This window comes from Qipengyuania polymorpha, from assembly GCF_019711435.1.
Taxonomy (GTDB): Bacteria; Pseudomonadota; Alphaproteobacteria; order Sphingomonadales; family Sphingomonadaceae; genus Qipengyuania; species Qipengyuania polymorpha.
In genome coordinates this window covers 163127-218478 of the sequence record NZ_JAIGNK010000003.1, presented here as the reverse complement: position 1 = coordinate 218478, position 55352 = coordinate 163127, and the positions used below count along the sequence as shown (strand labels likewise).

Annotated in this window: 56 protein-coding genes and 1 tRNA gene (2 of these 57 running past the window's edge); 27 read left to right on the top strand and 30 right to left on the bottom strand. The window is 63.6% G+C overall.

The annotated features are described in order from the left end of the window. Positions 1–238 carry the 5' portion of a zinc-finger domain-containing protein gene (locus K3152_RS09860; RefSeq protein WP_221573950.1) on the bottom strand. 23 nt of this gene lie to the left of the window's left edge, so 238 of the gene's 261 nt are visible here — the first part of the coding sequence; the start codon lies at positions 236–238; the stop codon falls past the left edge of the window. Between the two features lie 198 nt (positions 239–436). Between K3152_RS09860 and K3152_RS09855 the strand changes: the two genes are divergently transcribed. Continuing rightward, the gene (locus tag K3152_RS09855; protein ID WP_221573949.1) at positions 437–1375 is read left to right on the top strand and encodes an ABC transporter ATP-binding protein; all 939 of its coding nucleotides are present in this window, start codon (positions 437–439) and stop codon (positions 1373–1375) included. A 24-nt stretch (positions 1376–1399) separates the two neighbouring features. Here the strand turns inward: K3152_RS09855 and K3152_RS09850 are convergent, their stop codons facing one another. After that, positions 1400–1588, bottom strand: coding sequence for a hypothetical protein (locus K3152_RS09850; RefSeq protein WP_221573948.1), 189 nt, complete (start codon positions 1586–1588; stop codon positions 1400–1402). A 143-nt stretch (positions 1589–1731) separates the two neighbouring features. Here K3152_RS09850 and nadB point away from each other — a divergent pair, with 143 nt between their 5' ends. Then, a complete protein-coding gene (gene nadB, locus K3152_RS09845; protein WP_221573947.1) occupies positions 1732–3315 on the top strand; it encodes an L-aspartate oxidase in 1584 nt (527 codons plus the stop codon). 52 nt (positions 3316–3367) lie between these two features. Next, entirely contained in the window at positions 3368–4093 is a 726-nt protein-coding gene (locus K3152_RS09840) for a hypothetical protein (RefSeq protein WP_221573946.1), read from the top strand. Between the two features lie 203 nt (positions 4094–4296). Here K3152_RS09840 and K3152_RS09835 read toward each other — a convergent pair whose 3' ends face one another. Then, positions 4297–4626, bottom strand: coding sequence for a PilZ domain-containing protein (locus K3152_RS09835; RefSeq protein WP_221573945.1), 330 nt, complete (start codon positions 4624–4626; stop codon positions 4297–4299). A 196-nt stretch (positions 4627–4822) separates the two neighbouring features. Here K3152_RS09835 and K3152_RS09830 point away from each other — a divergent pair, with 196 nt between their 5' ends. Both K3152_RS09830 and K3152_RS09825 read left to right on the top strand, forming a co-directional pair. Then, positions 4823–5719: an alpha/beta fold hydrolase gene (locus K3152_RS09830; RefSeq protein ID WP_221573944.1), complete on the top strand. Its 897-nt coding sequence runs from the start codon at positions 4823–4825 to the stop codon at positions 5717–5719. A gap of 372 nt (positions 5720–6091) precedes the next feature. Beyond that, positions 6092–6595 (top strand): energy transducer TonB family protein, encoded by a 504-nt coding sequence (locus tag K3152_RS09825; protein WP_221573943.1) that lies wholly within the window; start codon positions 6092–6094, stop codon positions 6593–6595. A 119-nt stretch (positions 6596–6714) separates the two neighbouring features. Here the strand turns inward: K3152_RS09825 and K3152_RS09820 are convergent, their stop codons facing one another. Then, the gene (locus K3152_RS09820) at positions 6715–7308 is read right to left on the bottom strand and encodes an HD domain-containing protein (protein ID WP_221573942.1); all 594 of its coding nucleotides are present in this window, start codon (positions 7306–7308) and stop codon (positions 6715–6717) included. A gap of 490 nt (positions 7309–7798) precedes the next feature. Between K3152_RS09820 and K3152_RS09815 the strand changes: the two genes are divergently transcribed. Further along, positions 7799–9829, top strand: a complete 2031-nt coding sequence (locus tag K3152_RS09815) for a ribonucleoside-diphosphate reductase subunit alpha (protein WP_221573941.1) — start codon at positions 7799–7801, stop codon at positions 9827–9829. On the opposite strand, the gene K3152_RS09810 is transcribed toward K3152_RS09815, so the two are convergent. The 3 genes from K3152_RS09810 to K3152_RS09800 all read right to left on the bottom strand — a co-directional run bounded on the left by K3152_RS09810 (position 9823) and on the right by K3152_RS09800 (position 12164). Beyond that, positions 9823–11178: a GGDEF domain-containing protein gene (locus K3152_RS09810; protein ID WP_221573940.1), complete on the bottom strand. Its 1356-nt coding sequence runs from the start codon at positions 11176–11178 to the stop codon at positions 9823–9825. The two genes, K3152_RS09815 and K3152_RS09810, sit on opposite strands and share 7 nt — an antisense overlap. A 138-nt stretch (positions 11179–11316) precedes the next feature. Beyond that, the gene (locus tag K3152_RS09805; protein WP_221573939.1) at positions 11317–11562 is read right to left on the bottom strand and encodes a DUF2171 domain-containing protein; all 246 of its coding nucleotides are present in this window, start codon (positions 11560–11562) and stop codon (positions 11317–11319) included. A 278-nt stretch (positions 11563–11840) separates the two neighbouring features. Next, complete coding sequence (locus K3152_RS09800; RefSeq protein ID WP_221573938.1) at positions 11841–12164, bottom strand: hypothetical protein; 324 nt, start codon at positions 12162–12164, stop codon at positions 11841–11843. Between the two features lie 190 nt (positions 12165–12354). On the opposite strand from K3152_RS09800, the gene K3152_RS09795 reads away from it, so the two are divergent. Genes K3152_RS09795 through K3152_RS09785 form a run of 3 tightly spaced genes read left to right on the top strand, consistent with a single transcriptional unit; the run spans position 12355 to position 14707 of the window. Then, positions 12355–13413, top strand: coding sequence for a ribonucleotide-diphosphate reductase subunit beta (locus tag K3152_RS09795; RefSeq protein ID WP_221573937.1), 1059 nt, complete (start codon positions 12355–12357; stop codon positions 13411–13413). 6 nt (positions 13414–13419) lie between these two features. Then, entirely contained in the window at positions 13420–13914 is a 495-nt protein-coding gene (locus tag K3152_RS09790; RefSeq protein ID WP_221573936.1) for a hypothetical protein, read from the top strand. After that, on the top strand, positions 13907–14707 hold the full coding sequence (locus tag K3152_RS09785; protein ID WP_221573935.1) for a ComEC/Rec2 family competence protein: 801 nt from the start codon (positions 13907–13909) through the stop codon (positions 14705–14707). Before K3152_RS09790 ends, K3152_RS09785 begins: the two co-directional genes overlap by 8 nt. 194 nt (positions 14708–14901) lie before the next feature. On the opposite strand, the gene K3152_RS09780 is transcribed toward K3152_RS09785, so the two are convergent. After that, positions 14902–15342, bottom strand: coding sequence for a thermonuclease family protein (locus K3152_RS09780; protein ID WP_221573934.1), 441 nt, complete (start codon positions 15340–15342; stop codon positions 14902–14904). Between the two features lie 224 nt (positions 15343–15566). On the opposite strand from K3152_RS09780, the gene K3152_RS14340 reads away from it, so the two are divergent. Beyond that, positions 15567–16040, top strand: a complete 474-nt coding sequence (locus tag K3152_RS14340) for a DUF1294 domain-containing protein (protein WP_345719793.1) — start codon at positions 15567–15569, stop codon at positions 16038–16040. A gap of 167 nt (positions 16041–16207) precedes the next feature. Further along, a complete protein-coding gene (locus tag K3152_RS09765; protein WP_221573933.1) occupies positions 16208–16462 on the top strand; it encodes an HP1242/YdcH family protein in 255 nt (84 codons plus the stop codon). A 136-nt stretch (positions 16463–16598) separates the two neighbouring features. On the opposite strand, the gene K3152_RS09760 is transcribed toward K3152_RS09765, so the two are convergent. Continuing rightward, entirely contained in the window at positions 16599–17030 is a 432-nt protein-coding gene (locus K3152_RS09760) for a DUF4870 family protein (protein WP_247713339.1), read from the bottom strand. A 113-nt stretch (positions 17031–17143) separates the two neighbouring features. On the opposite strand from K3152_RS09760, the gene K3152_RS09755 reads away from it, so the two are divergent. Beyond that, positions 17144–17680, top strand: a complete 537-nt coding sequence (locus K3152_RS09755) for a DUF4440 domain-containing protein (protein ID WP_247713384.1) — start codon at positions 17144–17146, stop codon at positions 17678–17680. Here K3152_RS09755 and K3152_RS09750 read toward each other — a convergent pair. Beyond that, complete coding sequence (locus tag K3152_RS09750) at positions 17656–18189, bottom strand: hypothetical protein (protein ID WP_221573931.1); 534 nt, start codon at positions 18187–18189, stop codon at positions 17656–17658. The genes K3152_RS09755 and K3152_RS09750 overlap by 25 nt on opposite strands. Continuing rightward, complete coding sequence (locus tag K3152_RS09745; protein WP_221573930.1) at positions 18177–18842, bottom strand: hypothetical protein; 666 nt, start codon at positions 18840–18842, stop codon at positions 18177–18179. The genes K3152_RS09750 and K3152_RS09745 overlap by 13 nt, the downstream gene beginning before the upstream one ends. 86 nt (positions 18843–18928) lie before the next feature. Between K3152_RS09745 and argB the strand changes: the two genes are divergently transcribed. From argB to K3152_RS09720, 5 genes are all read left to right on the top strand, one after another. Continuing rightward, on the top strand, positions 18929–19840 hold the full coding sequence (gene argB / locus K3152_RS09740) for an acetylglutamate kinase (protein WP_425594675.1): 912 nt from the start codon (positions 18929–18931) through the stop codon (positions 19838–19840). Between the two features lie 90 nt (positions 19841–19930). Then, complete coding sequence (locus K3152_RS09735; protein ID WP_345719792.1) at positions 19931–20215, top strand: YggT family protein; 285 nt, start codon at positions 19931–19933, stop codon at positions 20213–20215. Then, positions 20212–21105, top strand: a complete 894-nt coding sequence (gene folD, locus K3152_RS09730) for a bifunctional methylenetetrahydrofolate dehydrogenase/methenyltetrahydrofolate cyclohydrolase FolD (protein ID WP_221573929.1) — start codon at positions 20212–20214, stop codon at positions 21103–21105. The genes K3152_RS09735 and folD overlap by 4 nt, the downstream gene beginning before the upstream one ends. Further along, positions 21105–21779 (top strand): hypothetical protein, encoded by a 675-nt coding sequence (locus tag K3152_RS09725; RefSeq protein ID WP_221573928.1) that lies wholly within the window; start codon positions 21105–21107, stop codon positions 21777–21779. The genes folD and K3152_RS09725 overlap by 1 nt, the downstream gene beginning before the upstream one ends. Beyond that, positions 21776–22399, top strand: coding sequence for a MarC family protein (locus K3152_RS09720; RefSeq protein WP_221573927.1), 624 nt, complete (start codon positions 21776–21778; stop codon positions 22397–22399). The genes K3152_RS09725 and K3152_RS09720 overlap by 4 nt, the downstream gene beginning before the upstream one ends. A gap of 150 nt (positions 22400–22549) precedes the next feature. Here K3152_RS09720 and K3152_RS09715 read toward each other — a convergent pair whose 3' ends face one another. Both K3152_RS09715 and K3152_RS09710 read right to left on the bottom strand, forming a co-directional pair. Next, positions 22550–23167, bottom strand: coding sequence for an LON peptidase substrate-binding domain-containing protein (locus K3152_RS09715; RefSeq protein ID WP_221573926.1), 618 nt, complete (start codon positions 23165–23167; stop codon positions 22550–22552). Continuing rightward, on the bottom strand, positions 23164–24087 hold the full coding sequence (locus K3152_RS09710) for a tetratricopeptide repeat protein (RefSeq protein ID WP_221574373.1): 924 nt from the start codon (positions 24085–24087) through the stop codon (positions 23164–23166). Before K3152_RS09710 ends, K3152_RS09715 begins: the two co-directional genes overlap by 4 nt. Before the next feature lie 195 nt (positions 24088–24282). Here K3152_RS09710 and K3152_RS09705 point away from each other — a divergent pair. Together K3152_RS09705 and K3152_RS09700 are read left to right on the top strand one after the other, a co-directional pair. Beyond that, positions 24283–24357 (top strand) — tRNA-Gly (locus K3152_RS09705). Between the two features lie 122 nt (positions 24358–24479). Beyond that, the gene (locus K3152_RS09700) at positions 24480–26672 is read left to right on the top strand and encodes a TonB-dependent receptor (protein ID WP_221573925.1); all 2193 of its coding nucleotides are present in this window, start codon (positions 24480–24482) and stop codon (positions 26670–26672) included. A 1-nt stretch (position 26673) separates the two neighbouring features. Here the strand turns inward: K3152_RS09700 and K3152_RS09695 are convergent, their stop codons facing one another. The 4 genes from K3152_RS09695 to K3152_RS09680 form a co-directional block, all read right to left on the bottom strand. Further along, entirely contained in the window at positions 26674–27849 is a 1176-nt protein-coding gene (locus tag K3152_RS09695; protein WP_221573924.1) for a saccharopine dehydrogenase family protein, read from the bottom strand. 80 nt (positions 27850–27929) lie between these two features. After that, positions 27930–28484 (bottom strand): dCTP deaminase, encoded by a 555-nt coding sequence (dcd, locus tag K3152_RS09690; RefSeq protein WP_221573923.1) that lies wholly within the window; start codon positions 28482–28484, stop codon positions 27930–27932. Between the two features lie 88 nt (positions 28485–28572). Further along, positions 28573–30525, bottom strand: a complete 1953-nt coding sequence (locus K3152_RS09685) for a hypothetical protein (RefSeq protein ID WP_221573922.1) — start codon at positions 30523–30525, stop codon at positions 28573–28575. After that, positions 30522–30953, bottom strand: coding sequence for a hypothetical protein (locus K3152_RS09680; protein WP_221573921.1), 432 nt, complete (start codon positions 30951–30953; stop codon positions 30522–30524). The genes K3152_RS09685 and K3152_RS09680 overlap by 4 nt, the downstream gene beginning before the upstream one ends. 111 nt (positions 30954–31064) lie before the next feature. Between K3152_RS09680 and K3152_RS09675 the strand changes: the two genes are divergently transcribed. Beyond that, the gene (locus tag K3152_RS09675) at positions 31065–32306 is read left to right on the top strand and encodes a glycosyltransferase family 4 protein (RefSeq protein ID WP_221573920.1); all 1242 of its coding nucleotides are present in this window, start codon (positions 31065–31067) and stop codon (positions 32304–32306) included. Here K3152_RS09675 and K3152_RS09670 read toward each other — a convergent pair. From K3152_RS09670 to K3152_RS09630, 9 genes are all read right to left on the bottom strand, one after another. Next, positions 32303–33532 carry a WcaI family glycosyltransferase gene (locus tag K3152_RS09670; protein ID WP_221573919.1) on the bottom strand — a complete coding sequence of 410 codons (1230 nt, stop codon included), beginning with the start codon at positions 33530–33532 and terminating at the stop codon, positions 32303–32305. The genes K3152_RS09675 and K3152_RS09670 overlap by 4 nt on opposite strands. A 3-nt stretch (positions 33533–33535) precedes the next feature. Further along, positions 33536–34162, bottom strand: coding sequence for a hypothetical protein (locus K3152_RS09665; RefSeq protein ID WP_345719791.1), 627 nt, complete (start codon positions 34160–34162; stop codon positions 33536–33538). A 79-nt stretch (positions 34163–34241) separates the two neighbouring features. Continuing rightward, positions 34242–35039 carry a DUF1295 domain-containing protein gene (locus K3152_RS09660; protein WP_221573918.1) on the bottom strand — a complete coding sequence of 266 codons (798 nt, stop codon included), beginning with the start codon at positions 35037–35039 and terminating at the stop codon, positions 34242–34244. Further along, entirely contained in the window at positions 35032–35661 is a 630-nt protein-coding gene (locus tag K3152_RS09655) for a lysophospholipid acyltransferase family protein (protein ID WP_221573917.1), read from the bottom strand. The genes K3152_RS09660 and K3152_RS09655 overlap by 8 nt, the downstream gene beginning before the upstream one ends. A gap of 60 nt (positions 35662–35721) precedes the next feature. Further along, positions 35722–36363, bottom strand: a complete 642-nt coding sequence (locus K3152_RS09650) for a hypothetical protein (RefSeq protein WP_221573916.1) — start codon at positions 36361–36363, stop codon at positions 35722–35724. 97 nt (positions 36364–36460) lie between these two features. Continuing rightward, the gene (locus tag K3152_RS09645; RefSeq protein ID WP_221573915.1) at positions 36461–36862 is read right to left on the bottom strand and encodes a hypothetical protein; all 402 of its coding nucleotides are present in this window, start codon (positions 36860–36862) and stop codon (positions 36461–36463) included. A 2-nt stretch (positions 36863–36864) separates the two neighbouring features. Further along, the gene (locus K3152_RS09640; protein ID WP_221573914.1) at positions 36865–38475 is read right to left on the bottom strand and encodes a carboxyl transferase domain-containing protein; all 1611 of its coding nucleotides are present in this window, start codon (positions 38473–38475) and stop codon (positions 36865–36867) included. Between the two features lie 3 nt (positions 38476–38478). Further along, a complete protein-coding gene (locus K3152_RS09635; RefSeq protein ID WP_221573913.1) occupies positions 38479–39108 on the bottom strand; it encodes an NYN domain-containing protein in 630 nt (209 codons plus the stop codon). Positions 39109–39233: 125 nt separating this feature from the next. Beyond that, positions 39234–40400: an isovaleryl-CoA dehydrogenase gene (locus tag K3152_RS09630; protein WP_221573912.1), complete on the bottom strand. Its 1167-nt coding sequence runs from the start codon at positions 40398–40400 to the stop codon at positions 39234–39236. A gap of 156 nt (positions 40401–40556) precedes the next feature. Here K3152_RS09630 and K3152_RS09625 point away from each other — a divergent pair, with 156 nt between their 5' ends. The 4 genes from K3152_RS09625 to K3152_RS09610 all read left to right on the top strand — a co-directional run bounded on the left by K3152_RS09625 (position 40557) and on the right by K3152_RS09610 (position 44900). Then, complete coding sequence (locus tag K3152_RS09625; protein ID WP_221573911.1) at positions 40557–42083, top strand: sensor histidine kinase; 1527 nt, start codon at positions 40557–40559, stop codon at positions 42081–42083. 95 nt (positions 42084–42178) lie between these two features. Continuing rightward, positions 42179–42610 carry a hypothetical protein gene (locus K3152_RS09620; RefSeq protein WP_221573910.1) on the top strand — a complete coding sequence of 144 codons (432 nt, stop codon included), beginning with the start codon at positions 42179–42181 and terminating at the stop codon, positions 42608–42610. After that, entirely contained in the window at positions 42607–43365 is a 759-nt protein-coding gene (locus K3152_RS09615; protein ID WP_221573909.1) for an ATP-binding cassette domain-containing protein, read from the top strand. Before K3152_RS09620 ends, K3152_RS09615 begins: the two co-directional genes overlap by 4 nt. Further along, positions 43362–44900, top strand: a complete 1539-nt coding sequence (locus K3152_RS09610; RefSeq protein ID WP_221573908.1) for an ABC transporter permease/substrate-binding protein — start codon at positions 43362–43364, stop codon at positions 44898–44900. The genes K3152_RS09615 and K3152_RS09610 overlap by 4 nt, the downstream gene beginning before the upstream one ends. Positions 44901–44915: 15 nt before the next feature. On the opposite strand, the gene K3152_RS09605 is transcribed toward K3152_RS09610, so the two are convergent. Genes K3152_RS09605 through lgt form a run of 3 tightly spaced genes read right to left on the bottom strand, consistent with a single transcriptional unit; the run spans position 44916 to position 47320 of the window. Further along, positions 44916–45326: a DUF2147 domain-containing protein gene (locus K3152_RS09605; RefSeq protein ID WP_345719790.1), complete on the bottom strand. Its 411-nt coding sequence runs from the start codon at positions 45324–45326 to the stop codon at positions 44916–44918. A gap of 60 nt (positions 45327–45386) precedes the next feature. After that, complete coding sequence (locus tag K3152_RS09600; RefSeq protein WP_221573906.1) at positions 45387–46442, bottom strand: class I SAM-dependent methyltransferase; 1056 nt, start codon at positions 46440–46442, stop codon at positions 45387–45389. Then, positions 46439–47320, bottom strand: coding sequence for a prolipoprotein diacylglyceryl transferase (gene lgt, locus K3152_RS09595; RefSeq protein ID WP_221573905.1), 882 nt, complete (start codon positions 47318–47320; stop codon positions 46439–46441). The genes K3152_RS09600 and lgt overlap by 4 nt, the downstream gene beginning before the upstream one ends. A 176-nt stretch (positions 47321–47496) precedes the next feature. On the opposite strand from lgt, the gene K3152_RS09590 reads away from it, so the two are divergent. The 3 genes from K3152_RS09590 to K3152_RS09580 all read left to right on the top strand — a co-directional run bounded on the left by K3152_RS09590 (position 47497) and on the right by K3152_RS09580 (position 54771). Then, positions 47497–49197, top strand: coding sequence for a class I adenylate-forming enzyme family protein (locus tag K3152_RS09590; RefSeq protein WP_221573904.1), 1701 nt, complete (start codon positions 47497–47499; stop codon positions 49195–49197). Then, the gene (locus tag K3152_RS09585) at positions 49194–51953 is read left to right on the top strand and encodes a [protein-PII] uridylyltransferase (protein WP_221573903.1); all 2760 of its coding nucleotides are present in this window, start codon (positions 49194–49196) and stop codon (positions 51951–51953) included. Before K3152_RS09590 ends, K3152_RS09585 begins: the two co-directional genes overlap by 4 nt. Positions 51954–52038: 85 nt before the next feature. Next, entirely contained in the window at positions 52039–54771 is a 2733-nt protein-coding gene (locus K3152_RS09580; protein ID WP_221573902.1) for a TonB-dependent receptor, read from the top strand. A 141-nt stretch (positions 54772–54912) separates the two neighbouring features. Here K3152_RS09580 and K3152_RS09575 read toward each other — a convergent pair whose 3' ends face one another. After that, positions 54913–55352, bottom strand: the 3' portion of a protein-coding gene (locus K3152_RS09575) for a YggS family pyridoxal phosphate-dependent enzyme (RefSeq protein WP_221573901.1). Its footprint extends 226 nt past the window's final position; the window shows 440 of its 666 coding nt (coding positions 227–666); its start codon lies beyond the right edge, outside the window — the gene reads right to left on this strand; the stop codon is at positions 54913–54915.

The following is a 55352-nucleotide window of genomic DNA, read 5'->3' as shown; positions in this document are numbered from 1 at the left end:
CTTCGGAAATGTCCATCAATTCGCGCTGGTCGACGCCGTCCGCCGGGCCGCCTTCGAGGATGAAGCGGCGGTCGCAATAGCCGCAATCGACATAGCCGTGCTCGTCGATCTTGAGATAGACCTTGGGATGGCCGAGGGCAGCAGGCTTGTAACGCTCGCCGCTGCGGATGTCGGTTGCACCGTCGCACCACACGCTGCGCGTGGTGACCTTGGACACTTCGGGAGGAGGCAGACTCATGGAACGCGCCGATAATGGGTTTTGCCGAACGGCTCAAGCGGTGGCGTTCTTGTTTTTCGAACCGACCTCCGTCGGTTCGTCCTCGCTAGACGTGCGGCAAGCCGCACCCGCTGCGGGCGGGCGGTCGCCCTTGCCGGGCCGCCCCCGGCCCGGAACTTGCGCTTGATAGCGATGCCTTAAGAGGCCAAGTGGCTGCGTATGACCACGCCTCCTGCCATCCGCATCGACAATCTCGTCAAGGAATATGCCTCGCCCGGACCGGGGGAGCCGCCCAAGCTGGCGCTGAAGGGCGTCAGTTTCGACGTGCCGCAGGGCGGGGTGTTCGGCCTCCTCGGTCCCAATGGCGCGGGCAAGTCGACGCTCATCAACATTCTTGCAGGGCTGGTCCGCAAGACCAGCGGCTCGGCGGAAATCTGGGGCTTCGACATCGACGACAACCCGCGCAACGCCAAGCGCTCGATCGGCATCGTGCCGCAGGAAATCGTCTTCGACCCCTTCTTCACGCCCTTCGAGGTGCTGGAGAACCAGGGCGGGTTCTACGGCATCGGCAAGAAGGACCGCCGCAGCAAGGATTTGCTCGCCGCCGTCCACCTGTCCGACAAGCGCGATGCCTATGCGCGCACGCTTTCGGGCGGGATGAAGCGCCGCCTGCTGATTGCCAAGGCGATGGTGCATTCGCCGCCCATCCTCGTGCTCGACGAGCCGACGGCTGGCGTGGACGTGGAGCTACGCCGCCAGCTTTGGGAACTGGTACAGGAGCTGAACTCGGAAGGCGTGACGGTGGTACTGACCACGCACTATCTCGAAGAAGCCGAGCAATTGTGCGACCGCATCGCCATCATCAACCATGGCGAACTCATCGCCAACAAGCCGACCAAGGAACTGGTCGGCATGGCGCGCGAGAAAATCGTCTCGGTCAGCGTCGACAAGGACCTGGGCGGCCCGATCATGGAAGAGGCCTTCCTGAAGGCGGAGGTCGTGAACGAGCGCCGCCTCGACATCACCTATGACCGCGACAAGGCCAGCGCGGGCCAGGTGCTCGCTCTGGTGCAGTCACACGGCTATGCAATCGAGGATGTCACCACCCGCGAGGCAGACCTTGAAGATGTCTTCGTGCAGTTGACGGGCGCGGGCTGAGCCGCGCCCTTCATTCCGGCCTGATCAGCCGAAGGTGCCCGGTCCGAGCCCTGCGTCCTTGACGCGCAGAACGTCCCATACGAACGGCTCGATTTCTTCCATCGGCGTTTTGCAGCAGCGACACTTGCCGACATGCGAGCCACCGGCCTTGCGCATATTCGTGTGATCGACCTTATGACGCCCGAACGCGCAGGCGAGCATACCCATTTTCATTGTTTGCGACCCTCCAAGATCCCGTGCGCCCCCACGTTTCCCTGTCGATTCATGCATATCGCGGCCTTGTCACATTTTAACCTTATTATCGGCGAATCGTTCTCTGCTTGCCGCGATGCGATTGGATGGCCATGAGTGCGGCCATGAGCGAAACGCATGATGTCCTCGTTATCGGCTCGGGTGCAGCCGGTCTCACCGCCGCGCTCGAACTGGCGCAGAGCAAGAAGGTTCTGGTGCTGGCCAAGGGCAAGCTGGACAGCGGCTCGACCGCATGGGCGCAGGGCGGGATTGCCGCCGTGCTCGACGCGGGCGACACGTTCGAGAACCACATCCGCGACACGATGGTGGCGGGCGGCGGCCTCAACGACCTCGAGACGGTCGAGTTCGTCATCGAACGGGCACCCGCCGCCATCGACCGGCTGTGCGAGCTCGGCGTGCCCTTCAACCGCGAGGAAGGCGACCTCCACCTCACCCGCGAGGGCGGCCATTCGCACCGCCGCATCGTCCATGTGAACGACGCAACCGGCTGGGCGGTGCAGGCCGCCTTGCTCAAGGCAGCGGAGGAAAATCCGAACATCACGCTGCTGCCGCACCAGAGCTGTATCGACCTGATCACCGGGCGCAACCAGAAGGAATTTTCAGGCTCGGGCCGCGTCTGGGGCGCCTATGCGCTCGACGAGGAGACGGGCGAGGTCGTGACCCATGTCGCGCGGGCGACCGTGCTCGCTGCGGGCGGGGCGGGCCGCGTCTACCTCTTCTCCACCGCGCCGCGCGGCGCGACCGGCGACGGGATTGCCATGGCGTGGCGGGCGGGCGCGCGCGTCTCCAACATGGAAATGATGCAGTTCCACCCGACCTGCCTCTACAACCTCGAGGTCAAGAACTTCCTCATCACCGAGGCCGTGCGCGGCGAGGGCGGGCGCTTGTTCAATCCGGTGACGGGCGAGCGCTACATGGAGAAATACGACCCAGAGCGCATGGAGCTGGCCCCGCGCGACATCGTGGCGCGCGCCAATGACGACCAGATCAAGCGCTACGGGCTCGACTATGTCCACTTGGACATCAGCCACTTGGCCCCCGAATTCGTGATGGAGCATTTCCCGACCATTCACGAAAAGCTGATGGGCCTCGGCATCGACATGACCAAGGGGCCGATCCCCGTCGTGCCCGCGCAACACTATACCTGCGGCGGCGTGAAAATCGGGCTCGACGCCAAGACCGACCTGCCCGGCCTGTGGGCAGCAGGCGAATGCACCGAAAGCGGGTTGCACGGCGCCAACCGCCTTGCGTCCAATTCCCTTCTCGAATGCTTCGTCTTCGGCGAGGCGGCGGCGAAGGACATCCTCGAATGCTGGGACAAGCTCGACGACCCGCCCGAAATCCTGCCGTGGGACGAAAGCCGCGTGACCGATTCCGACGAGGAAGTGGTCATCAAGCAGAACTGGACCGAAATCCGCCGCTTCATGTGGAACTACGTTGGGATCGTGCGCACCACCAAGCGGCTCGAACGCGCCGCCCACCGCATCCGCATGCTGCGCGAGGAGGTGGAGGATTATTACGGCCACTTCCGCGTGACCACCGACCTCATCGAACTGCGCAACCTACTGGAATGCGCCGACCTCATCGTGAAGAGCGCCTTGAAGCGGCACGAGAGCCGCGGGCTGCACTTCATCCTCGACTATCCCGAGACCGACAGCGTCGCACGCGACACCGTTCTGGTTCCGTAAAGCTGCCGGGCGATAACATCTTCCACGGTCAAATCGCGGGAGGATGATTTCGATGTTTCGCAAGTCTGCACTGGCAGTGGGCGCATGGGTACTTGGTGTTGCTGCGCCCGCGCAGGCGACACCGCCCGACCACGTCGTCATCATCGACACGCCATTCGGAGTGAGCGGCGAGACGCTCTTCGTCCTCCGGCACACGAGCGACAATCTTGGGCTTCACACCGCGCAAAGGTCGGAGACATGGCTTGTCGCCATCGATGCGGCGAGCGGCGAGGAGACGTTCTGGCCCGTCCATGCCGTCGAGCGCCACAGCGAATGGGTCGAGGAAACAGGCGGCGAAGTCTGGAAGGTGACCAGCGACGTGCCCGAAGAGGCGGTCAATCCCTACGCCATCCTCGCCGAGCACGGCGGAGCGACGCTCGCGGGCAGTCCGGGCAGATTCGATAGCGAGGCTCCCGCAGCGAGTGTGTCTGACGGCATCATTTCGGTAGAATATCAGCCCGACCGGCGCTTCGTCCTGCGCGCTGAGGAGGCACAGGCGCGGCATGATGCCGCGGTCGCGGCCCTGGCGAACAAGGTTGCGAATGTCGGAAGGATGGCTCCGGTGACGACCCGCGACGTCTTCCTGGGCACACTTGCAGGCGAAGCGACATGCACCTTCACCTCGCTTGGCTGGCCGCTCTGGTTAACGCCCGGCGAGAAGGCCTACCAGCCGATCCGCGTCTCGTGTCCGGCCTGGGACGGAGCGGAAGGACACTCGCTCATCCAGCTCTTGCCGTAGCAACCGGCAGCGTCCCGCTAGGGAGGGCCGCACCCGAAGGCGAAGGGCCACTGGGGCGCCGGTGTGCCTTGCCTTCGGATTTACCTCGGTACCGCCGGAAGGCTGGAACGATCTTCATGCCGCCACCGCCTGCGCGGACGGGTCGCTATACAGGGAAAAACGCAGCGCCTCCGAAATGGTGGAGGCCTGGGCGGCGCAAGAGGTCAGCCGTTGGCCGCTCCGCGCCGCTTGTCGCTGCGCATCGACCAGTCGTCCATCGCAAGCTCGCTGACGAGCGCCGAAGGCACGGGGATGAGGAAGGAAATGCCGACCGCCTCGCCCAACTGCCACGCGACCCTCCCGCTGGCCGAATAGCCGGGGAGCAGCGTCACTTCGCAGCGCTCGCCGATTTCGGCAGCGAGGTTGGGCGATTCAATCATGCAGCCGGCCTGCGACAAATTGCGCATCGTTCCGAAATGCGAAATACCGCCCAGCTCGAACCGCACGCTGCCGCGCGTGGTCATGCGTTCGGTATTTCTGCGTTCGATACTCATGGTGACCCTCTCACCCTCGTTCATTAGTATAGGAATTATTACTGCCCCCTGAATTGTATTCTTTCGACAAGGTGCTGTGGATATTTACTTAATCTTTACTATGAAATGACGCAGCAAGTGAGCCCGTTGGTGACTGCTGGACAGCGGCCCCGAATTTTGGCCTATTGCTCCTCGCAACAGGAGCAGGAGAACACGCGTGCCGAAGACCAAGGCCAACGGGATCGAGTTGCATTATGAAGAACATGGCAATCCGTCGGACCCGGCCATGCTGCTCATCATGGGTTTCGGCGCGCAGCTGACGCTCTGGCCCGACGAACTGGTCGAGGCGCTCGCGGCTGAAGGCTTTCGCGTCATCCGCTACGACAATCGCGATATCGGGCTCAGCCACAAGTTCGACGGGGTGAAAGCGCCGGGGCTGGTCAAGATGACGCTGATGTCAAAGATCGGCCTTACCCCGCGCGTGCCTTATACGCTCGCCGACATGGCCGCCGACGGTGTCGGCCTGCTCGATGGGCTCGGCATCGACAGGGCCCATATCGTCGGGGCGAGCATGGGCGGGATGATCGCCCAGCATGTCGCGGCGCGATATCCCGAACGCTGCCTCAGCTTCACCCAGATCTTCTCGACCACCGGCAATCCCAAGCTTCCGGCGGCGAAGAAGGAGGCGCTCCAGGCGCTGGTAACGCGGCCCAAGAGCGAGGAGGAGGAGGCGCTGGTGGAGCATGGCATCATGCTCGCACGGACCATCGGCTCGCCTGCCTATCCGGCACCCGAAGACCGTTTGCGCGAACGCACGCGCACCAGCGTACGCCGCAGCTTTTACCCGCAAGGGCCCACGCGGCACCTCTCGGCGATCGTCGCCGACGGAGATCGCAGCGCCATGCTTCGCGACATCAGCGTGCCGACGCTGGTGCTGCACGGCGAAGACGACCCGCTGGTGCCGTGCGAAGGCGGACGGGATACCGCGAACTGCATCCCCGATGCGAAGCTCACGACCATTCCCGGCTGGGGACATGACCTTCCCCTCGAACTGGTCGACCGGCTCTCGAGCGAAATTGCCGGACACGCGCGGGTCGCGACGGGCCGAGCCTGAGTTGCGACGAGTGTAGTTCGGGCTATGCGCGCATTCGGACCGCGGGTCGCGTGAGGCAAGGAGTCGGTTGTGAGACCAGGTTTCTTGTAAACGCTGGCGCAGTCAAAAGCTGCACGAGCTTGGAACGAATGACGCGTTAAGCGTGGCAAAATTTCCAAATTGCACGTTTGCGGCATGCAATATTGCATCATTTGACACACCGGTGGGACAGGTTCATTTTCAGCAACGGTCGTCGAACGCTCCCGCAGGTGCTCGATGGCCGGATCGACCAACGACCGTCTCCGCTTGAATGTTTTAAAAATTGGAAGTCGCGATCACTGCGTAACTCTCTGCGGCCGATCATCGCTTTTCGTCAGAAAAAGGATGATCATAATGACTAAGATACTTACCCTCCTTCTCGCTCTCGTCTGTTCGGCAGCCATGCTGGCCGAGCCACTCTCTTCCCAGTCCATTGTCGTCACGCCCGAGAACGCGCGGGCGCAGTTTGTGGAACGGGTCTCGCAGGACCTCGACCACCAGCTTCTTCGTGCTTCGCGCTGGGGGGATGACTATGGCGAGGGGATTGCCGTCGTGCGCTTCACGCGTGGCGCAGATGGAGAGCCCGAGAATGTCCGCCTCTATCGCAAGACCGGCACTTACGGACTGGACCGCACTGCGGTACGCGCCGTCAACCGCCTGGATTCGATAAAGACCGTCCCTGCGGGCATCGCCGATGACCAGGTCTATCAGGCGAATATCATTTTCGCCAACAACGACCGCAGCCTCGTCAGGCTGTCCGACAAGCTCGATGCCGAAGAGGCAGCCCGCCTCGCGATGGGCGGCAACGAGCGCCGCGTCCTTGCCTTCGGCTATGTGGCGCTGACCCCGGCCTCCTGACGGTGCACTCCTTTCCGGTCGGCCCCTCCCCCTAAGAGCATGCCGTCTGGAACGCCCCGGTGTCGTACCCATTTCTGCGGGAATGGTGCGCCGCCGGGGTTTGCTATGGGTGACCCAAATCAGCAGCCCGCATGAAGGGCGGCGATCGAGCGGGCGAGGTTGGCGCGCGCTTTCATCTCGAACCGCTCATATCCCCAATCGCTGAAATACAGCCGCTCGCGCGCGGCGAAACCTTCCAAAACGGCGGAACGCCCCTTGCGAAAGGCATCCTCGGGAACGTGGGCGTATTCGCGCCGTATCTGCCGTTCGTAGATGTCGAACCGCTCCTCGCTCGCTCCGAGGATGGCGAGATCCATGTCGAGGAAATGTGCGATATCGCTGGCGGCGCCCGGGGGCGCCTCGGGCATCCGGTGGCCTTCGGTGGCGAGAATCGCCGTCTCGGCAAGCACCAGCGAGGCCGCGCCGATGGGCGGATCTGTCTCCACGAGCAGGGCCGCGCTTTTGCGCTCGTTATCCCTGGCACGCGGATCGTAGATCGCGTCGTGGAAGAGGATGGCATGGAGCACGCCTGCCTTATCGTGGATCAGCGCCTCGATGCCGCGCAGGTGGCCGAGCAGCGCCTCGACATGGCTCCAGTCGTGATAAAAGCGCTGCGGCTCGGCGTGACGCTGTTGAAGGTCGCGCAGCAGGTCGGGCGAAATCGTGTCGAGCATGCGCTGACCCTACGTCCCCGGAGGATCCCCCGGCAAGAAAATTGCCAGCCCCGATTCGATTGATTCACAAGTCCGCAGGGCAATTTCTGCCCGCATAATTTTTTGCACCAATGCGTTTTTGGGCTTGCGCGAGCCGCAAAGCCAGCTTGGTCCACGCGTCGCTGCATCGCATCAATTTGAAAGGCAACGTTGCATGGGACAAATGCACGTTAAAATTTCGTTCACCCCCTTGCGCCCGACTCTGCTCTGATTCAGTATCTAGTGGTCGGTTGCCTGGGGGTACACACAAGACCTAGCGATTTGCACCTTCCTCCCCATATGGAGCAGGAAGCGATTTCGCCCCGGTCTGTGGAGAAAATGGGGAGAAGTAATCACCCCTTCCCGAGGCTTTCGGTGCTAGGCGGGTAGGGCTCCCGCCGACTCGAACACAAAGCGAACAGGCGAGGAAGCGCAGGCCTCGCCATACACGTACAGACAATGGTGGGGCATCATGGATTTCAAAGGCGGAGACGAAGCGGCGATGGGACTGGATCTTGATACGCAGGACACTCTCGAAGACGCTGCTCCCACCAAAGCGGATAAGGCTGTGAGCATGGCGAAACAGGACAAGGGCAGCGAAGAACTCGTCGCCGAAAAGGCGGGTGAGGCAATGGCCGGCGCGATGGCGGCGGTTGCCAAGGCTGCGGTCAAGGAAGACAGCCACAAGATCCTCGACCGCCGGTTCGACGTGAAGACCGAAGCCAGCCGTGACGACCTGCTGACCGAATTCGGCAAGGAAACGCTCGAAGACCGCTACCTGCTGCCCGGTGAAAGCTATCAGGACCTGTTCGCCCGCGTCGCCGATGCCTTTGCCGACGATGCCGACCACGCCCAGCGACTTTACGACTACATCTCGAAGCTCTGGTTCATGCCCGCAACCCCCGTTCTCTCGAACGGCGGCACGCAGCGCGGCCTGCCCATTTCCTGCTACCTCAACTCGGTGAGCGACAGCCTCGACGGCATCGTCAACACCTGGAACGAGAACGTCTGGCTCGCGTCCAAGGGCGGCGGCATCGGCACATACTGGGGCAATGTGCGCGGCATCGGCGAGCCGGTGGGCCTCAACGGCAAGACCAGCGGCATCATTCCCTTCGTGCGCGTGATGGACAGCCTGACGCTGGCTATTTCGCAAGGTTCGCTGCGCCGCGGCTCGGCCGCCTGCTACATCGACATCACCCACCCGGAAATCGAGGAATTCCTCGAAATCCGCAAACCCTCGGGTGACTTCAACCGCAAGGCGCTGAACCTTCACCATGGCGTGCTGGTGACCGACGCTTTCATGGAAGCGGTACGCAATGGCGAGGAATTCGACCTCCTCAGCCCGAAGGACGGCAGTGTCCGCAAGACGGTGGACGCGCGTTCGCTGTTCCAGAAGCTGGTCGAGACCCGCCTCGCCACGGGCGAACCCTATATCGTCTTCTCGGACACGGTGAACCGGATGATGCCCAAGCATCACCGCGAGCTGGGCCTCAAGGTCTCGACCTCGAACCTGTGCGCCGAAATTACGCTCCCGACCGGTATCGACCACCTCGGCAACGACCGCACCGCGGTGTGCTGTCTCTCCTCGCTCAACATCGAGAAGTGGGACGAGTGGAACACCGAGAAGCAGTTCATCGAGGACGTCATGCGCTTCCTCGACAACGTGCTGCAGAACTATATCGACCGCGCGCCCGACGAGATGGCGCGTGCCAAGTATTCGGCGATGCGCGAACGCTCGGTCGGTCTCGGCGTGATGGGCTTCCACTCCTTCCTCCAGCAGAAGGGCATTGGCTTCGAAAGCCCGATGGCCAAGGTCTGGAACCTCAAGATGTTCAAGCACATCCAGGGCAAGGCTTCCGAAGCATCCATGGTCCTCGCGCAGGAACGCGGCGCATGCCCGGACGCGGAAGAAATGGGCGCGATGGAGCGTTTCAGCTGCAAGATGGCGATCGCGCCGACCGCGTCGATCTCGATCATCTGCGGCGGCACCAGCGCCTGCATCGAGCCGATCCCGGCCAATATCTACACCCACAAGACGCTGTCGGGCAGCTTCATCGTGAAGAACCCGTATCTGGAAAAACTCCTCGACAAGAAGAGCAAGAACTCGACCGCGATCTGGAATTCGATCCTTGAGAAGGGCGGCAGCGTCCAGCACCTCGACTTCCTGACCCCGGAAGAAAAGGCGACGTTCAAGACCAGCTTCGAAATCGACCAGCGCTGGCTGCTCGAATTCGCCGCCGACCGCGCGCCCTATATCGACCAGGCGCAGTCGCTGAACCTGTTCATCCCGGCCGATGTCGACAAGTGGGACTTGATGATGCTGCACTTCCAGGCCTGGGAGAAGGGCATCAAGTCGCTCTACTACCTCCGCTCGAAGTCGGTGCAGCGCGCCGGTTTCGCCGGCGGCGTGGAAACCGACAACACCAAGGACGCGACCAAGTTCGAACTGTCCGCCGGTGCCGGGGAGCAGACCGATTACGAGGAATGCCTCGCCTGTCAGTAAGCAGGTTCGGCTGAACCATCGTCCGAGAGACAATTACCGCCCCGCTCGCCATGACGGCCAGCGGGGCGGTTTCGTTTTGCGCGGCTGAGTATCTGGACGGGCAACCCGCAGGACTTGGGAGGAGCCACGGCCCGCCCACTGGCAGGCTGGTCCTCAGGCCGCCAGCCGGTAGCGATTGCGGCCCTCGCTCTTGGCTTGGTAGAGCGCTTCGTCGGCCTTCCTGAGCATTTCGCCCAATACGGGCGCTCCCCCTTCTTCGTGCGCCACGATGCCGATGCTGACGGTGCAGCTGACGGGGGCGGTTTTCCGGCCGTGGTCAATATCGATGCGTTCGACGCCGACGCGAACCTGCTCGGCAAGTTCCAGTGCCTCTGCCGTATCTTCGACGCGCAGCAGACCACGAATTCCTCGCCACCGAAACGTGCAGCCAGCCCTCCATGCCTGCCCGCACAATGGCGCAGCACCTCGGCAACTGCCTGCAGGCATTTGTCACCGGCCTCGTGGCCCCAGCGATCGTTGAAGTTCTTGAAGTGGTCGAGGTCGAGAAGCAGTACCGCTGTGAGCCCGGGGGCGTCCTCGCGACGGGCGGCATAGTCGCGTTCAAAGGCCTGCTCGGCCCAGCGGCGGTTTGCAAGGTCGGTCAATGGATCGAGCATCGACAACTGCGTGAGCCGCGCATTACTCCGTTCGAGCTCGCGTGCGCGGTCCTTCGCCTGGAGAGTGAGCAAGGCATTGCGCCGATCGAGCCAGCGAAACCGCCGGGCAAGCACTCCGGCGCCGGTCGCGACCAACGTCAGGATCAGCAGGAACGTCTCCGCATAGCCTTCGGCCTTCTGCTGGAAAATCACAAGGATGCCTGACGGGATGACCACTGCGGCTATGAACAGCACGATTCCCCGCCTCCGGAACGGCAGCAGCGGTAGCGCGATGCCCAACATCATAATGACGCCTACGGCCATGAAGCTGTCGGCAGGAGGAGGAGCGAAGCCGCTGGCGAAGAGCAGCGTCAGGGAGAATACACTCAGCCCCGCGCCCAGCAGGAACTTCTGCAATGCGAGCCGACTGCGCGGTATGGCCAGGACGGCAAGCAGGACCGGCGCCGTCACCATCAGTCGCACGATGGCGACAAGGCCAAAGTGCTCGGGTATCGTGACAAGGTCGACGGTAAGCGAGATCAGCGCAACCAGCATGCCGAGCACGGCGAGAAAACGGGCTTCGCGATAATGCTGGTCATCGACCGCAGTCTCCAGCGCCGCACGCAGGTGCACGGGGCAGGCAATACGCTTGCCCTTCCACCAGTCGATCATCCCGGCTCCGTCGGAGTGAGTGTCGTCGCGCGCCCGTGTCATCTCTACGCCAATGTTATGCCATGCGAAGCGCTAAGCAATCGTGTCCTTTCCGCCCGAGGATTACGCATAGGAAAAACCCCGCGTGCAAATCTTGCAGGCGGGGCCTTCTTCATGACGGCTTTAGTGCCGGTCACGGCGTTATGCGTCTTCCATGACGGCCTTGTTGCCAAGACCTTCCGGGATGCGTGCACCTTCCTTCAGATAGATGCGATTGTCGTCGATCTTCTCGACGTCGTCGAGCGAGAGGAAGTGGTGCATGTCGTCGCTGCTGTCCGACTTGGTCAGCTTGATGGCGTCGTCCTGTACGTGGTCGACCGTGCCAACATGCTGTCCGCGACAGTCGGTGACTTCCATGTGTTCCTTGATACGTAGCTTCTCAAACATATAAAACCCTTTTGTTTTAAATTGCTTACACTTTACCAACGGGCGCGTAGGGGGATCGGTCCACGCTTCGTCGAAGCTCATGCACGGGTCAGTGAGGAGGGCGCAATCGAGCGCGTTCGGGCGAGAAAAGACGCGCCCTCAAGCAGCGCAACATGCGGTAGGGCTTAAAAAAGTTGACGCCCCGCCTACGAGAGACGGGGCGCCGGGGTTTCGCGAGACATGCCCGCAAAAGGGGAAAACCGGACACGTCCGCTTTAGCCCCGAAACTGTCTAACGCATCAACTGCCCGAAAGGGGCCGGGCCGCATCGGCTGCGGCGCGTTCATCGGGCCGGTCCGAGATTTCGCCGGGCTGTGCGGCGTTGTCCTGGTGGAGCGGCTGGCTGCCCAAGCTGTGCGTGGCGACGTCCTGCTCCATCTGGCCGTCTTCGTCGCGGGCATTGCCATACCCTGCCTGCGCTTGGGCCTGCTTGTTGATGTTGCCGGGCTGGTTGACCTCGTACTGGTCATACTCGGGCCGCGGGCCGCCGACCTGCGCGTCGAGCGCCTGCTGCTGGTTGCCGGGCTGCGCGCCTTCGCCGGGCTGTTTGTCGTGATGGGACATCGAAACTCTCCTTTGCCCTATCAACGGCCCGCGCCGTGTTGCCGTTCCGCAACTGGTCGCACGCGAAGGGCGGGTCCGGCGGGAAATAGTTACCCAGACCTTATCCCCACCGAATCATCCCCCCTTGCCTTCGATTCCGCTCCGTGATTCCCTATATGAGTCGCACACGCACTCACGCCGGAGACACAAGATGTCGTTGCTCGAAGCCAGAAAGACCTACAAGCCCTTCGAATATCCCTGGGCCTATGAATTCTGGAAGCGCCAGCAGCAAATCCACTGGATGCCGGAAGAAGTGCCGCTGGGCGAAGACTGCCGCGACTGGGCGCAGAAGCTGACCGAGCACGAGCGCAACCTCCTCACCCAGATTTTCCGTTTCTTCACCCAGGCCGATGTCGAGGTGCAGGATTGCTATCACGACAAATACGGCCGCGTGTTCAAGCCGACCGAAGTGAAGATGATGCTCACCGCTTTCTCCAACATGGAGACGGTGCACATCGCGGCCTACAGCCACCTGCTCGACACCATCGGCATGCCCGAGAGCGAATATTCCGCCTTCCTCGATTACGAGGAAATGGCCGACAAGCACAATTACATGCAGCAGTTCGGCGTCGACAGCGATGAGGACATCGCCCGCACGCTCGCCATGTTCGGCGCCTTCACCGAAGGCATGCAGCTGTTCGCCAGCTTCGCCATGCTGATGAACTTCCCGCGCTTCAACAAGATGAAGGGCATGGGGCAGATCGTCAGCTGGTCGGTGCGCGACGAGAGCCTGCACTGCGAAGGCATCATCCGCATGTTCCACGAGTTCGTGCGCGAGCGCGACTGCCTGACCAAGGCGGTCAAGGAAGACATCATCGACATCTGCCAGAAGACGGTGCGACTGGAGGACAACTTCATCGACCTCGCCTTCGAGATGGGCCCCGTGTCCGGCATGACGGCGAAGGATATCAAGAAGTACATCCGCTACATCGCCGACTGGCGCCTGGGGCAGCTGAACCTCGACCCGATCTACATGGTTGATGACCACCCGCTCCCCTGGCTCGCCCCGCTGCTGAACGGTGTGGAGCACGCCAACTTCTTCGAAACCCGCGCGACCGAATATTCGAAGGGCGCGACCAAGGGCAACTGGAACGACGTGTGGTCGAGCTTCGACAAGCGCCAGAAAGCCAAGGCCGCGAACGAGGAAGAGGCCGAGACCGACGGCCCGGGCCTGTTCGAGGACGGCGAAGGGGCTGTGGCTGCGGAGTAGGTAGAAATGAATCCAATCGAGAAGATTGGGGCCTACGACTTAATTGTCACGCTTATTCCAGGTCTAATACTGGCCGAAGCATTGCGGACTGCCGGCGTGCCTATTGTCAGTTCTGAAGCTCTGGCTGCCTATGGCGTAACGTCATACATTTTAGGCCTTCTCGCTAGCAGAGCGGGGTCTCTTTTGGTTTCTAAGATCGCTAAGAGATTTCGGTCGGGACCATCTGAGACAGATTGGTACGGTACATTTGTGGCCGCCGAAAAGGCAGATCCAAAAATTCAAACGCTAGTCCAAGTTGCCAATGGTTATCGGTCGCTATGTGGCGGGGTAGTCGTCTATTTCGGAGTTTTAGCTTCGTGGGGAATTGCCGAAGCAATCGGACTAAAAGATCCACTCCGGATGCATTTGGCGGTGGCAGCCCTCGGAATCCTGTTTTTCGTGTCTTACGTGAAGCAAAACAATTACATCTCCGAGCGGACGAAGGCGAACAAAGGTGGCTGAATTAACAATATTTGACGTGCAACATGGTTCATGTGCGCTCTTTACTGCGGACACCGGAAGAACCATTTTAGTTGATTGCGGCACAAACGGAAAATCTGGCTGGACGCCGACAATCGAACTGCAACGACGGGGTATTAAGACCCTCGATATGCTCGTGATCACGAACTATGACGAGGATCATGCAAATGGGTTGCCCGAGCTTCGTAACTCCGGAATCTCCATCTCTTCCCTTTGGCGGTCGAAGAATGTCACCACTGACGAGATTTGCCGTCTCAAATCTGACGATGGGATGGGGCCCGGTATCCGAGAACTCGTAAGCATGGCTGACCAATATACAGGCGAGTATAAGCCAGTTGATTACGGTGCTCTCGAACGAGAAATGTATTACAATCCGTCAGGATCATTTGGCGATGAAAATAACATGAGCGCTGTGACCTTGTTCAAAGTTCACGGCGTAAAATTTGTGTTTCCCGGAGACATGGAGCGTGCAGGCTTTGACCTCATTATGAAACGTTCTGAATTCCGTAATAGCGTCAATGATTGCGGAGTGCTTCTGGCACCACATCACGGGCGAGAAGGTTCCGTCCATCCCGAATTCCTAAAATGCGCTAACCCCTATTGGACTGTCATATCGGATTGCGAACTCAAGCACTTAACGCAAGAAACGCAGTCGGCGTATTACAATGCTAGCCGCGGAGCGGTTTTCAGAGATCGCGAGAGAAAGGTGCTAACCACCCGCGAGGATGGAGATATTACTTTCAATATTTCTTCCGGTGGTTGGTCGGCATCTTGATTGTCAGGTTGATGCGAGATTTCATCGTTCAGCTATGCCGCAATGGAATGGGGTAAGGACGATGGCAGGCCTAGTGCTTGTTCGGGCTGCGACCAGCCGACCGCAAGGGCGACCGCCCGCCCGCAGCGGGTGCGGCTTGCCGCACGTCTAGCGATGACGAACCCGCGGAGGCGGGTTCGAAACACAAAGAATCCTCAACACCATTCGCGCCTCTCCGCGCCCCAGCCCATTTCCTCGGCCAGCCCTGCGCTGACCATGTGCTCTGCCAAGAGGTCGTCGCCGCGGCGGGCTTCGCGTAGTTCGCGGCCCCAGCGGTCGCGCGGGGGATTATCGCCGCCGGTCCAGGTGAAGCGGCCGCGGGCGAGCCAGCGGTGGAGTTCGTCCTTGGCCTCGCGGGCTTTGGCGCGTTCGTATTTGCAGGCCCCGTCCATCTCGGGCGCGTCGTAGCCGGTCAGGCGCACGCGGCGCTGGCCTATCGCCAGCGTGTCGCCGTCGATCACGCAAGGCCCGCTGCCGGGCATGCCGCAGGGGCGGAAGGCTATCGCCACCTCGCTCTGCGGCGGGAGTGTGGGCGGGAACAGCTGGTCCTTGGACAGGAACCAGCCGATGGCGAGCGCGAAGACGAGCGCCGTCACCAAGGCTCCCTTGCCGGGCAAGCGCCTGCGCCTCGCCCGCTTCCATTTCGTGTTGCGCACTCGCGGCCTGTTCGGCGCCGGGCGGCGGCGGAAGGCGGGGGTGGGCGGTCTGCGGCTCATCGCGGCCACGATAACGCGCAGGGGCGCTCGCTCAAACCCTTGCCTTGCGCGCTGCCGGGGCTAGTCACTTGGCACAAGGCGTCCGGAAAATCGGTGCGGGGGCAATGACAGAATACCTCATCTACTATCTCATCGCGGTGAATTTCATCGCCTTCGCCGCCTTCGGTATCGACAAGTCCCTGGCAGAAAGCGGCGGCCGCCGGATCCGCGAGGACACGCTCATCTTCCTCGCCTTCATCGGCGGCTTGCCCGGGGCCTATGCCGGCCGCGCGGCCTTTCGGCACAAGACCCGCAAGAAGAGCTTTTCCGACCGGCTGTTCGTGACCGGCGTACTCCAGCTTTGCGGGGCGGTAGCGATTGGCGCCATGCTCTTCTCGGGCCAATCGCTGCCCGGCATGACACTGTTCGAGACCGAAGAGGAGAAGGCCGCCCGTCTCGCGGTCGAGGCTTCGGTCCATTACGCCGGCTGCAACCAGGTGCGCGCCGCGGGCAAGGCGCCGCTCTATCGCGGCCAGCCCGGCTACCGTGAAGGAATGGATGGCGATGGCGACGGCGTTGCCTGCGAGCCGCATTACTGACGCTGATCCCGCAAGGCGCTCTCCTGCCCGAGCGCTGCTGCCGCTTTCCGGCAATGGGGGGCTTTTCGCGCAATTTCGGGCCCGCGCCCGAAATTTGATCTTGCGCAAAGCGGCGCCCTCCACGCCGCGCTAGAAGGGGTTTCAACACGAACGGAAAGGACCCACAGATGTCGCAGCACACCCCCAACGCCCTCACCGAAATCTTCAAGCGCGAACGCGACCTCGTCACGCGGCTCAAGCAGGAGGATGGCCATTTCGCCCGTCTCGCGGACGATTATCATGATGCCAATCGCGCGGTTCACCGCATCGAGGCGGAGGCGGAAGCTGCGAGCGACGAGCGCACCGAGCAGCTGAAGAAGAAGCGTCTCGGCCTGCTCGACGAGATCACCGCGATCGTCGCGCGCGAACGCGGCGCAGCCTGAGGGTACGGCGCAAGGAGAAACGGCCCGCGTCCCTTCGGGAGGCGGGCCGCTTGCTGTGGGTGGGTATGTCCCGAGGGGCGATTGGTATGGCACCGGTCGCTCCCGCCGCCTCACCCCTGCCGCTATCGGCCAGGCCCTAGAACAAGAGCGTCTTGGGATCGGGCATCGGTTCCTGCTTCGAAGCTTTCACAAGGCTCAGCACGCTGCGCACCCCGAACCAGATGGCAATCAGCGGGAACAGGAAAAAGCCGATAATCACGAACATCAGCACCACGGCCGCGATGCTCGCGAGGAAAGAGAACCAGAAGGTGCGGATGAGATAAGTGTAGTGCGATTCCGCCCAGGTGCCTCGCGCCTCGCCCTCCCAGATATGCGCCAGCACCACGCCCACCAGACCGGTGATCCCGGTCAGGAAACTGGCGAGGTAAAGCGCGCCGACAATCACCGGGCGATTGCTGTCGACGCCCGATGCGTTGCTGCTGCGCGCCGGCGGCTGCGTGCCGAAACCCTCGCGGTCAGCGCCTACGTCGATACGACCGCTCTCGCGGGATTGCTGCGAATTGTCCATCTTGCGTCCCTCCCTAAGGTGCATGGGGCAGATTACAGGCTGCGGGGCTTGACGCAAGGGCGTGGTGTATTAGATAGGCAACTCACCTTTGAGGGAGAGTTCGTTTGACCATCATGTCCGCCATCCTGCTGGCGCAGGCCGCTGCCGCCGTCCCCGCCGATACCCCGCCGCCCATGCCCACGGGCGAGGAGATGGTGAGCCGCATCGAAGCGAATGATGCGCGGCTGTTCTGGGGCTTCTTCGAAGGCTGCGATCCCGATGCGGTGGCGGACCTCGTGCATGAGGATTTCCGCATGGTGCACGACCTCGTCGGCCTGCCGCTCGCCAGCGGGAAGCAAATGGTCGACCAGGCGCGCGAGGCCTGCGAGGCGCGTGCGCCGGGCGGCAAGAACGAGGGCTACAAGAACCGCCGCTTGCTGGTTCCGGGCAGCCGCACCATCAAGAAGCTGGGCGACTGGGGCGCGCTGGAAGAGGCGCACCACACCTTCTTGGAATGGCGCGGCAAGGAAAAGGGCTGGGTTCAGACCGGCGGCGGGCGCTACCTGCACATCTGGCAATGGATGCCCGAAGAAGGCCGTTTCCGCCTGCTCGAAAGCCTCAGCCTCGACCACGGTCCGGCGCCTGCCTATCCCCCTGAAACCGCTCGCTGACGCAGGCGAACCGCCTTGTGCGCCGCCGACATGAGCAGCGCGCGGGCATAGGGGCGGTGGAAGGGCACGAGCGCGCGAAAAGCGAGGTTCTCGCTGCGGGCGGCGGCGTGCATACCGTGACGCGCCATGATGGCGGTGCCGAAGGACAGGGTGGTGAAATCGGCCGAGGGCGTGACTGCCAGCCAGCAGCGTGTCCGGCCGGCGAAATCCTCGAGGAGGATCTCGTTCTCGCGGCGCTCGACCTGAGTCCACGCCGCGAAGTTCTGCGCCGCTCCCATCGCCAGCAGCAAAGCTTCTCCATCGGTCCCGCCACGACCGATGGCCGCTAACGCCAGCCGCTCTGCGCGGAACGCCTTGCTGGTGAAGAATGCTTCGATGAGGTGGGCGAGGCCGATGCCGGCCGCCACATCGCAATCCCAGCGATCGACATAGGCGCGCTCGCCCGGCGCGGTGAGCAGCAGGCTTTCGGGAGGCCGCGTCCCCTCGCGGACGCGGCCTACCAGCCCCATGCGGGCGGTGGCGGTGCGACCGCTTCGCTGGCGTCGAACTCGACGCGGAACAGGCGGGTGGGGTCGTTGCGGCGGGTGAGCTGGTAGACAAAGCGCGCGTCCTCGTCGCTCGCCGGGTCGACTTCGACGCGCCAGACATTGGTCAGCGATGCGCCGAGGCCGTTGTCGCCGAACAGCGCAATCGAATAGCCGTCGACCGGGAAGTCCTGCGCGCGCGCCGTGCCCTTGTCTTGGGTCAGCCCGCCATAGAAGGTGACCGTGTCGGGCTCGCCATCCTCGTGGCGGTGGTCGTGCTTCAGTTCGAGGCCGATGGGCGTGGCGCGCGCGGCGTTCTCGATATACTGGCGCGAGATAATCCAGGTGCGCGAGCGGTCCCAGACCGGATTTCCGACCGAGGTCTCCAGACCGCTTTCGGTGTGGAAGGCGATGGCGACCTTGCGCTCGTCGCAGGCGGCCCAATGGGCAATCATCGCGCGGCCCTTCCAGTCGGCATCGCGCGCATCTTCGCTGACAAGCTGTCCGCGATAGGCCTTGCCGCAATGGCTCTGCAGCGCGTCCCAGAAGGCTTCCTGCGCGGAGGGCAGGCGCGCGCCTTGCGCAGTGGTGCAGGCAGCGAGCGGCAGCGCGGCGAGGAGTATGAGTGTGCGTTTCATCAGCCAAGCCTAGCGCGTCTTGCACGCAGCGAACAGATGATTGGCTTCCACCGCGGCCCCACGCCAGCTAGGGCGGCAGGAAAGCGATGAACGAGACCGACACCATGACCCTCACCGATGCCAGCGCCAAGGCCCAGACGCTTATCGAGGCGCTGCCCTATTTCCAGCGTTACGCAGGCCGCAGCTTCGTGGTGAAATACGGCGGCAACGCCATGGGCGACGAGGATGCCGCGCGCGAATTTGCCGAGGACGTAGTGTTGCTGAAGGCAGTCGGTATCAACCCGGTGGTGGTCCACGGTGGCGGCCCGCAAATTGGTGCGATGCTGGAGAAACTGGGCGTGGAAACGCGCTTCGTCGACGGTCTCAGGGTGACCGACAAGGCAACAGCGGAGGTCGCCGAAATGGTCCTCTCGGGCGCGATCAACAAGGCCATTGTCGGATCGATTGCGCGCGCGGGCGGCAAGGCAATGGGCATTTCGGGCAAAGACGGCGGGCTGGTCACCGCGCGCAAGGTCGAGCGCACAACCAAGGACCCCGAAAGCCATATCGAGAAGGCGCTGGACCTCGGCTTCGTGGGCGAGCCCAGCGCGGTCGACACGACCATCATCGAGACTGCGACGGCGGCGGGCATGATACCCGTGATTGCGCCCATCGGCACTGGCGAGGACGGCCACACCTACAACATTAACGCCGACACCATGGCGGGCGCGCTGGCCTCGGCGCTGGGTGCGGCGCGCCTACTCCTGCTGACCGATGTCGACGGGGTGCTGGACAAACAGGGCAAGCTCCTTACCGACCTCACGCCAGCCGACATTGCGGCCCTGCGCGAGGACGGGACCATCAGCGGCGGGATGATTCCCAAGCTCGAAACCTGCGTGACGGCGGTGGAGGCAGGCTGCGAGGCGGCGGTGGTGCTCGACGGGCGGGTGCCGCATGCGATGCTGCTCGAATTCTTCACCGCGCGGGGCGCAGGGACGCTGATAAGCGCAGACCAATAAGCGCACACTTGGGGGGTGGCGGCCTCGCGCGGCCTCTTGTAGAGGCGTTTGCCTACGGGACTGTCCTTTTCCAGACGGGGTTCGACCTAAGTGCTCATTACGCTCTACCAAATCGTTTCGATGATCGCGTCCGTCTTCGTGATGCTCATCATCATCCAGTTCATCATCGGCCTGCTGTTTGCCTTCAACGTGGTCGGTCGCAACGAATTCCTGCTCGGCTTCTACGATGGCATCAACCGCCTGCTCGACCCCATTTTGCGGCCCATCCGCAATCTGATGCCCAACACCGGCATGGTCGATTTCTCGCCGCTGGTGGTCATCATCCTGCTGCAGATCATCCTCATCGTCCTCGAAAACATCGTGTACGCCGCATGACCGCTGAACGTATCGACGGAAAAGCCTTTGCCGCGCTGCTGCGCGAGCGAGTAGGCGCGCTGGCCACGCAGTTCGAGCACAAGGCTGGCCGCAAGGCCGGCCTCGCCGTGGTGCTGGTGGGCGAAGACCCGGCGAGCCAGGTCTATGTGCGCAGCAAGCACAAGGCGACCGTGGCCGCAGGCATGGAAAGCTTCGAGCATCGCCTGCCCGCCGACACCAGCGAGGCGGACCTTCTTGCGCTGGTCGAGCAGCTCAATGCCGACGAGGCGGTGGACGGCATCCTCGTCCAGCTTCCGCTGCCCGGCCATCTCGACGACCAGGCGGTGATTGCCGCCATCAGCCCCGACAAGGACGTCGACGGCTTCCACGTCACCAATGCGGGCCGCCTCGCGGTCGGGCAGAGCGGATTCGTGCCCTGCACGCCGCTGGGCTGCATGATGCTGCTGACCGACCGGCTTGGCGATTTGTCGGGCCTCGAGGCGGTGGTCATCGGGCGCTCCAACATCGTCGGCAAGCCGATGGCGCAGCTGCTGCTCGACGCCAACGCCACCGTCACAATCGCGCATAGCCGAACGAAGGATTTGCCCGGCGTGGTCAAGCGCGCCGATATCGTGGTTGCCGCCGTGGGGCGCGCGGAAATGGTCAAGGCCGAATGGCTGAAGGACGGCGCGACCGTCATCGACGTCGGCATCAACCGCCTGCCTCCCGCCGAGGGCGAGGAGAAGGGGCGGCTGGTCGGCGATGTCGACTATGCGGGCGCAGAAGGCGTGGCTTCGGCCATCACTCCCGTTCCCGGCGGCGTGGGTCCGATGACCATCGCCGTGCTGCTCAGGAACACGCTGGTCGCGGCCTATCGCAATGCGGGCCTCGCGGTGCCCGAGATCCTGTGATGCTGCGCGCTGCCATACTCGGCCTCACGCTCGTTTCGCTGACCGCCTGCACGGCCACCGGCCCGCGCACGCCCTATGGCCGCTTCATGGAAGCGCGCGCCAATCCGGGCAAGGTCGTCGCCACCGAGCTCGCCTTCGCCCGCGCGGCGCAGGAAGACGGGCAGTGGACCGCCTTTGCCGAATATGCGGCCGACGGCGGACTGCTGTTCGGACGCAATGGCGCCATCGAGGCCAAGCCGTGGCTCAAGGCGCAGGAAAACCCGCCTGCTGCCGTCCAGTGGGAGCCGCACCGCGTGTGGTCGAGCTGCGACGGGTCGCTTGCCGTGACGCAGGGCGGCTTCGTCGACCCCGAGGGCCAGGTCGGCACTTTCAACACCGTTTGGCAGCGGCAGTCCGACGGCGAATATCGCTGGGTGTTCGACTTCGGCTATCCGCAGGACGAGGCGCCAGTGAAGCCCGACATGATCGCCTCGAATGTGGCGAGCTGCGACCAGCGCCTCGCCGCTCCCGCGGTGGAGCAGGGCGCGCGCGTTTCGACATCGCAGGACGGCACGCTTGCATGGAGCTTCCACCTCGTGGGCGAGGGCGAGCGGCGCTACGACGTCTGGCTTGCCGGTGAAGACGGCTGGCGGCAGGTCGTCGATGTGAACCTCGCAGCGGATCGCTCCGAATGACCCAGCTCTTCCTCTCCGCCTTCATCACGCTTTTCGTGGTCATCGACCCGCCGGGCTGCGCACCGATCTACGCAGGCCTGACCAAGGGCGCGACGCAGGCCCAGCGCCGCAACATGGCTATTCGCGCGACCTTTATCGCGGGGGTCATCCTGTTGATCTTCGCGCTCTTCGGCGAACAATTGCTGGGCGCGCTGCACATCGACCTCGACAGCTTCCGTATCGCGGGCGGCCTCATGCTGTTCTGGATTGCCTTCGAAATGGTCTTCGAAAAACGCACCCAGCGCCGCGAGGAGCGGGCAGAGAAAGTCGCAGCCACACCGGAGGTGGAGGACGTTTCCATCTTCCCCATGGCCATCCCCATGCTGGCCGGGCCGGGCGCGATTGCGGCCATCATGCTGCTGATGAACGAGGCGGACGACCTAGCGCAGACATTCACCGTCCTCGGCGCGCTGGCAGCGGCGCTGTTCATCACGATGCTTGCCCTGATCGCTGCGGGCCCGCTGATGCGGCTGTTCGGCGACAAGGTGGAAGCAGCGATCACCCGCGTGCTTGGCGTGCTGCTGGCAGCGCTTGCGGCTCAGTATGTGATCGACGGGCTGAGAGGGTCCTTCAACCTTTGAGAAAACGGTTCGCGATTAGCGAACCGCAAGGGCGGAAGCGAAGTAGAAGACTTAGCTGGCCAAAGGCCACCTGCAAGGCCGCCCGCAGCGGGTGCAGCTTGCTGCACGTCTAGCGAGGATGAAGCCGCGGAGGCGGCTTCGCAAAACAAACTACTGCAGGGTAACGATTTCGTCCCCGTCGTCGCGCAGGGCGAAGAACTGCATCAGCTGGATCATCAGCTCGCAGCGTTCGGAGAGCGTGTCCGCCTCCAGCAGAGCCTGCTTGGCGGCGCTGTCGAAGGGCGCAATCTGCGCGACACCGTTGATGAGCGTCTCGTCGTCCAGGCGCTCGACCGAATCCCAGTCGACCGAATAGCCCTGCATGGCGGCAAAGCGCTTCGCCTCGAATTCGAAGCCCGCGCGCTCGACGCTGGCGAGGACTTCGCCTTCCGGGTCGTCGATGAGTTCGGCCTCGACCTGGCGGAAGGCGGTGTTCACCTCCAGCTCCTGCGAAATGCGGAAGCGTTGCTCGCCTTCGAGCACGATATTGTAACGCCCGTCCTCCAGCGCCTCGACATCGCCGATACGGCCAAGACAGCCGATGGCATAGAGCGGCGAGCCTTCGGCATTGCGCTGCGGCTGGACCATGCCGATGAGCCGGTCCTTGGCGAGCGCGCTGCCGACCAGTTCGCGGTAGCGCGGCTCGAAGACGTGCAGCGGCAATTGCAGGCCCGGGAACAGGATGGCGCCGGGCAGCGGGAAGATGGAGAGGCGTCTGGTCTCGCTCATCCGAACAGCAATTTCGACAGGCGGCGGCGGGTGGCAACCACCCACGGGTCTTCCAGCCCCACGGCGTTGAAGATGTCGAGCAGCTTGGTGCGCGCGGCGCCCTCGTTCCACTCGCGGTCCTGTTCGACCATGGCGAGCAGTTCGTCGGCAGCGGCATCGCGCTTACCCGCGGCAAAGGCGGCCTCGGCATAGGCAAGGCGCGCATCCATATCGTCGGGATTTGCTGCGGCTTTCTCGCGGAGGCCCGCCAATTCGCCATCATCGACCTTGTTGCCCGCCAGTTCGAGCGCGGCCTTGGCGTTTTCGATAAGAGTGTCCCCAGCCATCGCCGGATTGGCCTCGACCGAAGCGAGTACGGCCTTGGCTTCCTCGACCTGGTCCGCCTGAGTCAGCGCGCGGATAAGACCTGCATGCGCGGCCACATTGTCGGGCGCCATTTCGGTGACCTGCGCGAAGATACCCGCAGCGCGCGCGGCATCGCCTTCGCTCAGCACCTGCTCGCCCATAGTCACAAATTGCTCGACCTGCTCGGCGGCCTGCGCCTGCGCACCGCCGGCATCGCCGCCTTCAATGGGAAGCTGCGCGAGGATCTGGTCGAGCACTTCCTTCAGCTGCGATTCGCTGCGGGCCTGCGTGAGGTCGGCCACCGGCTGGCCCTGGAACATGGCATAGATGGTCGGGATGGACTGGACCTGGAACTGCGCGGCGATGAACTGTTCCTTGTCGACATCGACCTTGACCAGCACCACGCCCTTGTCGGCATATTCGCCCGTGACCTTCTCCAGCATGGGGGCGACGGCCTTGCACGGCCCGCACCACTCGGCGAAGAAATCGAGGATGACGAGCTTCGTCATCGACGGTTCGACAACGTCTTTCTTGAACTTCTCGACCGCCTTCTGCTCGTCGATGCTCAATCCCATGCTCGCCACGTAAAACTTCCCTTCAGTATATATAACGTCGCCCGCCCATGTGGGTCCCGGCGCGCGAATGTGAAGGGGCCTAGGCGCTCGAAAGGCGCGGGTCAAAAAAGTGCATTTTTTGTCTTGCGAGACTCAAAAGCCGTTGCTAGTTGCGCGCCTCCCCACCGGGCCACAGGTTCGGTAGAGCGTCAGTGAGCGGGCGTAGCTCAGGGGTAGAGCACAACCTTGCCAAGGTTGGGGTCGGGCGTTCGAATCGCCTCGCCCGCTCCATTTTCTCCAACATCCTTAGTGTAACAACCGCCCATCGGCGGCCCCATGCCGTTGGTCGCATGCATATGCGGTTTGTCGCGGGCGTCCTTGCATGCCTTCGCAAAATCCCTATTCAGGCGGTTATGTTGTATCACAATATAGCCACGCGCCGCCGTCTCGCGGCCTCGCTTTCGCTCATCGCCGTCGCTCATTCCGTGCCAGCCCTGGCGCAGGATGAAGAGGCGCCGGACTCGCAGACCATCATTGTCGAGGAAACGGCAGAGGACGACCTTCACAACCGCAAGGTCGACAAGGACGGAACGATCATCGTGACCGGCTCAAGCCTGCGCCAGTTCGACCTGCTCGCGGGCGTCAGCGTCATCGAAAGCGACACGCTCGATGCGAATATGGACGGACAGCTTGGCGAAGTGCTCACCAGCGTGCCGGGGGTGACGGCCAGCGGTTTCGCGCCCGGTGCCTCGCGCCCGATCCTGCGCGGCTTCTCGGGCGAGCGCGTCAAGGTGCTGGTCGACGGTATCGGCGCGATCGACGTCTCGAACACCAGCGCCGACCATGCCGTCTCCATCGACCCGCTGACCGCCGAATATGTCGAGGTCCTGCGCGGTCCTGCCGTGCTGCTCTACGGCAGCCAGGCCATCGGCGGCGCGGTCAATGTGGTCGACAAGCGCATCCCGCGCCGAATCCCCAACGAGGCCTTCCACGTCGACGCGCTGCTGCGCGCCGACACGGTGAGCGACTTGCGCGAAGGCGGGGCGAGTTTGGATATCCCGCTCGGCAGCGGCTTCGTGGCGCATGTCGACGGCAGCTATCGCCAGACGGACGACCTCGAAGTGCCTGGCTATCTCGTTGCTCCGGGCCTGCGCGCCGAGCTGCTCGAAGAGGCGGACGAGGAAGCAGAGGAAGGTCATCTGGACGAGGCCGAAGAGCTGCGCGAACTGGCGCTGCAGCAGGATTTCCTGCCCAACAGCGGCACCGAGACATGGACTGCGAATGCCGGTTTCGCTTTCTTCCGCAACGAATCGAGCCTCGGCGTATCGGTCGGCGTCTACGACACCTTCTACGGCATCCCCATCCGCCCCGGCGCAGGCCATGCGCATGGCGAGGAAGAAGAGGGTGGTGAACTCGAAATCGAGGAAGAAGGCCCCGAAACGGTCAACATCGGCCTGCGCCAGTACCGCGCAGACATGCGCGGCGACATTCGCCTCGGCGACGGGTTCTTCGAACGGCTGAAGCTGCGCGCCGGCTATTCCGACTACACCCACACCGAATTCGAAGGCGAGGAAGTCGGCACGGTGTTCGACGTGCAGGGCATCGAGGCGCGCGCCGAGCTCGAACAGAATTCGGGCGGCGTGCTGCGCGGCTCCATCGGCACGCAATATTACTTCCGCGATTTCTTCGCTGAAGGCGCAGAAGCCTATGTCGCGCCCAACCGCACCGAGCAAATCGCTTTCTTCGCACTGCAGGAATACGGCAATGGCGCCGTCCAGCTCGAAGGCGCGGCGCGGTACGAGAACACAAGCGTGGACTCGGTCCCGCTCGGGCTGGAGCGGAGCTTCGACGGCTTCTCCGGCGCGCTCGGTCTTGCCTACAAGCTCGATGCCACCATCCGCACCGGCGTGAACGTCTCGCGCGTTTCGCGTGCTCCGAGCGCCGAGGAACTCTTCTCGGGCGGCCCGCACATCGCGACGCAGGCCTTTGAAATCGGCGATCCCGATTTGACCCTTGAGAAAGCATGGGGCGGCGAAGCCTATATCCGCGGCGTCTCGGGCCCGTTCGAATTCAGCCTCGCGGCCTATCGCAACTGGTTCGACGACTACATCTATCTCTCCGAAACGAGCGAGGAAGAGGACGGGCTGCCGGTCTTCGAATATCGCCAGCAGGATGCCACCTATTCGGGCATCGAGGGCGAGTTGATCTGGAACTTCATCGATAGCGACAGCCTCGATGCGAAGCTCGATTTGCGCGGCGAATATGTCGAGGCCGAGCTTTCCGACGGCACCAGCGTCCCGCGCATCCCGCCGCTGGCGCTCATGGGCGCGCTCGAAGGCGAGAGCGGGGATTTCACCGTGCGCGGCGAGGTCGAATGGTTTGCGGCCCAGCGAGACGTCGCGCCGTTCGAGACCGAGACCGAGGGCTATACCTTCGTCAACGCCTCGGCCAGCTGGCGCCCGGTGCGCGGCAATCCGGCGATTACGCTCATCCTCAAGGCAGAGAATATCTTCGACGAAACGGGTCGCCGCCACGCCAGCTTCACCAAGGATTACGTGACGCTGCCGGGCCGCAATTTCAGCCTCGCGCTGAGGATGAGCCTCTAGCCTAGTCCTCGACTGCGAAGGTGAGGTGCGCGTGGTCGCGCAGGCGCTCGACCAGTGCCTCGCCGAGGAAGGATCCGGGCGTGCCCACGCCCCCTTCCGCATCGCTTTCGAGCAGCGCCATGGCGGTCTCGCCGATCATCCGGCTGGTCGAGCCGTAGCCGGGATCGAACTTGCCCTTCACGCTGTAGTGCAGCCCGCTCCCGTCGGGCCATGAGCCGATGAAGAGCACGTCGTAAAAGCCGTTCTCGCGCTCTTCCGCGCTCGGGCCTTCCCCCGGCTTGGGCGGCTTGGCGCCAAAGGGGTTCTTCATCAGCTCGACCGCAGCATTGGCCGCCGCCTTGCCCGCATCGCCGGGGCTGGTGAGCACCATCTCGTCATAGCGGAAGTCTTTCCCGTACGGAAAACCGCGCAGGAAATTGGTGCGGTGGACGTTCTTGGTGTTGATGGGCGCCATGACGAAGGGCGCGGCCCATTTGCCGGTCTCTTCCTCGTAGCGCGGGACCATGCCGCTGGGCTGGTCGGGTCCTTCGAAACCGGGGGTGAGCGCGAAGGGGTCGCGCAGCTGGCCGATGATCTTGGGGTTCTTCATCGCCGCCTTCATCGTCGCGCCAAGGCTGGCCGCGGTGCCGCCCGAGAACGTCCCCTGCATCTTGCGCACGCGACCTTTCACCCGCGGGGCAGGCGAGCCGTGGCGCTTTTCGGCCTCCTTCTGGAGCATCAGCACGCCGAGGTCGAAGGGGATGGAATCGAAGCCGGAGGAGAAACAGATGCGCGCGCCGCTGGCCTTTGCGGCTTCGTGGTGTTGCTCGATTTTCTCGGCCATCCAGGCAGGCTCGCCGCACAAATCGGTGTAGTCGGTGCCCGTCTTCACGCAGGCCTCGACCAGCGCATCGCCGTAAAGCTGGTAGGGTCCAACGGTAGTTATGACGACCTTGGTGCGCTTGCACATGGCCTCGAGGCTCGCCGCATCGCTCGCATCGGCGACAATCATCGGCGTGGTCGAGGGCGCGCCGATTTCATCGCGTACGGCGGTCAGCTTGTCCTCGCTGCGGCCCGCCATCGCCCATTTGGGCCCGTCATCGCGGCTGCCGTATTCGCGCACGAAATGTTCGGCGACGAGGCGGCCGGTGTAGCCGGTTGCGCCATAAACGATGATGTCGAATTCACGGTCAGCCATGCCAAATCTCCCACTTTGGGAGAATGTGTGCGCTGGCCGAAGCGAAGAGTCAAAAACGCAGCGTCACCGCCGCGCGCGGCTCACAATCTCGGCAGTGTGACCCCGCGCTGGCCCATGTATTTGCCCGCGCGGTCGGCATAGGTGACTTCGGGGCGCTCGTTGCCCTTGAGGAACAGGAACTGGCACGCGCCCTCATTGGCGTAAATCTTCGCTGGCAGCGGTGTGGTGTTCGAAAACTCCAGCGTCACATGGCCTTCCCAGCCCGGCTCGAGCGGGGTGACGTTCACGATGATGCCGCAGCGCGCATAGGTGCTCTTGCCGAGGCAGATGACCAGCACGTCGTCGGGAATGCGGAAATATTCCACCGTCCGCGCGAGCGCGAAGCTGTTGGGCGGAATCACGCAGACGTCGGTCTGGCGGTCGACGAAGCTGGTGGCGGCGAAATCCTTCGGGTCGACGATGGCATTGTCGATATTGGTGAAGATCTTGAACTCGTCCGCCACGCGCGCGTCGTAGCCGAAGCTCGACAGGCCGTAGGAGATATTCCCCTCGCGGCGCTGGGCCTCGGTGAAGGGTTCGATCATGCCGCGCTGCGTTGCCGCCTCGCGGATCCATTTGTCGGAGAGAATCGCCATGCAGCAGTGATTCCGCATGGCGAGCCCAACGGCAAGCGGGGAGGGGCGTTTTGTCCCCTCCCGTGTGAGCGAGGCCATGTGCAGATTATCAGGCGTCGGAGAAGAAGCCTTCCTCCTCCCAGCGTTGCCAGTCACGGTTGTAGCTGAACTCTATCCAGTCGTAGGCATTGTCGAGCACGCGGGTCTCATTGACTGCAAAGCTGGAGGAAGCGCCCTTCACGAAGCGGATGCTGCCGGTCGCATCATGCTTCAAAATGCGGATGCGCTGGCCGTCGGAAAAGCCGTAATCCGCCCCGCCCGTAGGTGTGCGGCGCAGGGTCATGTCGGCGATGATGCCGCTCGCCATCTGCACCGTCATGAATGGGGCGGCTGGCGCGATTTCGCCCGAGCCGGTGATGGCGGGCAGCTTGTACCACCCGCGCGCCCAGCCGCGGCTGGTGTAACGCCCGCGTTCGTAAGTGACGAGCGGCATGGAGACAGGGTTCGCCCCGCCATTGGGGAGGCGGTTGCCCGCGCAATCGCCCTCGACATGCATGGCGCAGCTGCGGTGGACATAGCCGGTCCAGTAGCTGCCCCACCATTCGAAGCCGTTTGCGCGTGCCTGCTCGGTGCGATGGTGCGAGAGCTTCAAGCGCACATTGGCGGGCGGGAGCTTGTAGATGCCCGCAGGCGCTCCGGGGACTGCTTCGGTGAGGCTCGCCACGCCATTGAGCGAAAGCGCGTGGATGCCGTTCTTGCGGTCGAGCCAGGCTTCGATGGCAAGGTCGGTATCGCGCAAGGCCATGGCATCGCTGCCATTGAGGCTGACCGTCGTGTCGATGGTGCGGATAGTCCCGCGCACCCAGCTCTGGAATCGCAGCGAGCGGATGGAGCGGAACTCGCAATTGTCGAGCACGGTGACGGGCGGCGGCGCATCGGCATCGCGGGTGGGATAGGCCTGCGCGTAATAGACCCCGTTGGCCGAGCCGCAGCCCAGCGCCATGTGGTCGCAATCGTGCCATGTGCAATTGCGATAGACCGCGCGGGTCTTGGCGACATCCTCCTGCGCCTGAAAGCAGTCGCCGAAGCTGCAATCGGTGGCCAGCACCTCGCAATCGATGCCGGGGTTGAAGGCGCTGCCGTTGGAAGTGGCGAAGCGGCAATTGCTGAGCACAACCTTCTCGACCGCGTTGGCCGAGCCCGCGAGATAGACCACCTCGCCCTTGAAGCCGGTCATGTCGGTGTCGCGCATGTGGATTTCGCCGACATAGCAATCCTGCACCCACAGTCCGCGGTCGGAAATGTCCCAGCCGTCGCCCGAGATGGGGTCGGCGGGGTAGGTCCAAGCGCCGGTGTTCTGCCGGTTGCCCTTGAGGACGAGGCGGTCGAGTTCGAGCCGTGCGATGGAGCGCTGGCCCTCGCCGGGGTCGGGAACGTCGCCTTGGAGGTAGATGGCTCCGCCGCGCCAGACCGAAAGCGTGGGGTCGCTGGCCGACTTGGCGACGAGTTGCCAGTCGGTCTCGGGGTCCACGCCGTCCATCGCACGGAAGTCGAGCGTGGTGCGGTTGGGAGCGCAGCCTTTGAGCGACAGCGACTTGCGGATGACGAGCGGGCGGCCGTCTTCTGCGCGCTTGTCCTCGACCGGCGAATAGCGCGGGGGGCAGTCGACGCGGTAGATTTCGTTCTCGAAACGCAATTCGCGTGCGCCTGCCGCATGGGCGTAGTCGATGGCGGCCTGCAGCGCGGGCTGGTCGTTGACCGCACCATCGCCTGCGGCGCCGCCCTGCTCGACCGAGAGCGAACCGGCTTCGGGCATGAGGCGGAAGATGCGGTTGTTGGCGGTGCGGAAAACGAAACGCGGATGTGCGGCGAGGAGGGGTTCGTCGCAGAGGCCATCGCTGATGTAGCTGGCCGCGCCTTTGCCGGGTTCGTCGTGCCCGGTGGAATCGAGCCGCGCGACATCGGCTGCGGGGCTGCGCCGTGCGAGGTCGCCGTAGAGCGCGGGTAGCGCCTGCGCGGCGCGGCTGGCGAGGCCCAGCGCGGGGATGGCGAGCGCGCTCATTGGGCGAGCCTGAAGGTGAGCGTGCCCGATGTTACTTTGCAGTCGAGCCAGAGCGTGGCAGCGGTTTCGGCTTCTTCCCACACTGGCTCGCAGGCATTGCCGGAGAACAAGCCCCACGGCGCGCCCGCGACAGTGAGAGGGTGGAAAGTCGCGCCGCCATCGGTCGAGCGTTTGACTTCGACGCTGCCCTGCCAGTCGCCCGACAGCGTGCAGAAGACCGGAGTCATTGCGGCAGGCGTGAAGGGACCGGCGAGAATGTCTCCGAATGTCGTTCCTTCGAGTGCGGCAGGCACGCTCGGCGGGGAGGCGTGGACCGGCAGCGGGCGCGTTTCGGCGACCAGCGCGAGGTGGCCGGAGCCGTCGTCGAAGCCGGAAACATAGGCGGGCGCGAAGCCGCCGGGGGTCTGGACGGGAATGGGGTCGCTCATCGCTTTCGGTTCCTTGGTTTGAATCGGATGAACCCATTCGGTTAACCACGCGCAGAGATGTAGGAAAATGCTTTTTGCGCCAGCGAGGTTTGCGGATAGGGCTGACGGCAGATGAGAACGGTCGTCCTCCATCCCGGCACACAGCACAGCAGGCAGACCGCGCTCGCGCTGCAGGGGCTGGACCGGCTGGCGTTCCTGATAACCGGCCTGTTCGACCATCCCGGCAGCCTGCCGCACCGGCTGGCTCACAGGCTTCCGGGAGCACCCGGGCGCGTCCTCAAGCGCGAACTTGGCCGTTTTGCGAGCGCTGGACTCGACCCGTCAAAGGTCCGCGCCTTCCCGCGCTACGAACTGCCCGAAAGGCTCGCGACCCGTGCGGGAGCAGTCGAACTGGGGCGGCGGGTGGATGCCGTGCTCAACAAAGCTTTCGGCAAACGCGTCGCGGCCATCGCAGCGCGCGAAGGACCGTTCGCGCTCTGGGGCTACGACAATTCCGCCTTCGCCGCTTTTGCCGACAAGCGCACGAGCCAGTGCCCAAAAATCCTCGACCGCACGATTGCCGACGGGCGCTACTGGAACGAGGAGGTCGAGCGCATCGCCGACACGCATGGCGACTGGCTGGCCAAGGGCACGCCGCGCTGGAGCGAGCAGCGCATCGCGCGCAACGATATCGAGTACGAACACGCCGACCGCATCGTGTGCGGCAGTCCCTTCGTGATGGAGAGCGTCAGGAAATACTCGCCGGTAACCGGCCTCGCCGAAAAGCTGGTGCTGCTACCCTATTCCTACGACGCCGGGCTGTTTGCCGGAGCGCCCGCACCGCCACCGGTTCCGAAAGACGAACCGGTACGCTTCCTCTTTGCGGGACAGGTCTCGGCGAGGAAAGGCGTCCAGCACATCGTCGACGCCATTCGCGCCCTGCCTAAGAGCGGCGCAAGACTGACGCTGGTCGGGCCCGTCATGGTGCCCGAGAAACTGCTCGCGCCTGTTGCCGACCGCATCGACATCCTCGGGTCCGTCCCCCGGCCCGAGATGCCCGTCATCATGCGCCGACACCACGCGCTGGTCTTTCCGAGCCATTGCGAGGGTTCGGCCATCGTGCTCATCGAGGCGATGGCCTCGGGCCTCGCCATCATCCAATCCGCCGCCGCCGGTCTGGGTGCGAGCGATAGGAGTGGCATCGTGATGGAAAGGCCGAACGCGGCGCAGGTGGAACAGGCGATGACGCGGCTCATCGAGGACCGCGAACTGCTCCACGAAATGCGGCTGGCGGCGATGGAAGAGGCGAAGCTGCGCGACTTTGCTGCCTATCGCAGCCACATCGACGCGCTGCTCATCGAGATGGGCGTCTAGCCGAGCAGGCGCTCCAGTCCCTCCTCGAACCGGTCCACCACCGACTCTTTCGACCAGGCCGTCCGCGCACGTTCGGCAGCGGCGCGCCCCATCGTCTCGCGATAGTCGGGATGCGCTGCCAGCGCCTCGAGGGCCGAGACAATCGCCTCGGGCATTTCGGGCGGGACCACGATGCCGCAGTCGACCAGCTCGCGCGCGATGCCGGTGCCGGGGCGCACGGTGGCAATCACCGGCCTGCCGCTCGCCAGCATGTTCCCGAGCTTGGAGGGCAGCACGAGGTCGGCGGCATCGTGCAATTGCGGCAGCAAGTGGATGTCCGCCATGGTCAGCAAATCGCCGATGCGATGTTCGGGCTGCAGGTCACGGAAGATGACGTTCCCAAGTCCGCTCGCAAGCTGCTCGAGATTCTTGCGGTTCGGCCCCTCGCCGCAAATCACGAAGACGATATCCTCCCGCTCCTGCATCAGCCGCGCCGCTTCGATGACCACGTCGAGCCCCTGCTTGTTCGCGATATTGCCCGAGTAAAGAGCGACCGTCTTGCCTTCCAAGCCCCACTCGCGCCTGAAGGCCGACCCATCACCCTGCACAATCGCAGCGGTATGGTTCGCCCAGTTGCGCATCTCGAGGATGCGGTCCTTCGCCACCCCCTTGCTTTCGAGCAGCTGGCACATCGGATGGCTGATGGTGGATACGAGGTTCGCCGAATGCAGCATCCGGTCCTCGAAGCGTGCGGCAGCGACAGCGGCGCGGCTCTCGCGCTCGATAAGCCCGGTGGCGAGCGCGGCACCGACCTCGAAATCCTGCACATGCAGCCACAGCGGCACGTCGGCCCTGCGCGCCATGCGCAGCGCAACCGGCGCGGCAACCATCGACGGGGCGACCGTGAACACGAGGTCCGGCGGCGTCGCGCGACGCAATTTGCGCGCCGCCGGATAGGCGCTGCTGGCAAAACTCGCATGGTGCGCGACCCGCCGCGAACCGGTCGGATTGGCGGGAATGTAATGCGGGCAGCGCGTCACCGAAACGCCGTTCTCGACGCTTGTCTTCCACCGCCGCTCGAACCCGTCGAACAGTTTCCAGTCGGGATAATAGGGCTGCCCGACCACCGCATCGACCGAGTGGCCGCGTTCGACCAGCGCTTCGGCCAAGCCGGCCGAATAGGGCCCGATGCCGATCGGCTCGGGCGCATAATTCAGCCCGATGAAAAGGATTCTGCGCGGGGTCACCAATCAGGCCGCGTGAAGCTTGCCGGTTCCCCGCGCCCCGCCGTCCTTCGCGCTGAGCCCGTCGAAAATCGCATCGATAATGGCCGCCAGCTTGCCTTCGGACAGCCGCTCGCCGATCATGGCGATGAGGTAGGGCTGGATATAGCCGATGACCATCTGGTTGATGATCGAACGCGCATCGTCGACGTCCATGCCTGCAAGATGACCGTCGGCCTGCGCTTCGACAATGAGTTCGCACAAATAATGGTCGGCAAGGTCGATATAGCTTTGCGCATATTCGAAATAGCGTTCGCCCATCTCGACATAGAGGCGGAAGGTGGCCGGGTCCTCCTGGAAGTTCTGCCGCAGCAGCGCGAACCGGCGGGCGAAGAACTCGTACATCTTGCGGCGCGGCGGCAGGTCTGTCCCCATCACCTCGTCCATCATCGCAATCTTGGGTGCGAACCATTCGGCAGTGATCGCGTCGAGCAAATCGCCTTCCTCGGGGAAGACTGCCTCCATCCGGGCACGCGCCACGCCGAGTTCGGCGGCCAGCCGCAACCGGCTCACCTCCTCGCCGGTGCGTTCGAGCAAGGCCATCGCCTCGCGTGCGAAACGCTGGCGTTGCTGCTCGATATCCTTGTCGCTCACGCTGGCGCTCCCTTGGCGAATAGGCGGAGGGTCAATGTAGCCAATCGAGGGGAGGGTTAAACCCCTGCGTGGCCCAAAATCAGCCGTTTTTCTTCGGCGGCATCGGGATGAAGGCCGAGGTGCGGCGCTTGTATTCCTCATATCCCGGTCGGGTATGCTTCATACCCTTCTCCAGCAGCGCTGCGCCCGACCATTTGACCAGCGTGAAGGTGAGGAAGAGCGGGCCGATCACGGTCCATGCGGCAACTTCCCAGCTCACGCTCGCAGCGACCAGCCAGATGCCCCACCAGGCGCAGGCATCGCCGAAATAGTTGGGATGGCGGGTATAGCGCCAGAGGCCGGAGTCCATCACCTCGCCCTTGTTGGCAGGGTCGGCCTTGAAGCGCGCCAATTGCCAGTCGCCGAGCCATTCGAAGGTGATGCCGACAAGGTAAAGCGCGATGCCCGCCCATGCGAGGCCAACGATCGGCGCTGGCGCTTCGCTCGACAGGATTCCGACTTGCGCAGGCGAACTGACGAGGAACAGCAGGAATGCTTGTCCGAGCCAGATCTTGGTCAGCGCAGCAAAGGCGAAACGGCCCTTATCGCGGTCTTTGCGCAGCATACGTTCGTAGCGCTTGTCCTCGCCCTCGGCCCGCCAGCGGCGCAAGAGGTAGATGCCGAGCCTGAGGCCCCACGCAGCCGTCATTGCCAGAAGCAGGTTGGCGAGCGCACCCGGCTCATCGAGCTGCAACCAGCTGGTGAAAGCCATCAGCGCCATGCCTGCGCCCCAGAAACTGTCGATGAAGGAAACGTCGTCGATCTTGACCGAGATGGCCCAGAGCACCAGCACCACTGCCACCAGCACGGCGGCGTTCACCAGCAACATCTCAACCATCGGCCTTCTCCTCCTCGATCAGGCGCTGCGCCTGTTTCTCCAGGATGTCGAACCGTTTGTAGCCGGGGAGCTTGGACTGCATGAAACGCGCGATTTCGGCCAGCGTCTCGCCATAGCTTTCGGTCGGCACGATGGCCGGGCCGAAGCCGAGCGTCATCGTCTCGTTGTTCACATAGGCGGGTACGATCGGGACATTGGCTGCGCGCGCGATGTGGTAGAACCCCGACTTCCAGCTGCCGTCGGTCGAGCGCGTGCCTTCTGCCGCGATGACCAGCGCGAGGTGTTCGCGCGCGGCGAATTCCTCGGCAATCTGCTGGGTGACATTGGCGCGCCTGCGGCGATCGACCGGGATGCCGCCCATGTCGAACATGAAGTTGCGTATCATCCCCTGGAACAGCGTGTGCTTGCCCATGAAATTGGGCTGCACGCCCTTTTCGGCCGTCGCGCCGATGAAGAACACGAAGTCCCAGTTCGACGTATGCGGCGCGCCCGCAATAACGAACTTGTCGATATCGGGCAGGTCCCCGTCGAGCTTCCAGCCCTTAAGCCGGTAGAGCACCATGATGATGCGCCGCACGAGGCGGCTCAGCAGCGTCGGCTTCCTGAAATTTGCGCGTGGCATTCTCTCTCCTGCCCTCCGGTTAGCAGGTCCGGAGGGGAAAGCGAGAGGGGCGTATGGAAATCAGACCTTGTCGCGCTCGGTGAGCGCAGGGTCGGTGTCGGGGCGGACCGGCGCATCCTCGATGCGGTCGTCGACCCCGTCATGGTCGCGGTCGCGCGTCGGAGTATCTTCCGCGGCATCGCTGGTCATCTCGCTGAACAGCGCCTCGTAATGGTTGATGGCGCGGCGCAATTCCTCGGTGGTCGCATCGCTCGAACGGTCGGCGATTTCATGGCCGGCGAGGTAGTGCTTGGCGACATCGCCATGGTCGACGGTGAGGTCGGCGTGGCGCTTCTCGAAATCGGCCATGGGATAGCCACGGGTGTTCATCACGTCGGTAAGCAGGCGGTCGGCCTTGGCGACGGCTTCGACCGGGCTGTCGACGAACAGCGCTTTCGCATCTTTCCAGTCGGCGGCGTAGCGATCGCGCTCGGCTGCGGTGAGGGGGCGGATGTCGAGCTTTTTAACCCGTTCCTCGCGCTCGATGAGGTCGGCCTCGGCATCGCGCCGCTTGCCATGCGTGCTCACGGTGCGGTCGTATTCGTCGCCGAACTTGTCGCGCAGTTCCTGCGTGCGTTTGCGCTGGAGGAAGAGCCATGCCAGCAACGCGCCGACAACGACGATAATCGCGATGACCGCGATGGTGACTTCTTGTCCTTCCACGGGAATTCTCCTTAGCCCGGTCCAACCCCCATGCTATGTTTTGCCAATGGTTGGAGGGGCTTGGAGGTTCCGCGGGGACTGCCGAATTCGCCTGCGTTCAGTAGCCCTCCGCCCACCTCACGAAAGCGGGGCTGGGCTGCTGGAGGTAATAGGCGACGAGAACCTCGACCATTTCTTCGCGTGCAAAGACATGGTGGGCGGCAGGAGGGCGTGACCGAATCGGAAACAGTCGTGCGAGCCAGCCACGCTTCTCATCGCAGTCTACTGCGCGCGGGCCATCCGAACCCTCGCCGGCGAGGCGCGCGTGGAAATGCGTATCCTCTGAACCTTCGCGCTTTTCTATGACGAACCCTTCAGCCTGTACGGCGGTCTGCATGTAACGCTGCGGGCCGGTGGACAGGATGGCGAATTCATCGTTCTCGTCGAGCGCCTCGAGGCATGCCCTGAGCTGGTCCTCCGTGTCGACCGGCCACTCGCAATGCGCGGTTTGCAGCTGCATCGTCACATCCTGAACACGCCGAATTGCGGCTTCTCTGGTATCGGCGCTTCTAGCGTTGCGGCAAACGCCAGCCCAAGCACGTCGCGCGTCTGCACCGGGTCGATCACGCCGTCGTCCCACAGCCGCGCGGTGGCGTAATACGGATTGCCTTCGTCTTCGTATTTCTGGCGGATCGGGGCCTTGAATTCCTCGGCCTGCTCCTCGGTCCACGTGTCGGCGTCGCGGTGGACGGTGGCGAGGACCGATGCGGCCTGCTCGCCGCCCATGACCGATATGCGGGCGTTGGGCCAGGTGAAGAGGAAGCGCGGGCTGTAGGCGCGGCCGCACATGCCGTAATTGCCCGCGCCGAAGCTGCCGCCGATGACCACGGTGACTTTCGGCACGGTGGCAGTGGCAACGGCAGTCACCAGTTTCGCACCATGCTTGGCGATACCCTCCGCCTCGTATTTCCCGCCGACCATGAAGCCCGAGATGTTCTGGAGGAACAGCAGCGGGATGCGACGCTGGCAGGCAAGCTCGATGAAATGCGCGCCCTTCTGCGCGCTTTCGGAAAAGAGCACGCCGTTGTTGGCGAGAATGGCTACCGGCATGCCCCAGATATGCGCGAAACCGCAGACCAGCGTGCTGCCGTAATGGGCCTTGAATTCGTGGAACTCGGACCCGTCGACCAGACGCGCGATAATTTCCTTAACATCGTAGGGAGCGCGGACATCTTCGGGCACGATGGCGTACAAATCGTCGGCATCGAACTTGGGCGGACGCGGTTCAGCCAATTGTACCCCGGTTGCGGCGGCGTAATTGTCGCCGAGGTGGCTGACGATATCGCGCACGATGGTGAGCGCGTGCTCGTCGTTCTCGGCCAGGTGATCGACCACGCCCGATTTTTTGGCATGGAGATCGCCGCCGCCAAGGTCCTCGGCGCTGATTTCCTCGCCAGTTGCGGCCTTCACGAGCGGGGGACCGGCAAGGAAGATCGTGCCCTGGTTACGCACGATCACTGTCTCGTCGGACATGGCGGGCACATAGGCCCCGCCCGCCGTGCAGCTGCCCATGACACAGGCGATCTGCGGGATGCCGAGCGCGCTCATGTTCGCCTGGTTGAAGAAGATGCGCCCGAAGTGGTCGCGGTCGGGGAAGACCTCGGCCTGGTGCGGCAGATTCGCGCCGCCGCTGTCGACGAGGTAGATGCACGGCAGGCGGTTCTCCTGTGCGATTTCCTGCGCGCGCAGGTGCTTCTTGACCGTCATCGGGTAATAGGTGCCGCCCTTCACGGTGGCATCGTTGCACACGATCATCACCTGCCGGCCCGATACGCGGCCGATCCCGGCGATCATCCCCGCGCCGTTGATTGCGTCCTTCCCATACATGCCGTTGGCGGCAAGCTGGCCGATCTCGAGAAACGGGCTGCCCGGATCGAGCAACCGCTCCACCCGCTCGCGCGGCAAAAGCTTGCCCCGCCCGACATGCCGCTCGCGGCTGCCTTCGGAGCCACCCAGAGCCGCGGCAGCGACGGTGGAGCGCAGGTCAGCTGCGAGCGATTTGTTATGCTCGAAACGCGCCTTGGCGTCGGGCGCCTCGCGGTCGAGTGTGGATGTGAGAACGGGTGCGGTCATCGATTACCAATCGCTGGGCTTTTTGAACTTGCCAACTTTGTCGGTTAGCTCATTGTTAAATTGGGCGTCTTCGAGGGCATTAGGCCCAAATTGGCGAATGAAGTCTGCAAGTGGCTTAAGAGCACCGCTCAGCCTCGTTTTTCTCGAACCGAGAAGAACAATTCTCTTTCCAAACTTGTCTTTGACCAATCTGATAGGCTCTTTCAAATCGCTGTCGTTGCTGATGATCACTGCGACATCAAACAGGTCATCTGCTGCATCCATGAGCAGATATGTAGCCAGATTGACATCAGAACCCTTTTCTTCCGTCTTTACGACGCGAACAGGTTTGTATTGGCCAGCTTTCCACGCAGCTGCGTCAGGCATTGAAACCTCATGCGTAAGGAAGTGTCCAAAATGAACTTCGATTTCGGGTATGGTGGCCAGAGCGCGAAAATAGGTCTCTTGCCGTTGCGGTTGTTTTGGATCGTGAGGCCGAGCGCTGACGCGGGCCGTGAAGTACCGTGTCTTATCGATTCTATTCTTCGGGAGTTGGCTGCACGCAAGCTGATGTATATTCAACCACTTGTGAGGCGAGCGTTTTAGGCAGGCGTAATAGAGATTATAGCCGTCGACATAAACTCTTGTACGCATTTGTGCCCCTCAAAAAGCAACGGCGACCACAAGGGTCGCCGCGCGCCCCGGCACCGAAGCGCCGAGGGAGATATGAGAGCCATATAGAAAATTCGGCGAGAAAGTCAACTTTAAGTTGAGTTGCCTCACCCCGCCGCCCCGATCAGTTCGCGCCCTATGAGCATGCGGCGGATTTCGTTCGTGCCCGCGCCGATGTCGAGCAGTTTGGCATCGCGCATGTAGCGCTCCACCGGCCAGTCGAGCGTGTAGCCTGCGCCGCCCAGTGCCTGGACGCTTTCTGCGGCCACGCGGAAGGCGTTCTCGCTCGCAAGCAGGATTGCGCCTGCCGCATCGAAGCGGGTGGTCTTGTTCGCATCGCAGCTCTTGGCCACCGCATAGGTGTAGGCGCGGGCCGATTGCAGCGCGACATACATGTCGGCGACCTTGGCCTGCATCAGCTGGAAGCTGCCTATGGGCTTGCCGAACTGCTTGCGCTCGCGAAGGTAGGGAATGACCGTGTCGAGGCAGGCCTGCATCACGCCAAGCTGCAAGCCGGAGAGCACCACGCGTTCGTAATCGAGGCCGCTCATCAACACCCCGACGCCGCCGTTTTCGGGGCCCATCACGTTTTCTTCCGGCACGAAGCAGTCGTCGAACACCAGCTCTGCCGTGGGCGAGCCCCGCATGCCGACCTTTTCGATCTTCTGGCCGATCGAGAAGCCGTCGAAATCCTTCTCGATGAGGAAGGTGGTGATACCGCGGCTGGCCGCTTCCGGAGCAGTCTTGGCATAGACCACCAGCGTGTCGGCATAGGTCGCGTTGGTGATCCAGAACTTGGTGCCGTTGAGCACATAGCCGCCATCGACCTTTTCGGCCTTGGTGCGCATCGAGACGACGTCCGACCCGGCGCTCGCCTCGCTCATGGCAAGGCTGCCGACGTGTTCGCCGCTGATGAGTTTGGGCAGGTACTTCGCCTTCTGCGCCTCGTTGCCCCAGCGGGCAATCTGGTTGACGCAGAGGTTGGAATGCGCGCCGTAAGAAAGGCCAACGCTTGCACTCGCGCGGCTGACTTCCTCCACCGCGATAACGTGTTCGAGATAGCCGAGGCCAAGGCCGCCATCGTCTTCCGCCACGGTAATCCCGTGCAGGCCCAGCTCGCCCATCGGCTCCCACAATTCGCGCGGGAACCAGTCCTCGCGGTCGACCTTTTCGGCCAGCGGCTGGATCTGTTCGTCGGCGAAGCGGCCGACGCTTTCACGGATCATCTCGGCGCTTTCGCCAAGCTGGAAATCGAAATCGGGTGTCGCGCGCATGCTCTCTCCTTGGGGCCATCGCGAAAATTCGTATGCGCGAGCGCCTCTAGCGAAGAGGCAGGGATGGGGCAAACGCGATGGTGCAGCTTCTCGCCCGCAAACCACCAAAGCCTTTGTCCTGCAGGCAAATACTGCCTAAAGAGGGCGGCGACGGCGATGTACCAGAAAGACAATATCCTGTGGCCTTCGGGGCAAGAGCCCGATCCTGCCTTTTGCGGCGAGGACGACCGGCTTGCCGTGCTCGCCGCTCACGGGACGGATGCGCTGCAGGACGATGCCGAGCTGCGCGAAATCGCCGACTTCGCAGCGCGGCTTTGCGGAACTCCCGCTGCCACCGTGACCGTGGTGGAACGCGAGGAGCAGCTGTTCCTCGCCCGGACGGGCCTGAAGGAAAGCAGCACGCCGAGCTCGACCAGTTTCTGCGCGCACGCGATGCTCGGGACCGAGCCGCTGGTGGTCGAGGATGCGACGAAGGACGCGAGGTTTGCGGACTTCGAGGTCGTGACCGGAACGATGGGGCTGCGCTTCTATGCTGGCTTTCCGCTCGTCTCGTCCGAAGGTGCCCCGCTGGGCGCGCTCTGCGTTATCGACACCGAGCCACGTCCGGGTGGGCTTACCGAGCTTCAGCGCGAGGGCATGGAAGTGCTCGCCAAGTCGGTCATGCGGCGGATGTCGCAGATGCGGCTCGGCCAAAGCGCGCTGGCTGCAGTCGAGCGGCGCGAAGACGATTTGCGCGATATGATCGACAGCGTGCCCGGCATCGCCTGGATGGGTGATAGCGAGGGCAATTTCCGCTATGTGAACGCCCGGTGGGAAGAGACCACGGGCCTCGACGCGCCGAAACGGACCGAGGATTGGAAAGCGGCAATCCACCCCGAAGACTGGGAGCGCAGCGTCGCCAAGTTCAACGAGACGGTGGCGGCCGGAAAACTGTTCGAGGACGAATGGCGCATCCGCATGGCCGACGGCTCCTATCGCTGGGTCCAGTCGCGGGCGGTCCCGGTCGCGCGTGAAGGGCGCAGCACGCGCTGGTTCGGCACGGTCATCGATATCGACACGACGCATCGCCTGTCCGAATCGCGCGATTTGCTTGCGAGCGAACTGTCGCACCGTATCAAGAACATCTTCGCGGTCGTCTCCGGCCTCATTGCCCTGCGCTCGCGCGGGAAGCCGGAGGTCAAGGAATTCACCGAGGATCTCAACGCCGCCATCCGCGCGCTGGGCACGGCGCATGACTACGTCCGGCCCGACGACGGGCGCGGGGCGGACCGGCTCAAAGGGCTGCTTGAGGACCTGCTGGCACCGTATGAAGGCGCGAAAGGTGAGAGGGTTCATATCTCGGGTGACGATGTCGATATCGGCGCCCGCGCAGCGACACCGCTGGCACTCATCTTCCACGAACTGGCGACCAATGCGGCGAAATACGGCGCGCTGTCGAATGCCGACGGGAAGGTGGAAATCGAAATCAAGCTGCCTTGCGGCGAAGCGGACGAGGTGTGCGTATTCTGGCGAGAGTCCTCCAAGTGCGAGGACGAGCGCGAGAGCAGCGAGGGAGAAGGCTTCGGTTCGCGCATGTTGCGCATGGCTATCGAGGGGCAGTTGGGCGGGCGCTTCACCCGCGCTTTCTCCGACGACGGATTGGACGTGGAAATCGCCTTCCCGCTCAAATCGCTGGGTCGCTGAGCGCCCTCTCGCCAAGCGGCTCTCCATTGCCTAGGGTCGCATAGAACGGGACAACGGAGGCTGGTTTGCGCGCCCTTTTTTCAGTTTCACTCGCTGTGGTTCTTGGGCTTTCGGCCTGCACTCCTGTCGAGGAGGACCCCGGCGGCGATGAAGAGGCGGCATCGACCGAGCCGAGCGACAGCCCCTCCGGCAAACCCGCTCCCGATACCTTCACCGGCACCGCATGGCGCGTCATGGCGGAGGACGGCGCGCGCTATGTCACCATGCTCGACGAAGACGGGACCTATCGCGACCTGCGCAATGGCGACCCTTGGCAGGAAGGCGACTGGACCTATGCCGACGGGCCGGGCGGCAAGCAGCTTTGCCTCAAGCCCGACCACGAGGACGGGCTCGAGCGCTGCTGGCAACCGGGCCGGATGAAGGGCGACACGATGATTGCAACGGGGCCGGGTGAACGCCGCATCGAACTGACTCGCGTCGAATACACCGTGCCCGAAGTGCAAGAGGAAGGCGAAGAGACGGAGTGAGTTCGCCCGCGCTTGCCTTTCAGCAACTGACCAAATCCTATGGCGCGACCGGCGCAGTGCGCGGGGTTTCGCTGGAAATACCCGCAGGGCAATTCGTCGCGCTGGTCGGGGCGAGCGGGTCGGGCAAGTCGACACTGTTGAAAATGGTCAACCGGTTGGTCGAGCCGACCGAGGGGCGCGTGATGTTCGAGGGCGAGGATGTGGCCGACCTGCCGCTCGCCGCGCTGCGTCGCCGCATCGGCTACGTCTTCCAGTCCATCGGCCTGTTCCCGCATATGACCGTAGGCGAGAATATCGCCATCGGGCCGCGGCTGGCGGGCGAGAAACTGGGCGAGGGTCGGATTGCCGAATTGCTGGACCTTGTCGAACTCGACCGCAGCATGGCGGGCCGGATGCCCGATGCACTTTCGGGCGGGCAGCGCCAGCGGGTCGGCGTGGCGCGAGCGCTTGCCGCCGAGCCGCACCTGCTGCTGATGGACGAGCCTTTCGGCGCGCTCGACCCGGTTACGCGCGACGCCTTGGGCGAGCGGGTGCGCGGTCTGCACGAGGAGTTCGGCCTCACCACGGTGATGGTCACGCATGACATGGCCGAGGCGCTGCTGTTGGCCGACCGCGTGCTGGTGATGGACGCGGGATGCATCGTGGCCGACGAGAAGCCCGAAGCGCTCGTCGCAGGTGCTGGCGGTGAAGTTGCGCAGGCACTGGTTGCCGTCCCGCGCCACCAGGCCGAGCGGCTAAAGGAACTCGGCCAGTGAACGGTTTGTGGACCGCGCTCATGGGGCTGGGCGACCAGCTTGCCGCGCATGTCCTGCTGTCGGCGGCGGCCATTGCGCTCGGCATCGCGGTGGCGCTTCCGCTTGCGGTCTGGGCGAGCCGGTCGGACAAGGTCGCGCGCGCTTCGCTCGCCTTTGCCAGCCTTGTGCAGACAATCCCCTCGCTGGCGCTGCTCGCGCTGTTCTTCCCGATATTACTCAGCCTGCGCAGCGTCTTTGGCGAGGGCTTGCCGACGCTCGGTTTCTTGCCTGCGCTGTTGGCGCTGTCGCTTTATGCGCTCTTGCCCATCTTAAGGAATGCAGTCACCGCACAGGCCAATCTCGACCCCGGAGTTATGGAGGCGGCAGAAGGTGTCGGCATGAGTTTCCGCCAGCGTCTCCTGCTGGTCGAGGCCCCGCTGGCCGCACCCTATATCATGGCGGGCATCCGCACCGCTGCGGTCTGGACCATCGGCGCAGCGACGCTCGCCACGACCATCGGCCAGAAAAGCCTCGGCGACCCGATTTTCGCAGGGCTTCAGACGCAGAACTGGGTGCTGGTGCTGGCGGGCTGCATCGCGAGCGCGGGTCTCGCGCTGGTGGCCGACACGCTGCTCGGCCTCATCGAGCGTGGCTTTCGCGAGCGGCGGCGCGGGTCGTGGCTCGGCGGGCTGGCGGCGGTAGCTTTGGGTGTCGGCGCGGCGCTGTTTGCGCAGTTTGGCGCGGGAGAAGACGAAGACCGTATTGTCATCGGGGCCAAGGGCTTCTCCGAGCAATATATCCTCGCGCGCCTCATCGGACAGCGGCTGGAAGCAGCGGGTTTCGCCGTCGAATACCGCGACGGGCTCGGCTCGGCCGTGGCGCATAGCGCGGCCGCGAGCGGGGAGGTCGATGTCTATGTCGACTACACCGGCACCATCTGGGCCAATCAGATGAAGCGCGAGGACAAACTCCCGCGCGGCGAAATGTATGACGCCATCGAGGAATGGGAGACCGAGAACACCGGCCTCGTCCTGCTCGGGCGGCTCGGGTTCGAGAACGCCTATGGCCTTGCCACCACGCAGGAGCGCGCAAACATGACCGGCCTCCAATCCATCGAGGACGTGGCGCGTGTCGCGCCGCAGCTGACCATCGGCGGCGACCCCGAGTTTTTCGAGCGGCCAGAATGGATCGCGGTGCGCGATGCCTACGGCTTGCGGTTTGGCGAGAAGCGCAATTTCTCGCCCACCTTCATGTACAACGCACTGCGCTCGGGCGAGGCGCAGGTCATCGGGGCCTATACTTCGGATGGGCGTATCGAGGCAGACAATCTCACCATCCTTGCCGACCCGAAGGGCGCTTTCCCGAACTACGATGCGGTCATCCTGCTCAGCCCCGAAGCCGGGCGGAACAGCGCGGTGGTGGAGGCACTCCAGCCGCTTGTCGGAGCAATCGATGTGGCGGCCATGCGCGAGGCGAATTATTCGGTCGACCGCGAGGAGGACAAGCTGTCCTTCGACGAAGCCGCGCGGAGGCTGGCGGAGCGCGCGGGGCTGTAGGGGCCTGACCCTAACTCAGCGCGCGCGCTTCCAGGTTTGCGACTGGCAGAAGGGGCCGATGCAGCCCTTAACCTGCAGGGTGGTCGCATTCACGCGGCGGATGATCGAGCGATAGGTCTTGCCGCACTTGGGGTCGTAAATCTGGCCGCGCCATTCGTCGCCGTCCTTGGTGAAGCCGGAGAGCACCGGCATGCCCAGCAGCTTGCGGCTGCGCAATTTGGGGTCGCGATTGTTGACGTCGCGCTGGTCCGCGCCCTGCGGCGGGGCGACGAGGAATTTGGTAATGCGCCCGCAAACCGTGTTGCCGCAATCGCCGATCGTGATGATCGCGTCGCGTTCCTCGGTCAGCCATTTGCCCTCGACCGGCTGGGCAGCGAGCAGCGGTGTGGAGGTGCAAAGGGCAGCGATGGCAAGCAGTCGTTTCACGGCAAATCTCCGGCAGTCACGCAGTGGACGCATGGAGGCTTGCCAGCGTTCCGATGAACCTCAGCCGAAGCCGGCACCGCGCGGAGCTTCCCGAGGCGTAATAGCCATGACCTTGAACAGTTCGCCCATGGCCTCTGCGCTCACGAGCCGGTCATGCGCTTCGGCAATGGCCTTGGCTTGGTCAGGGCTCCGCTGGGTGAGCGCTTGCGCGCGAAGACCGATGCCCATGGCCGACAGCCACTGCCCTTGCGCCGCGGTTTCGACCGCCAGCCCTTCGCGCTTGGCGATATCGGCCAAGGTCGCGAAATCGACTAGCGCGGTGAGGTCCATCTCGCCCGGCGCGTCGAACACGCCGACCTTCTCGTGGCGCTTCACCGCCTGCAGCGTCTCGCCTGTCTGCGGAGCGCGATAGCCATAGTCGATGAACAGCGCTGCGCCGCCTTGCATGTCGATGCGGCGGGCGATGGCCTCGATGATCGCGGCGGCTGCGGGACAGGTCTCGATGACCGTGCCGACCGGCTGGGCGCGGCGTTCCTTGGGAACTGCGTCGTCCATCGGGTTGGGGCCGGCGGCGAACACGAAGTCCTCGCCCTCCAGCGCGACCATGCGTTCGCGCCAGCCCTTTTCGGTCATCACCAGCTGGCGGATGGGCAGCGCGTCGAGGAACTCGTTGGCGACGATGTAGAGCGGGCGGTCCTCGGGCAGGGTGTCGATGCTATCATGGAAGCGCGCTTCGGCCAGCGCGCCCGACTGGACCTCGCGCAGCTTCTCCGAGCCTTCGACAAGGTGCACCGGCGGGCGCAGGCCCTGGCTTCCCATCGCGCGCAGGGCATCGCTCGCCAGCGTTCCGCGACCGGGGCCAAGCTCCACATAGGCGGCATCGGGCCGGCTCGAGCGGCTCCACAAATCGGCCAGCCACAGCCCCACCATCTCGCCGAACATCTGGCTGATTTCGGGCGCGGTGGTGAAGTCGCCGCCAGCACCCAGCGGGTCGCGGCTGGTGTAATAGCGCGCGTTGCTCTCGCCCATATAGCGCGACACGGGCATCGGCCCGTGCCGTTCTATCAGGCGCCGGAAAGTCGCGGCAAGGTCGCTGGCCGACCCGCCGCCGCTCATGCCGTCTGCGGCTTGGGCGCGCTCTTCTTCGCGCCGCCCACCGGGGGCTTCACCAGCGAATAGGCAATGACAGCAAGGCCGATGAGGATCATCGGGACGGACAGCCACTGGCCTTGGCTAAGCCCGGTCTCGACCACGCGGTGCGCAAGATGCGCATCGGGTTCGCGGAAGAACTCGTTGATGAACCGGCCGAGGCCCATGCCCACGGTGAACAGGCCGACAAGGAGGCCCGCACGATAGCGCGCCCGCGTCTTCCAGAAGAGCGCGATGAGCAGCACGCCGAGCAGCAGCCCCTCGAGGCCGGCCTGGTAAAGCTGGCTCGGGTGACGCGCGACATCGCCGCCGGTCGGGAAGACCATGGCCCACGGCAGGTCGCCCTCGACCGGACGCCCGTAAAGCTCGCCATTGATGAAGTTGGCGATACGCCCGAGCATGTAGCCGATCGGTACGTTGACCGCGATGTAATCGCACACACGCAGCCAGTTGAGACCGCCGCGCCATGCCACCCATGTAATCGCCACGAGCACGCCGATGACCCCGCCATGGAAGCTCATCCCGCCGTTCCACAGCTGGAACAGCTGCACGCCGCCGAACAGTTCGGGCTGGTAGAAGGCCGCATAGCCGAGCCGTCCGCCGAGGATGACGCCCAGGGTGCAGTAGAAGAAGAGGTCGTCCGCGTGCCGCTGCGCCAGCGGAGCGCCGGGCGACTTGATCATCTTCGACAGGTGCCAATAGGCGAACAGGATTCCGAAGAGATAGGCGAGCGAATAATAGCGTAGCTGGAAGCTGCCGATCTCGACCAGATAGGGCCGCAGCCCCAGTTCCGCCCACTGGATCGGTTCGGATGCAGCCGCGGTCGCAGCCAGTAGTGACAGCAAGGTCTTATCCCCTTAGAGACATGTGCGAAGGCCGCTTTGCGCGGACCCGTTTCGGGGCGGCTTTTGGCATAGCAGGCTTTTTGGGGAAAGGCTGTCTTGCATGTTTACCGGCATTTCGCCGGAAGCGTGCCTTCGATGCCTCGCGCACCACTTTTGGAGAGGACCAGACCACAGCCATGCCGACACAACTCGACAAGGACATCCAACGCTTCACTGCCGCTGTCACGTCTCCCGGACAGATGTTCGAGACCACCCCCACGACTCGCCGCGGTGTCGAAATGCCCGCTTTCAAGAATGCGCCGCCCAGCCTTGCGCATTACTTCGCCCATTTCTGCAATGAAGAGACGAAGAAGGACACGGTCTTCCTCGTCGATGGCGATCTGCGGATGACCTTTGGTGAAGTCTATGCGGCCGCGACCTGCGTCGCGCATGGCCTCGTGACGAAGCATGGCCTCAAGAAAGGCGACCGTGTCGGCATCGCTGCCCGCAACTCGATCAACTGGATCCTTGCCTATATGGGCACGCTGATGGCGGGCGGCTGCGCGACGCTGCTCAACGGCTGGTGGACCGGCGAGGAAATGGCCTACGGCATCGACCTGTGCGACTGTTCGCTGGTGCTGGCCGACCCGCAGCGCGCCAAGCGGTTCGAGGGGCACGACATCAAGTCCAAGGTCGTCATCTTCGACCATGGCACGCCGTCCGAAGGCCTCGCCGACATCTGGGAGCCGGGCGATACGGCGATGAAGATGCTGGGCCAGATCGGTCCCGAAGACCTCGCGACCATCCTCTACACCTCGGGTTCGACCGGCAATCCCAAGGGTGCCTACTCGGACCACCTCGGGGTCGTTTCGGGCACGATGAACTACGTCGCGCAGACTGCGATGATTTTGCAGATCCTGACAGAACGCGGCGAAGCGCCGACCGTCCAGCCGAGCGCTCTGGTCGCCGTGCCGCTGTTCCACGTCACCGGCGAAGTGCCGCTTTTCCTGCAAAGCTTCGCGCTGGGCCGCAAGCTGGTACTCATGCCCAAGTGGGATGCGCGCGAGGCGCTGCGCCTGCTGGCCGAGGAAAAGATCACCTATTTCGTCGGCGTGCCCCTGATGAGCTACGAAATGGCGACGCATCCCGAGCGCGACCAGTTCGACCTGTCGGAGTGCAAGAGTTTCGCTGCCGGCGGCGCGCCGCGTCCGCCCGAGCATGTGACGAAGATCAAGGAGGCCTTCCCGAACGGCTTCCCGCTGCTGGGCTACGGCCTGACCGAAACCAACGCAGTGGGCTGCGGCAATCTCAACGAGAACTACATCAACAAGCCCGGTTCGACCGGCATGCCGTCCAAACCGCTGGTCGATATGGCCATCCTCGACGATGACGGCAACAAGCTGGCGCAGGGCGAAGTAGGCGAGGTCTGCATCCGCTCGGTCGCCAATTTCCTCGGCTACTGGAAGAACGAGGAAGCGACTGCCGCTGCCTATACGGACGATGCCTATTTCCGCACCGGGGACCTCGGCTACCTCGACGAAGACGACTATCTCTTCATCGTCGACCGCAAGAAGGACATCATCATCCGCGGCGGCGAGAACATCTCCTGCATCGAAGTGGAAGAGGCGATTTACGCGCATCCCGCGGTTGCCGAATGCAGCGTCTTCGGCGTGGCAGACGAGCGGCTGGGCGAAATCCCCGCAGCGGTCTATTTCACGCATGAGGGCAAGGACGTCTCGCCCGAGGAACTGCAGGACTTCTTGCGCGAGCATATCGCGGCCTTCAAGGTGCCCGCGCATCTCTGGCGCTCGAGCGACCATTTGCCGCGCCTCGGCACGCAGAAGGTCGACAAGCGCACGGTCAAGGCCACCTATGCCGAAAGCATAACCGCCGCTTGAGCACGCCTGCGATCCCCGACCAGCGCGCGATCTTCGACCGGCGCGACATCGCGTCCCGGGTGGAAGTGCTGGTCGGGGAGCATGGCGGGAAATCGCGTGCACCGGTCGTCGCGCTGCTGAAGGCCTCGCTCGAAAGCGGGCGCGCGGAAATGGAACGGCGGCTGGAGGCGCGGCCCTCTGCGGGTCATGCCGTGGCTGGAGGCTATTCCTTCCTCATCGACCAGCTCGTGCGGGTTATTCATGAGTATGTGACCGCGCACACCTATCCGAGCCCCAATCGCAGCAAGGGCGAACGGCTCGCCATCATGGCGGTGGGCGGATACGGGCGCAGCGAGATGGCGCCGCATTCGGACGTCGACATCGCCTTCCTCGTCGGCGAGCGCCGCAACGCCTGGTGCGAGCAGGTGGTCGAGGCGATGCTCTACATACTGTGGGATTTGGGGCTGAAGGTCGGCCATTCGACCCGCACGCTCGACGAGGCCATCCGGCTGGCGAAGGACGACCTCACCATCCGCACCGCCCTGCTCGAAGGGCGCTATGTCTGGGGCGACCGCGATCTCTATGAAGAGGGAGAGCGGCGCTATACGCTCGAAGTGGTGAAGGGGAACGAACGCGCCTTCCTCACCCAGAAGCTCGAAGAACGGAACAACCGGCACAAGCGCATGGGCGACAGCCGCTATGTGGTCGAGCCCAATGTTAAGGACGGCAAGGGGGGCTTGCGCGACCTCCAGACGCTCTACTGGATCGGCAAGTTCATCCACCGCGTGACCAATGCGGCCGAACTGGTCGGCGCGGGGCTGATGACGCAGGCCGAATACCGCAGCTTCCGCCGCGCCGAGCGGTTCCTCCTCGCCGTGCGCTGCCACATGCACATCATCACCGGGCGCGCCGAGGACCGATTGACCTTCGACCTCCAGCGGCAGGTGGCCGAGAAGATGAATTTCGCCGACCGACCTGGCAGGCGGGCGGTCGAGCGGTTCATGCAGTTCTATTTCCTGCAGGCGAAACGGGTCGGCAGCCTTACGGGCGTCTTCCTCGCGCATATCGAGGACGATCTGGCCAAGAATTCTGCGCGCAAGGGCTTCTTTGCCGGCTGGCGGCCCAAGGCGCGCGATGTGAAGGGTTACCGCGTGTTCGGCGGGCGGATCGCTGCCCCGTCCGACGACTGGTTTGCCAAGGACCCGGTGCGGCTCGTCGAAATCTTCCAGATTGCCGAGAGCGAGGGGCTGGAAATCCACCCCGAGACGATGCGGCAGGCGGGGCGCGATGCGAAGCTCATCGACAACGAGGTGCGCGAGGATGCCCGCGCCAATGCGCTGTTCCTTGACCTGCTGTGCGGCCGAAACGACCCCGAAATGGTGCTGCGCTGGATGAACGAGGCGGGCGTGTTCGGTCGCTTCGTGCCCGATTTCGGCAAGGTCAACGCGCAGATGCAGTTCGACATGTACCACCACTATACGGTGGACGAGCACACCATCCGCGCCATCGGCCTTCTCAATAGAATCGAGAAGGGTGAGCTCAAGGACGACCACCCGCGCGCCACCCGCCTCATCCACAAGGTGAATTCGCGGCGCGTGGCCTATGTCGCCGCGCTGCTGCACGACATCGCCAAGGGGCGCGGCGGCGACCATTCGGTGCTCGGCGCGGAAGTGGCGCATGAATTGTGCCCGCGCTTCGGGCTGTCTGAGGGCGAGACCGAGCTGGTGGCCTGGCTCGTGCTCAACCACCTGCTGATGAGCCACACTGCGCAAAAACGCGATCTCACCGACCCCAAGACCATCGAGGACTATGTCGGGCAGGTGCAGAGCATCGAGCGCCTGCGCCATCTCGCCATCCTGACCGCCGTCGACATCCGCGCGGTTGGACCGGGGACGTGGAACAGCTGGAAAGGCCAGTTGCTGGGCGAGCTCTACGATGTGTCCTCGGAACGCTTGCGGCTTGGTCACATGCGCCACGGGCGCAAGGAAAAGGTGGCCGCCAAGCGGGCTCAGGTCGCCGAACTGCTCGGCGACAAAGCCGCGCTGGTCGAGCAGCACGGCGCGAGCTTCGGCGATGCCTACTGGATTGCCGAGCCCACCGATATCATCGCGCTCAATCTCGCGCATTACGCCGCGGCGCGGGAATTGAGCCACGATCTCTCGGTCCATTGCGAATATTACGAGGCGCGCGGGGCAACGCTGGTTACCGTCATCGCAGCCGACCATCCGGGCCTGTTCTACCGCATCGCGGGCGGTATCCATCTGGCCGGCGGCAATATCATCGATGCGCGCATCCATACTTCGCGCACCGGCTGGGCGCTCGACAATTTCCTCGTGCAGGACCCGCATGGCGCGCCGTTTCGCGAGGAACAGCAGCTCGAGCGCTTGAAGAAGAGCATTGCCGACGCGCTTGCCAATCGCATCGACCTGACGCCCAAGCTGGCGCAGCGCCCGCTTGCGCACAGCCGCTCCAAGGCCTTCGACGTCAATCCGAGAGTGCTGTTCGACAACAAGGCATCGAACCGATTCACCGTAATCGAGGTCAATGCCCGCGACAGGCCTGCACTTTTGAACAGGCTGGCGCGTGTCCTCTTCGAGCAGCGCCTCGTGGTCCATTCCGCCCACATCACCAATTATGGCGAGCGCGCCGTGGATACGTTTTACGTTACGGATCTTACGGGCGGGAAGCTTGCCGAAGGCGAGCGCCAGAACCGCCTCGAGGCCCGGCTGGTCGAAGCAGCAGGTGATGCACTACAGGCACGGTTGGAAGACGCCTAGCATACGTTTGCAGGAAGATTGTTGCGCGATTGTCGCAAATCCTGCATCGATTCGCATGAGAGAACACCAGGAGAGAGGGTTACTCATGCGAACCACTACGCTTTCGTTGCGCGCGCTTGCCTTGCTTGGCGCAGGTTTCACCATGCTGCCGCAGGCGGCTCTGGCACAGTCCACCGCCGATGAAGGCGACATGGTCGACAATGCCGATGTCGACGACGGCGCGCCGGTCATCGTCGTGACCGCGCAGGGCCGTGCCCAGAACCTCGCCGACGTGCCGGTCGCCATCTCGGCTGTCTCGTCCGAAACGCTCGAAAATTCCGGCACCAGCGACATTCGCGAACTGAACCAGGTCGCTCCGTCGCTGCTCGTCTCCTCGACGGGCAACGAAGCCAATGGTTCGGCCCGTATCCGCGGCATCGGTACCGTGGGTGACAACCCCGGCCTCGAAAGCTCGGTCGCGGTCTTCGTCGATGGCGTCTACCGCTCGCGTTCGGGTAACGCGCTTTCCGAACTCGGCCCGCTCGACCGCATCGAAATCCTGCGCGGTCCGCAGGGTACGCTGGGCGGACGTAACTCCACGGCCGGCATGATTTCGATCTACACGGCAGAGCCCGAGTTCAACTTCGGCGGCTATGCCGATTTCACCTATGGCAATTACGATGCGATCCGCGTCGAGGGCGGCGTCAACGCTCCGCTCGGTGAGACCGTGGCAGCGCGCATCGACGGCGTCTGGTTCCAGCGCGACGGTTTTTACAACGATGTCATCAACGATACCGACGTCAACAACCGCGACCGCTATCTCGTACGCGCCCAGGCGCTGTTCGAGCCCAATGAGGACATCAGCTTCCGCCTCGTCGGCGACTATTCGAAGAAAGACGAAGCTTGTTGCGCGGCGACCTTCGTGCAGCCCGACTTCGCGCCCTATGCGCGCATTTCGCCGGGCCTCAACGGATTTAATCGTCCGGAGCCGGGGTCGCCAGCGCTGACGAGCACCGATAACCCCATCATCGGAGTCTTGCTCGCTCTCGGCCAGGACCCTCGCGCCCTGACACAGTCGACCTTCGACCGTGATATCTATGTGACCCCGGGGCGTTCCTACGATGGCGAAACCGAAGATTACGGCATCTCCGGCGAGCTCAACTGGAACCTCGGGGGCGCCAACCTGACCTCGATTACCGCTTACCGCGAATATTCCAACAATCAGGCCTCGGATACGGATTATACGCAGATCGATATCCTCTACCGTGCCCCGGGCCCCGATGCAGGTGCGCGCGAGTTCGGGACCTTCACGCAAGAGTTCCGCCTGAACGGCGAAGCTTTCGACGACCGGCTCGACTGGCTGGTTGGCGCTTATTATGCGAATGAAGACCTGCAGGTGCGCGATAACCTGCGCTTCGGCTCGGATTATGGCGCGTTCGCTCCATGCCGCGTCATCCAGGCAGTCGACGTTCGTCTAATCGATCCGAGCGCAACCGGCTGTATCAACGACACCGGCCGCGCCATCCTGCTTGCCGCGAACGGTGGTGCAGGCGCCTTTGGGCCTGCTACCCCGCTGATCTTTGCTGGTCTCGATACGCTGGCACAGGTCAATGATGTCGGGGGTACGGGGGATGTCTACAATCAGACGAGCGAGAATTTCGCCGTCTTCACGCATAACATCATCCACCTCACCGACCGGCTCGATTTGACCCTGGGCCTTCGCTACACCAGCGAAACCAAGGATTTCGATGCCACCTTCAGCAACGACAACGAGGTGTGCGCCCAACAAAGAGCTCTGACGGGCGGCTTGCTGGCCACGCCGCTGGCTCCCCTTGGCGGTGCCCTCATCGCATTGTCTTGCCAGGGTAACTCGACGGCCGAACTTGATGGCGTCTCGCTTGCCGACACGCGCGATGAAGACAAGTTCACCGGCACCGCCATCCTCAGCTGGAAGCCGGTCGACGATGTCATGGTCTACGGATCCTATTCGCGCGGCTACAAGGCGGGCGGCTTCAACCTCGACCGTTCGGCGCTCGGAAACCCGGTCACCTTCAATGTCGCCAATATCGACCCGGTGACACTGCAGTTCGACGAGGAAACGGTCGATGCTTACGAGGTCGGCATCAAGTATTCGGATCGCCAGTGGAGCCTCGGCCTCACTGCCTTCCGGCAGGAGTTCAGCAACTTCCAGCTGAACACCTTCAACGGCTCGGTCTTCCTCGTGCAGAACATCAACGGCTGCGGCAGCGACCTCGATGGCGACGACCGGGATACGAGCCCGACGACCGGGTCCTGCGATGCGGACGACATTACGCCGGGCGTGGTCTCGCAGGGTTTCGAATTCGAGGCGTCCCTGTCTCCCGTTCGCAACGTCAACATGACCGTGGGCATCACCCATGCCGACACCCGCTATGCCGATAATCTGGTCGGCAGCGAGGAGGGCGCTCCGCTCGACCCGGCGCTGCGTCTGTTGCCGGGCGACAACCTGTCGAACGCACCACAGTGGGTAGGCACCAGCTCCTTCACCTGGACGCCCGACATCGGCGGCTCGGGCATGAAGGGTCTGTTCTTCGTGAACGCCCGCATGACCGGCGATTACAACACCGGTTCGGACCTGCTCTACGGCAAGGAACAGGACTCCTATGTCGTGGTGAACGGCCGTATCGGCCTCACCAACATCGCGGATCGTTTCGCGATCGAGGGATGGGTGCAGAACGCCTTCGACCAGGACTATACGCAGGTGGCCTTCAACACCCCCTTCATTGCTTCGCAGCAGACCTATTCGGCCTTCCTCGCCGAGCCGCGCACCTATGGTGTCACGGTTCGCGCCGAGTTCTGAGCCGGACTGACATGAGAAACGAGAAGGGGCGCTCTCGGGCGCCCTTTCTTTTTGCGCTATCGCTACGCTGCTTGAGCGCGCTCATATCTGCGCTACCGCTTTGCTGCTTGAGCGCGGGTGGGCGTTGTCACATTAGGACGCTCAGCCCTGACGTTCACCGAAAAGGGCCGTACCGACGCGGATATGCGTTGCGCCGAGCATGATGGCGGTCTCGAAATCGCCGCTCATGCCCATGCTGCGGCCTTCGAGGCCGTGGTCTCGCGCCAGCTTGTCGAGAAAGGCGAAGAAGGGGGCAGGCTCGATATCGGCGGGCGGCAGGCACATCAGGCCCGCGAGCGGGATATCGGCATCGCGCGCCTGCGTCAGCAGCGCGGGCAGTTCGCTTACCGGGCAGCCACCCTTTTGCGGCTCGTCGCCCACGTCGACCTGCACGAAGCAGGGCACCTGTCGGCCGGTCTTGTCGAAGGCTTTCGCCAGCGCCTTCACCAGGCTCGGCCGGTCGAGCGAGTGGATGACATCGAACAGCGCGGCGGCATCCTCCGCCTTGTTCGACTGGAGCTGGCCGACGAGGTGCAACTGCA

Coding starts and splice junctions, on each gene's coding strand:
- K3152_RS09630 (WP_221573912.1), bottom strand. CDS start 40,400: ATGCGCGCGACACCCGATTTCGATTTCCAGCTTGGCGAAAGCGCCGAG.
- K3152_RS09760 (WP_247713339.1), bottom strand. CDS start 17,030: ATGGACAATTCGCAGCAATCCCGCGAGAGCGGTCGTATCGACGTAGGC.
- K3152_RS09580 (WP_221573902.1), top strand. CDS start 52,039: ATGCGAACCACTACGCTTTCGTTGCGCGCGCTTGCCTTGCTTGGCGCA.
- K3152_RS09835 (WP_221573945.1), bottom strand. CDS start 4,626: ATGAGTATCGAACGCAGAAATACCGAACGCATGACCACGCGCGGCAGC.
- K3152_RS09685 (WP_221573922.1), bottom strand. CDS start 30,525: ATGAGCGCGCTCGCCATCCCCGCGCTGGGCCTCGCCAGCCGCGCCGCG.
- K3152_RS09800 (WP_221573938.1), bottom strand. CDS start 12,164: ATGTCCCATCACGACAAACAGCCCGGCGAAGGCGCGCAGCCCGGCAAC.
- K3152_RS09655 (WP_221573917.1), bottom strand. CDS start 35,661: ATGCCACGCGCAAATTTCAGGAAGCCGACGCTGCTGAGCCGCCTCGTG.
- K3152_RS09720 (WP_221573927.1), top strand. CDS start 21,776: ATGACCCAGCTCTTCCTCTCCGCCTTCATCACGCTTTTCGTGGTCATC.
- folD (WP_221573929.1), top strand. CDS start 20,212: ATGACCGCTGAACGTATCGACGGAAAAGCCTTTGCCGCGCTGCTGCGC.
- K3152_RS09820 (WP_221573942.1), bottom strand. CDS start 7,308: ATGCTCGACACGATTTCGCCCGACCTGCTGCGCGACCTTCAACAGCGT.
- K3152_RS09825 (WP_221573943.1), top strand. CDS start 6,092: ATGACTAAGATACTTACCCTCCTTCTCGCTCTCGTCTGTTCGGCAGCC.
- K3152_RS09725 (WP_221573928.1), top strand. CDS start 21,105: ATGCTGCGCGCTGCCATACTCGGCCTCACGCTCGTTTCGCTGACCGCC.
- K3152_RS09790 (WP_221573936.1), top strand. CDS start 13,420: ATGAATCCAATCGAGAAGATTGGGGCCTACGACTTAATTGTCACGCTT.
- K3152_RS09635 (WP_221573913.1), bottom strand. CDS start 39,108: ATGCGTACAAGAGTTTATGTCGACGGCTATAATCTCTATTACGCCTGC.
- K3152_RS09590 (WP_221573904.1), top strand. CDS start 47,497: ATGCCGACACAACTCGACAAGGACATCCAACGCTTCACTGCCGCTGTC.
- K3152_RS09765 (WP_221573933.1), top strand. CDS start 16,208: ATGTCGCAGCACACCCCCAACGCCCTCACCGAAATCTTCAAGCGCGAA.
- K3152_RS09700 (WP_221573925.1), top strand. CDS start 24,480: ATGTTGTATCACAATATAGCCACGCGCCGCCGTCTCGCGGCCTCGCTT.
- nadB (WP_221573947.1), top strand. CDS start 1,732: ATGAGCGAAACGCATGATGTCCTCGTTATCGGCTCGGGTGCAGCCGGT.
- K3152_RS09810 (WP_221573940.1), bottom strand. CDS start 11,178: ATGACACGGGCGCGCGACGACACTCACTCCGACGGAGCCGGGATGATC.
- K3152_RS09600 (WP_221573906.1), bottom strand. CDS start 46,442: ATGAGCGGCGGCGGGTCGGCCAGCGACCTTGCCGCGACTTTCCGGCGC.
- K3152_RS09795 (WP_221573937.1), top strand. CDS start 12,355: ATGTCGTTGCTCGAAGCCAGAAAGACCTACAAGCCCTTCGAATATCCC.
- K3152_RS09675 (WP_221573920.1), top strand. CDS start 31,065: ATGAGAACGGTCGTCCTCCATCCCGGCACACAGCACAGCAGGCAGACC.
- K3152_RS09840 (WP_221573946.1), top strand. CDS start 3,368: ATGTTTCGCAAGTCTGCACTGGCAGTGGGCGCATGGGTACTTGGTGTT.
- K3152_RS09645 (WP_221573915.1), bottom strand. CDS start 36,862: ATGCAGCTGCAAACCGCGCATTGCGAGTGGCCGGTCGACACGGAGGAC.
- K3152_RS09750 (WP_221573931.1), bottom strand. CDS start 18,189: ATGGGGCTGGTAGGCCGCGTCCGCGAGGGGACGCGGCCTCCCGAAAGC.
- argB (WP_425594675.1), top strand. CDS start 18,929: ATGAACGAGACCGACACCATGACCCTCACCGATGCCAGCGCCAAGGCC.
- K3152_RS09640 (WP_221573914.1), bottom strand. CDS start 38,475: ATGACCGCACCCGTTCTCACATCCACACTCGACCGCGAGGCGCCCGAC.
- K3152_RS09625 (WP_221573911.1), top strand. CDS start 40,557: ATGTACCAGAAAGACAATATCCTGTGGCCTTCGGGGCAAGAGCCCGAT.
- K3152_RS09855 (WP_221573949.1), top strand. CDS start 437: ATGACCACGCCTCCTGCCATCCGCATCGACAATCTCGTCAAGGAATAT.
- K3152_RS09660 (WP_221573918.1), bottom strand. CDS start 35,039: ATGGTTGAGATGTTGCTGGTGAACGCCGCCGTGCTGGTGGCAGTGGTG.
- K3152_RS09745 (WP_221573930.1), bottom strand. CDS start 18,842: ATGAAACGCACACTCATACTCCTCGCCGCGCTGCCGCTCGCTGCCTGC.
- K3152_RS14340 (WP_345719793.1), top strand. CDS start 15,567: ATGACAGAATACCTCATCTACTATCTCATCGCGGTGAATTTCATCGCC.
- K3152_RS09815 (WP_221573941.1), top strand. CDS start 7,799: ATGGATTTCAAAGGCGGAGACGAAGCGGCGATGGGACTGGATCTTGAT.
- K3152_RS09755 (WP_247713384.1), top strand. CDS start 17,144: ATGTCCGCCATCCTGCTGGCGCAGGCCGCTGCCGCCGTCCCCGCCGAT.
- K3152_RS09710 (WP_221574373.1), bottom strand. CDS start 24,087: ATGGGATTGAGCATCGACGAGCAGAAGGCGGTCGAGAAGTTCAAGAAA.
- K3152_RS09850 (WP_221573948.1), bottom strand. CDS start 1,588: ATGAAAATGGGTATGCTCGCCTGCGCGTTCGGGCGTCATAAGGTCGAT.
- K3152_RS09805 (WP_221573939.1), bottom strand. CDS start 11,562: ATGTTTGAGAAGCTACGTATCAAGGAACACATGGAAGTCACCGACTGT.
- K3152_RS09715 (WP_221573926.1), bottom strand. CDS start 23,167: ATGAGCGAGACCAGACGCCTCTCCATCTTCCCGCTGCCCGGCGCCATC.
- dcd (WP_221573923.1), bottom strand. CDS start 28,484: ATGGCGATTCTCTCCGACAAATGGATCCGCGAGGCGGCAACGCAGCGC.
- K3152_RS09680 (WP_221573921.1), bottom strand. CDS start 30,953: ATGAGCGACCCCATTCCCGTCCAGACCCCCGGCGGCTTCGCGCCCGCC.
- K3152_RS09695 (WP_221573924.1), bottom strand. CDS start 27,849: ATGGCTGACCGTGAATTCGACATCATCGTTTATGGCGCAACCGGCTAC.